The sequence below is a fragment of the Acinetobacter sp. MD2 genome (assembly GCF_035615575.1).
Classification (GTDB): Bacteria; Pseudomonadota; Gammaproteobacteria; order Pseudomonadales; family Moraxellaceae; genus Acinetobacter.
In genome coordinates this window covers 115,344-173,014 of sequence record NZ_VTDK01000004.1, presented here as the reverse complement: position 1 = coordinate 173,014, position 57,671 = coordinate 115,344, and the positions used below count along the sequence as shown (strand labels likewise).

Annotated in this window: 52 protein-coding genes (1 of these 52 only partly in view); 19 read left to right on the top strand and 33 right to left on the bottom strand. The window is 38.7% G+C overall.

The window, feature by feature from the left end; translation table 11 throughout:
• The first annotated feature begins 117 nt into the window (after positions 1-117).
• Positions 118-1,485 (top strand): wax ester/triacylglycerol synthase family O-acyltransferase, encoded by a 1,368-nt coding sequence (locus FXN70_RS07415; RefSeq protein WP_324646825.1) that lies wholly within the window; start codon positions 118-120, stop codon positions 1,483-1,485.
• A 52-nt stretch (positions 1,486-1,537) separates the two neighbouring features.
• Here the strand turns inward: FXN70_RS07415 and FXN70_RS07410 are convergent, their stop codons facing one another.
• The 6 genes from FXN70_RS07410 to FXN70_RS07385 all read right to left on the bottom strand — a co-directional run bounded on the left by FXN70_RS07410 (position 1,538) and on the right by FXN70_RS07385 (position 6,281).
• Complete coding sequence (locus FXN70_RS07410) at positions 1,538-1,717, bottom strand: PA1571 family protein (protein ID WP_324646824.1); 180 nt, start codon at positions 1,715-1,717, stop codon at positions 1,538-1,540.
• Between the two features lie 125 nt (positions 1,718-1,842).
• A complete protein-coding gene (gene rng, locus FXN70_RS07405) occupies positions 1,843-3,297 on the bottom strand; it encodes a ribonuclease G (RefSeq protein WP_324646823.1) in 1,455 nt (484 codons plus the stop codon).
• Positions 3,298-3,336: 39 nt separating this feature from the next.
• Positions 3,337-3,903: a Maf family nucleotide pyrophosphatase gene (locus FXN70_RS07400; RefSeq protein ID WP_324646822.1), complete on the bottom strand. Its 567-nt coding sequence runs from the start codon at positions 3,901-3,903 to the stop codon at positions 3,337-3,339.
• The gene (gene mreD, locus FXN70_RS07395; protein ID WP_324646821.1) at positions 3,891-4,382 is read right to left on the bottom strand and encodes a rod shape-determining protein MreD; all 492 of its coding nucleotides are present in this window, start codon (positions 4,380-4,382) and stop codon (positions 3,891-3,893) included. Before mreD ends, FXN70_RS07400 begins: the two co-directional genes overlap by 13 nt.
• A complete protein-coding gene (gene mreC, locus FXN70_RS07390) occupies positions 4,369-5,226 on the bottom strand; it encodes a rod shape-determining protein MreC (protein ID WP_324646820.1) in 858 nt (285 codons plus the stop codon). Before mreC ends, mreD begins: the two co-directional genes overlap by 14 nt.
• A gap of 14 nt (positions 5,227-5,240) precedes the next feature.
• Positions 5,241-6,281: a rod shape-determining protein gene (locus FXN70_RS07385; protein ID WP_324646819.1), complete on the bottom strand. Its 1,041-nt coding sequence runs from the start codon at positions 6,279-6,281 to the stop codon at positions 5,241-5,243.
• A 131-nt stretch (positions 6,282-6,412) separates the two neighbouring features.
• On the opposite strand from FXN70_RS07385, the gene gatC reads away from it, so the two are divergent.
• From gatC to gatB, 3 genes are read left to right on the top strand one after another with little or no spacing between them, the layout of a single operon-like run.
• On the top strand, positions 6,413-6,724 hold the full coding sequence (gene gatC / locus FXN70_RS07380) for an Asp-tRNA(Asn)/Glu-tRNA(Gln) amidotransferase subunit GatC (protein ID WP_324646818.1): 312 nt from the start codon (positions 6,413-6,415) through the stop codon (positions 6,722-6,724).
• 49 nt (positions 6,725-6,773) lie between these two features.
• The gene (gene gatA, locus FXN70_RS07375; protein ID WP_324646817.1) at positions 6,774-8,252 is read left to right on the top strand and encodes an Asp-tRNA(Asn)/Glu-tRNA(Gln) amidotransferase subunit GatA; all 1,479 of its coding nucleotides are present in this window, start codon (positions 6,774-6,776) and stop codon (positions 8,250-8,252) included.
• Complete coding sequence (gene gatB, locus FXN70_RS07370) at positions 8,253-9,728, top strand: Asp-tRNA(Asn)/Glu-tRNA(Gln) amidotransferase subunit GatB (RefSeq protein WP_324646816.1); 1,476 nt, start codon at positions 8,253-8,255, stop codon at positions 9,726-9,728.
• A gap of 43 nt (positions 9,729-9,771) precedes the next feature.
• Here the strand turns inward: gatB and FXN70_RS07365 are convergent, their stop codons facing one another.
• The 4 genes from FXN70_RS07365 to FXN70_RS07350 form a co-directional block, all read right to left on the bottom strand.
• Positions 9,772-10,557, bottom strand: coding sequence for a DUF3825 domain-containing protein (locus FXN70_RS07365; RefSeq protein ID WP_324646815.1), 786 nt, complete (start codon positions 10,555-10,557; stop codon positions 9,772-9,774).
• Between the two features lie 324 nt (positions 10,558-10,881).
• Positions 10,882-11,391: a hypothetical protein gene (locus tag FXN70_RS07360; RefSeq protein WP_324646814.1), complete on the bottom strand. Its 510-nt coding sequence runs from the start codon at positions 11,389-11,391 to the stop codon at positions 10,882-10,884.
• Between the two features lie 81 nt (positions 11,392-11,472).
• On the bottom strand, positions 11,473-12,243 hold the full coding sequence (locus FXN70_RS07355; protein WP_324646813.1) for a hypothetical protein: 771 nt from the start codon (positions 12,241-12,243) through the stop codon (positions 11,473-11,475).
• A gap of 38 nt (positions 12,244-12,281) precedes the next feature.
• Positions 12,282-13,346, bottom strand: a complete 1,065-nt coding sequence (locus tag FXN70_RS07350) for a DUF1176 domain-containing protein (protein WP_324646973.1) — start codon at positions 13,344-13,346, stop codon at positions 12,282-12,284.
• Between the two features lie 139 nt (positions 13,347-13,485).
• On the opposite strand from FXN70_RS07350, the gene FXN70_RS07345 reads away from it, so the two are divergent.
• From FXN70_RS07345 to FXN70_RS07335, 3 genes are all read left to right on the top strand, one after another.
• Positions 13,486-14,241 carry a DUF4850 domain-containing protein gene (locus tag FXN70_RS07345; protein ID WP_324646812.1) on the top strand — a complete coding sequence of 252 codons (756 nt, stop codon included), beginning with the start codon at positions 13,486-13,488 and terminating at the stop codon, positions 14,239-14,241.
• Positions 14,242-14,345: 104 nt separating this feature from the next.
• Positions 14,346-14,897: a chromate transporter gene (locus FXN70_RS07340; protein WP_420714384.1), complete on the top strand. Its 552-nt coding sequence runs from the start codon at positions 14,346-14,348 to the stop codon at positions 14,895-14,897.
• Positions 14,894-15,418: a chromate transporter gene (locus FXN70_RS07335; protein ID WP_324646972.1), complete on the top strand. Its 525-nt coding sequence runs from the start codon at positions 14,894-14,896 to the stop codon at positions 15,416-15,418. Before FXN70_RS07340 ends, FXN70_RS07335 begins: the two co-directional genes overlap by 4 nt.
• A gap of 82 nt (positions 15,419-15,500) precedes the next feature.
• Here FXN70_RS07335 and sbmA read toward each other — a convergent pair whose 3' ends face one another.
• Positions 15,501-16,691 carry a peptide antibiotic transporter SbmA gene (gene sbmA, locus FXN70_RS07330; RefSeq protein WP_324646810.1) on the bottom strand — a complete coding sequence of 397 codons (1,191 nt, stop codon included), beginning with the start codon at positions 16,689-16,691 and terminating at the stop codon, positions 15,501-15,503.
• 440 nt (positions 16,692-17,131) lie between these two features.
• Between sbmA and lpxO the strand changes: the two genes are divergently transcribed.
• Positions 17,132-18,037 (top strand): lipid A hydroxylase LpxO, encoded by a 906-nt coding sequence (lpxO, locus tag FXN70_RS07325; RefSeq protein WP_324646809.1) that lies wholly within the window; start codon positions 17,132-17,134, stop codon positions 18,035-18,037.
• 185 nt (positions 18,038-18,222) lie between these two features.
• On the opposite strand, the gene FXN70_RS07320 is transcribed toward lpxO, so the two are convergent.
• Positions 18,223-18,840 (bottom strand): MarC family protein, encoded by a 618-nt coding sequence (locus FXN70_RS07320; protein WP_324646808.1) that lies wholly within the window; start codon positions 18,838-18,840, stop codon positions 18,223-18,225.
• A 20-nt stretch (positions 18,841-18,860) separates the two neighbouring features.
• Complete coding sequence (locus FXN70_RS07315; RefSeq protein WP_324646807.1) at positions 18,861-20,933, bottom strand: choline transporter; 2,073 nt, start codon at positions 20,931-20,933, stop codon at positions 18,861-18,863.
• 365 nt (positions 20,934-21,298) lie between these two features.
• Between FXN70_RS07315 and betI the strand changes: the two genes are divergently transcribed.
• From betI to betA, 3 genes are all read left to right on the top strand, one after another.
• Positions 21,299-21,913: a transcriptional regulator BetI gene (gene betI / locus FXN70_RS07310; RefSeq protein ID WP_324646806.1), complete on the top strand. Its 615-nt coding sequence runs from the start codon at positions 21,299-21,301 to the stop codon at positions 21,911-21,913.
• Positions 21,914-21,916: 3 nt separating this feature from the next.
• Positions 21,917-23,389 carry a betaine-aldehyde dehydrogenase gene (gene betB / locus FXN70_RS07305; RefSeq protein ID WP_324646805.1) on the top strand — a complete coding sequence of 491 codons (1,473 nt, stop codon included), beginning with the start codon at positions 21,917-21,919 and terminating at the stop codon, positions 23,387-23,389.
• 74 nt (positions 23,390-23,463) lie between these two features.
• A complete protein-coding gene (gene betA, locus FXN70_RS07300) occupies positions 23,464-25,167 on the top strand; it encodes a choline dehydrogenase (RefSeq protein WP_324646804.1) in 1,704 nt (567 codons plus the stop codon).
• A gap of 66 nt (positions 25,168-25,233) precedes the next feature.
• Here the strand turns inward: betA and FXN70_RS07295 are convergent, their stop codons facing one another.
• On the bottom strand, positions 25,234-25,812 hold the full coding sequence (locus tag FXN70_RS07295) for a DJ-1/PfpI family protein (RefSeq protein ID WP_324646803.1): 579 nt from the start codon (positions 25,810-25,812) through the stop codon (positions 25,234-25,236).
• A 254-nt stretch (positions 25,813-26,066) separates the two neighbouring features.
• Between FXN70_RS07295 and FXN70_RS07290 the strand changes: the two genes are divergently transcribed.
• Complete coding sequence (locus FXN70_RS07290; RefSeq protein WP_324646802.1) at positions 26,067-26,192, top strand: hypothetical protein; 126 nt, start codon at positions 26,067-26,069, stop codon at positions 26,190-26,192.
• Between the two features lie 237 nt (positions 26,193-26,429).
• On the opposite strand, the gene FXN70_RS07285 is transcribed toward FXN70_RS07290, so the two are convergent.
• The 3 genes from FXN70_RS07285 to FXN70_RS07275 form a co-directional block, all read right to left on the bottom strand.
• Positions 26,430-27,629, bottom strand: coding sequence for an amino acid aminotransferase (locus tag FXN70_RS07285; protein ID WP_324646801.1), 1,200 nt, complete (start codon positions 27,627-27,629; stop codon positions 26,430-26,432).
• Positions 27,630-27,696: 67 nt separating this feature from the next.
• Entirely contained in the window at positions 27,697-28,107 is a 411-nt protein-coding gene (gene cueR / locus FXN70_RS07280; RefSeq protein WP_324646800.1) for a Cu(I)-responsive transcriptional regulator, read from the bottom strand.
• A 5-nt stretch (positions 28,108-28,112) separates the two neighbouring features.
• The gene (locus FXN70_RS07275) at positions 28,113-30,596 is read right to left on the bottom strand and encodes a heavy metal translocating P-type ATPase (RefSeq protein ID WP_324646799.1); all 2,484 of its coding nucleotides are present in this window, start codon (positions 30,594-30,596) and stop codon (positions 28,113-28,115) included.
• Positions 30,597-30,764: 168 nt separating this feature from the next.
• Here FXN70_RS07275 and FXN70_RS07270 point away from each other — a divergent pair, with 168 nt between their 5' ends.
• Positions 30,765-30,962: a heavy-metal-associated domain-containing protein gene (locus FXN70_RS07270; RefSeq protein WP_324646798.1), complete on the top strand. Its 198-nt coding sequence runs from the start codon at positions 30,765-30,767 to the stop codon at positions 30,960-30,962.
• A 165-nt stretch (positions 30,963-31,127) separates the two neighbouring features.
• Positions 31,128-33,533 (top strand): membrane-bound PQQ-dependent dehydrogenase, glucose/quinate/shikimate family, encoded by a 2,406-nt coding sequence (locus FXN70_RS07265; RefSeq protein WP_324646797.1) that lies wholly within the window; start codon positions 31,128-31,130, stop codon positions 33,531-33,533.
• A gap of 61 nt (positions 33,534-33,594) precedes the next feature.
• On the opposite strand, the gene FXN70_RS07260 is transcribed toward FXN70_RS07265, so the two are convergent.
• The 15 genes from FXN70_RS07260 to FXN70_RS07190 form a co-directional block, all read right to left on the bottom strand.
• Complete coding sequence (locus tag FXN70_RS07260) at positions 33,595-34,845, bottom strand: capsular biosynthesis protein (protein WP_324646796.1); 1,251 nt, start codon at positions 34,843-34,845, stop codon at positions 33,595-33,597.
• An 8-nt stretch (positions 34,846-34,853) separates the two neighbouring features.
• Entirely contained in the window at positions 34,854-36,779 is a 1,926-nt protein-coding gene (locus FXN70_RS07255) for a capsular polysaccharide biosynthesis protein (RefSeq protein ID WP_324646795.1), read from the bottom strand.
• Positions 36,780-37,434: 655 nt separating this feature from the next.
• Positions 37,435-38,529: a glycosyltransferase family 61 protein gene (locus tag FXN70_RS07250; protein WP_324646794.1), complete on the bottom strand. Its 1,095-nt coding sequence runs from the start codon at positions 38,527-38,529 to the stop codon at positions 37,435-37,437.
• A gap of 271 nt (positions 38,530-38,800) precedes the next feature.
• Positions 38,801-42,583 carry a CDP-glycerol glycerophosphotransferase family protein gene (locus FXN70_RS07245; protein ID WP_324646793.1) on the bottom strand — a complete coding sequence of 1,261 codons (3,783 nt, stop codon included), beginning with the start codon at positions 42,581-42,583 and terminating at the stop codon, positions 38,801-38,803.
• Positions 42,584-42,585: 2 nt separating this feature from the next.
• The gene (locus FXN70_RS07240; protein ID WP_324646792.1) at positions 42,586-43,695 is read right to left on the bottom strand and encodes a stealth family protein; all 1,110 of its coding nucleotides are present in this window, start codon (positions 43,693-43,695) and stop codon (positions 42,586-42,588) included.
• Between the two features lie 2 nt (positions 43,696-43,697).
• The gene (locus tag FXN70_RS07235) at positions 43,698-45,395 is read right to left on the bottom strand and encodes a polysaccharide biosynthesis/export family protein (RefSeq protein ID WP_324646971.1); all 1,698 of its coding nucleotides are present in this window, start codon (positions 45,393-45,395) and stop codon (positions 43,698-43,700) included.
• Positions 45,396-45,399: 4 nt separating this feature from the next.
• The gene (locus FXN70_RS07230) at positions 45,400-46,497 is read right to left on the bottom strand and encodes a capsule biosynthesis protein (protein WP_324646791.1); all 1,098 of its coding nucleotides are present in this window, start codon (positions 46,495-46,497) and stop codon (positions 45,400-45,402) included.
• Positions 46,478-47,149: an ABC transporter ATP-binding protein gene (locus FXN70_RS07225; protein ID WP_324646790.1), complete on the bottom strand. Its 672-nt coding sequence runs from the start codon at positions 47,147-47,149 to the stop codon at positions 46,478-46,480. Before FXN70_RS07225 ends, FXN70_RS07230 begins: the two co-directional genes overlap by 20 nt.
• The gene (locus tag FXN70_RS07220; RefSeq protein WP_324646789.1) at positions 47,146-47,976 is read right to left on the bottom strand and encodes an ABC transporter permease; all 831 of its coding nucleotides are present in this window, start codon (positions 47,974-47,976) and stop codon (positions 47,146-47,148) included. The genes FXN70_RS07225 and FXN70_RS07220 overlap by 4 nt, the downstream gene beginning before the upstream one ends.
• 282 nt (positions 47,977-48,258) lie before the next feature.
• On the bottom strand, positions 48,259-49,806 hold the full coding sequence (locus FXN70_RS07215) for an EAL domain-containing protein (protein WP_324646788.1): 1,548 nt from the start codon (positions 49,804-49,806) through the stop codon (positions 48,259-48,261).
• A 253-nt stretch (positions 49,807-50,059) separates the two neighbouring features.
• Entirely contained in the window at positions 50,060-50,296 is a 237-nt protein-coding gene (gene acpP, locus FXN70_RS07210) for an acyl carrier protein (protein WP_324626152.1), read from the bottom strand.
• 85 nt (positions 50,297-50,381) lie between these two features.
• Positions 50,382-51,116 (bottom strand): 3-oxoacyl-ACP reductase FabG, encoded by a 735-nt coding sequence (fabG, locus tag FXN70_RS07205; protein ID WP_324646787.1) that lies wholly within the window; start codon positions 51,114-51,116, stop codon positions 50,382-50,384.
• On the bottom strand, positions 51,113-52,102 hold the full coding sequence (gene fabD / locus FXN70_RS07200; RefSeq protein ID WP_324646786.1) for an ACP S-malonyltransferase: 990 nt from the start codon (positions 52,100-52,102) through the stop codon (positions 51,113-51,115). The genes fabG and fabD overlap by 4 nt, the downstream gene beginning before the upstream one ends.
• Positions 52,103-52,288: 186 nt before the next feature.
• Positions 52,289-52,471, bottom strand: a complete 183-nt coding sequence (gene rpmF / locus FXN70_RS07195) for a 50S ribosomal protein L32 (RefSeq protein ID WP_086213569.1) — start codon at positions 52,469-52,471, stop codon at positions 52,289-52,291.
• Between the two features lie 74 nt (positions 52,472-52,545).
• Positions 52,546-53,106 (bottom strand): YceD family protein, encoded by a 561-nt coding sequence (locus FXN70_RS07190; protein ID WP_324646785.1) that lies wholly within the window; start codon positions 53,104-53,106, stop codon positions 52,546-52,548.
• 94 nt (positions 53,107-53,200) lie between these two features.
• On the opposite strand from FXN70_RS07190, the gene FXN70_RS07185 reads away from it, so the two are divergent.
• The 5 genes from FXN70_RS07185 (at position 53,201) to rluB (ending at position 57,117) form a co-directional block, all read left to right on the top strand.
• Positions 53,201-53,863, top strand: coding sequence for an elongation factor P hydroxylase (locus tag FXN70_RS07185; RefSeq protein WP_324646784.1), 663 nt, complete (start codon positions 53,201-53,203; stop codon positions 53,861-53,863).
• Positions 53,864-53,952: 89 nt separating this feature from the next.
• Positions 53,953-54,570, top strand: coding sequence for an L-threonylcarbamoyladenylate synthase (locus FXN70_RS07180; protein WP_324646783.1), 618 nt, complete (start codon positions 53,953-53,955; stop codon positions 54,568-54,570).
• Positions 54,571-54,768: 198 nt separating this feature from the next.
• Positions 54,769-55,563, top strand: coding sequence for a ScpA family protein (locus FXN70_RS07175; RefSeq protein ID WP_324646782.1), 795 nt, complete (start codon positions 54,769-54,771; stop codon positions 55,561-55,563).
• A complete protein-coding gene (gene scpB / locus FXN70_RS07170) occupies positions 55,556-56,140 on the top strand; it encodes an SMC-Scp complex subunit ScpB (protein ID WP_324646781.1) in 585 nt (194 codons plus the stop codon). Before FXN70_RS07175 ends, scpB begins: the two co-directional genes overlap by 8 nt.
• A 41-nt stretch (positions 56,141-56,181) precedes the next feature.
• Positions 56,182-57,117, top strand: coding sequence for a 23S rRNA pseudouridine(2605) synthase RluB (rluB, locus tag FXN70_RS07165; protein ID WP_324646780.1), 936 nt, complete (start codon positions 56,182-56,184; stop codon positions 57,115-57,117).
• Positions 57,118-57,178: 61 nt separating this feature from the next.
• On the opposite strand, the gene bioD is transcribed toward rluB, so the two are convergent.
• Positions 57,179-57,671, bottom strand: the 3' portion of a protein-coding gene (bioD, locus tag FXN70_RS07160) for a dethiobiotin synthase (protein WP_324646779.1). 149 nt of this gene lie beyond the right edge of the window; 493 of the gene's 642 nt are visible here — the last part of the coding sequence; its start codon lies off the right edge, out of view — the gene reads right to left on this strand; it ends in the stop codon at positions 57,179-57,181.

The window sequence follows — 57,671 nt, the reverse complement described above, 5'->3', positions numbered from 1 at the left end:
GACTGGCACAGCCTGCATTTAATGCCATTCTATCCTTCTATTTTTTATATCACCGTTTATACTTAGCTTAATCTTCATAATTAAAATGCTTACAGCATAGGCAAGAAGGCAAATCCCATGCGACCATTACACCCAATCGATCTTATTTTTCTCTCTTTAGAAAAAAGACAACAGCCAATGCATGTGGGTGGGCTGTTTTTGTTTAAAATTCCCGATAACGCACCTTCGACCTATATTCAAGATCTTGTTCAAGATATTCGAAATTCAAAAAGTATTCCCTTGCCGCCTTTTAACAACAAATTGAATGGCTTATTTTGGGATGAAGATCAAGAGTTCGATTTAGATCATCATTTTCGTCATATTGCCTTGCCGCATCCGGGGCGGATTCGTGAATTATTGGTCTATATCTCACAAGAACACGCTACTTTGCTCGATCGTGCTAAACCCCTTTGGACCTGTAGCATTATTGAAGGTATTGAAGATAATCGTTTTGCGATGTATTTCAAAATACATCATGCCATGGTCGATGGCGTAGCAAGTATGCGTTTAATGGAAAAATCTTTTTCCAAAGACCCAGCTACTTTAACCATCGTACCACCTTGGTGCATTGACAGCCGTAAACAAAAAACCAAAAAGCCAAATCTTGTTCGTCGTTTAGGGCATACAGCACTGAATCTCAAACAGCAAGTAACAGCCACACCTGCGGTCTTTAATGAATTATTCCAAGCGGTACAAGAACGTCGTTATAACCCCGACTATGTTTCAAGTTTTCAAGCACCTGCAAGCATTTTGAATCAACGCATCACCGCTTCACGGCGCTTTGCAGCACAGTCTTTTGCCTTTGAGCGCTTTCGACGTATTGCAAAAGCCTTAGACATGACCTTAAATGATATTGTACTTGCCGTATGTTCAAGCGCATTACGTGCCTATTTAATTGGCCTCAATAGCCTGCCAAGTAAGCCACTAATTGCGATGGTACCAACTTCTATTCGTAGCGATGATTCGGATGTCAGCAATCGGATTACCATGATTTTAGCCAATTTAGCCACACATGTAGCAGACCCAATTGAACGGGCTAAAATTATTTCTCGTAGCGTCAAAAACTCAAAAATGCGGTTTAGTCGAATGACATCAAGCCAAATTTTAAGCTATAGCGCCTTTGTATATGCCCCTGCGGGTTTAAATATTTTATCGGGAATGCTACCCAAACATCAGGCATTCAATCTTGTAATTTCCAATGTTGCAGGCCCACGCGACCCCCTATATTGGAATGGCTCAAAGCTTGAAGCACTTTACCCTGCTTCAGTGGTTTTCGATGGCCAAGCCCTGAACATTACCCTCACAAGCTATTTAGATAAACTTGAAGTTGGAATTGTGGCTTGCCGTAAAGCATTGCCAAAAGTGCAAAATTTATTGGTTTTATTAGAACAAGCCATTCAAAGCTACGAGAATATTTTAAATTTAGATGTGATTGACGTTGAATAGATCAAACTCATGTTCTGACACAAAACAAAGGGCGTCTCTTTCGCCCTTTGTTTTAATTTTTGACTGTACGACACAATTTTAACAGTTCAATACAAACATCTTGCACCATCGTGGTGGTAATTGGCACTTCCTTGCCATGCTCATCCAACATATAACAATCATTCTGTGCTACATGCTGCTCAGCAGTTTGTTGAACTTTACGATTAATACTGTTTTCTTCACAAATTTGCATAATGCGCTCCCCAATGGCTAAGACCGTATGTCTTTGGCTAGAACCTAGAGCTATAGTATTGAAAAATGTGAATCAAAAGTAAAATCCTAGTTGTAACAAGGCTTAAGCGATATCTTGTTACAACTTTAACTTAAAATGATATCATATTGCTCTTGCGTATATAGACTTTCCACCTGAAATTTAATAATTCGGTGGATAAAGTGCTCTAAATCGGCCACCGCAGGTGCTTCGGCTGTTAACAATCGGTCAATCACCATTGGGTTCGCAACAACAGTAAATCCAGCTTGAGACTGATATGCACGCGCATAACGCATAATTTCACGAAATATTTCATAACAAATTGTTTCAGCAGTCTTCACAAAACCTCTTCCCTGACAGGTTGGACAAGACTCACACAGCAAATGTTCTAACGATTCACGGGTGCGCTTACGAGTCATTTCCACCAAACCCAGTTCAGATACTTGGGTAATTTTGGTTTTAGCATGATCACGCTCAAGCATGCGTTCAAACTGTTTTAACACTTCTTCACGATGTGCAGCTTCTTGCATGTCAATAAAGTCGATAATTAAAATACCGCCTAAATTACGCAAACGTAACTGACGAGCAATGACCTCGGTGGCTTCCATATTGGTTTTAAAGACAGTGTCTTCTAAACTGCGACCGCCCACGTATGAACCTGTATTCACATCAATAGTTGCCATTGCTTCAGTTTGATCAATCATCAAATAACCGCCCGACTTAAGTGCAACACGGGTTTGTAAGGCTTTTTGAATGTCTTCTTCCACATTGTATAAGTCAAACAGTGGACGTTCACCTGGGTAATGAATTAATCGATTCAACATTTCAGGCATGAACTCACCAATGAAGTCTTTGAGCTTAGTATAGACTTCACGTGAATCGATATAGATTTTCTGGGTTGTTTCTGATGCTAAATCACGCACAATCCGTTGTGGTAATGGCAGCTCTTCAAAAATTAATGATGGCACAACAATACTACGTTGTTTACGTTGAATATACTCCCAAAGTTTAGCTAAATAAGCCATGTCTTGAGTAATCGATGCTTCATCCACACCATCGGCAGCAGTACGGACAATCACACTGCCTGGTAATTTAAACTGGCTTTGAATTTTTTCAATAATGGCTTTTAAGCGCTCACGCTCTTGCTCAGATTCAATGCGCTGAGACACCCCGATGTGATTACCAAAAGGCATTAAAACCAAATAACGCGAAGGAATAGAAAGGTCGGTGCTGAGACGTGCACCTTTTGTGCCGAGCATGTCTTTCATGACTTGTACAGTCAGGGTTTGCCCAGGTTGTAACAGCTCAAAGACATTTGGCGTGGTTTGCGAACGTGGCCACACCATATCATTAATATGTAAGAAAGCCGTGCGAGACAAACCAATATCGACAAAAGCCGCCTGCATGCCCGGTAAAACACGCACAACTTTGCCTTTATAAATATTCCCCACTAAACCACGTTTTACGCTACGTTCAACAAATAATTCATTGGCCGTACCATTTTCAATTAATGCAACGCGGCATTCCATCGGCGTGACATTGATCAGCAATTCATCTGACATAACGAACTCAAAACATTATAAGAATTTTTGTTAAAACAATTAATTTAGAACCTTAATTGCTTTTAGTAATGCTGCGGTTTGCTGTAGCGGCAAACCCACTACATTGCTGTAACTGCCCATAATTTGAGGAATAAACTGTGCGGCAATTCCTTGAATTGCATAGCCACCTGCTTTGCCAAGCGGCTCGCCTGTCGCCCAATAATCTTCCATATCTTTTGGGCTTAATACTTGAAATTCGACTTTGGTTTGTACCACATCCACATATTGTGTCACAGCATTCATTACACAAATGCCAGTTAACACCTCATGGCAACGCCCTGATATTTTTGCCCAAATTGCAAAAGCATCGCTTTTACTCTCTGGCTTTCCAATAATTTCGGAATCTACAGCAAGCGTGGTATCGGCAGCAATAATGGTTGCTTCAGGAAATTTCTGCCACACTGCTTGCGCTTTTTGTTGTGCTAAACGTGCAACATAGGCCATGGCCGTTTCATTATCTAAAACACGTTCATCAATGTCTGGACTAAAAATATCGAAATTCAGCCCAAGCTGTTGCAATAGCGCTTTACGGCGTGGCGAACTTGAGGCTAAGATTAAATGCGCCATTTTCTCAAACAATAATATAGCACAGGCCAAAACAAAGCACTGCTCATTAACGGTGGCCAACGTCGCATGACAGGATAATTAATTCCGGCCATGACTTGCATTGCCCAAAGAAACAATACATAAGCAACGGTAGCTAAAAATGCAATGCCCCATAAATTTAAGAAGGTTAAAACACGACGTTCACGCACAAAATAACGCGAAACAAAGGTCAACACCACAAAAATTAATGCATTTTGCCCTAAAGGTGCATCAATGAGTAAATCGGTAAAAATCCCCATCCCAAAAGCAAACCACACACCGCACCATGTTGGTTGACACAATACCCAATACAGCATCACCAATAACATAATGGCAGGTCGCCATGCAGAAGCATCATAAGATAAAGGATAGATCATTAAAAATGAGGCCAATACAATTGAAATTGCAATGGCAATGAGCGGATCTTTCTTCTTTTCAGGACGATAATTAGTGCTTAGCATAAGGCTGCTCCTTGGCTAAAGCATCTGAAAACAACACCACCACGTAATGTCCACCTGATAATTGTGCCGCAGGTTTTACATCAATTTGGGCAAATTCACCCGAGTTGTGCCGTTGAATATTCGATACGATACCAATTAAATAGCCCGCAGGGAAATGCTCGCCTAAGCCTGAACTATAAACGCGATCGCCTACGACAATATCTGCACTGGTTGGCACATATTGCATTTGTAACTTACCCGAATCGCCCATACCAGAAACAATCGCACGCATGCCTGTACGTTCAATTCGCACCGATAATGAATTTTCTTTATCTGACAATAAGAGTACCCGTGCACTATGTGAATAGACATTAATGATCTGCCCCATAATGCCTTTATCATCTAATACTACTTGCCCTTCATGCAAATGGTCTGCTGTGCCACGGTTAATCACAATTATATGCCGTAACGGATCTGCATCAGTACCAATGACTTCGGCAATTTCCATACGACCATCAATAATCAGTGGTGTATCGAGTAAACCACGCAAGCGCGTATTTTCTGCAGACAGTTCAGATAATTTTTGCAGGCGCACTTGCCCCTGTAATAACTCTGCACGTAATGCAGTGTTCTCACGGCGTAATTGCTCTTCAGATTTGCTTTGTTGGGTAAGCCACTCTCGCGACATGACAGGATAACTTGCAACGGCATAAATTGGATTATATGCCGCATTCAAGACATCCCTTGCAGGTTGGATCAGATGTGGCATGCGCCAGTCAAAAAATGACACGACCAAACATGTAATCACTGCAATAATAAATGAGCGAAAAGATGGCGGTTGTCTTGAAAAAATATTCGGTTGCACCACCCTATCCTTTTTTATCCTACAAACAGCATGTCATGGTTTGGATTGTCAAAGAATTCTAAGACTTTACCACCACCACGGGTCACACATGTTAAAGGATCTTCCGCCACAACAACAGGTAGCCCAGTTTCTTTTGCCAATAATTGGTCTAAATGACGTAACAATGCACCACCACCCGTTAAGACAATACCACGCTCTGCAATATCAGATGACAACTCTGGTGGTGTTTGCTCAAGTGCTGATTTTACTGCACTCACGATGCTTTGTAATGGATCAGTAATCGCTTGCATCACTTCTTCAGAAGTCACGGTAATTGAACGTGGAACACCTTCAGCAAGGTTACGACCACGAACTTCAATTTCAAGTTTTTCACTGCCTGAAACTGCCATACCCACTTCTTTTTTAATCAACTCTGCAGTGGTTTCACCAATCACACAGCCATGTGCTTTACGTACATAGTTAATGATTTGTTCATCAAATACATCACCACCAATACGTAGCGAGTCTGAATAAACACAGCCTTGCAGCGAAATAATTGCAATTTCAGTGGTACCACCACCAACATCCACAACCATCGAACCACATGCTTGCTCTACAGGTAAACCTGCACCAATTGCAGCAGCCATTGGCTCTTCAATTAAACGAACATCACGTGCGCCTGCATTAAATACCGCTTCACGAATCGCACGGCGCTCTACAAGCGTTGATTTACATGGTACACACACCACAACACGCGGTGCAGGCGGGAATAAGCGTTTTTCATGCACTTTACCAATAAATTGGTTTAACATGGTTTCAGTTACTTCGAAATCGGCAATCACGCCATCTTTCATTGGACGAATCGCAGAAATATTGGCAGGTGTACGACCAAGCATTTGCTTTGCGTCAAGACCTACGGCAGCAACAATTTTTTGTGAACCGCTGTGACGAATCGCCACTACTGTCGGTTCATTTAAAATAATGCCTCGTCCAGGCGCATAAATTAGTGTATTAGCAGTACCTAAATCAATGGCAAGATCTGGCGAAAACAAGCCAATTAGTCGTTTTAGAATCACGGGTCGTTCTCAGTTTTTACAAATATGGACGCAAGGCCGCAACTTTAACTAAATGTGATGCTTTGAACAAGTCAATCGCTTATCATATAGCACGATATTTTAATTTTTTTTGATCCTGACGAGGTGATGTTATGTCTACATCAGATACGAAGCACCCAGATTTGGATGCTCAAACAGTTTCACAGATTGCACATCTTGCTCGTTTATCGCTCAATCAGACGCAATCGGATGAGTATGCACAAAGTCTAAATAAAATTTTAGACATGATGGAAAGCTTGAAAGCCATTGATACCACTGGTATTGAGCCTTTAAAAAGCCCATTCGACACAGCTCAACCGCTACGTGCCGATGTTGTAACTGAACGTAACCATCGTGAAGCTTATCAAGCTGTCGCACCTGCAACCCAAGATGGCTTATATCTTGTGCCACGTGTAATCGAATAATTTCCTTTATTGTTACTTTTTGTAAAAATTATCTAATCAGATTTCTATTATGACTGACTTACATCGCTTATCAATCCGAGAAATGTCTGAAGGATTAACCTCAGCAAAATTTTCTTCTCGTGAATTGACTCAACATTATTTAAACCGAATTGACAAAATTGACAGCCAAATCAAAAGTTATGTCACGGTTAGCCCTGAACAAGCTTTGGCAGAAGCTGACGCTGCCGATGCTGCAATTAAAGCAGGTACTACCACTGCTTTAACAGGTATTCCATTGGCACATAAAGATATTTTTTGTACCCAAGGAATTAAAACCACCGCGGGTTCTAAGATTTTAGATAACTTTATTTCGCCTTATGATGCAACTGTAGTTACCCAAGCCAAAGTAGCGGGTCTTGTAACATTAGGTAAAGTCAACATGGACGAATTTGCCATGGGCTCTACCTCTGAAAGTTCATATTTTGGAGCAACCGCAAACCCTTGGGCACTTGACCGTGTTCCTGGAGGTTCATCAGGTGGTTCTGCTGCTGCTGTTGCTGCTGACCTTGCCCCTTTTGCCACAGGTACAGATACAGGTGGTTCAATTCGTCAACCTGCTTCGTTTTGTGGTTTAACCGGTTTAAAACCGACTTATGGCCGTGTATCTCGTTTCGGCATTATCGCGTATGCATCGTCACTTGACCAAGCGGGTCCAATGGCACGTTCAGCAGAAGATTGTGCTTATTTAATGAATGTGATGGCAGGTCACGATACTAAAGACTCAACTTCTGTAAACAAAGAAGTGGATAATTATGTTGCCAACTTAAATGCAACAGCGTTAAAAGGCTTACGCATTGGTATTCCAAAGCAATATTTTAATGTTGCAGGCTTAGATGCTGAAGTAAAAGCGCGTGTTGAAGAAGCGCTAAATAAACTTGCAGATATGGGTGCAATTTTAGTTGAAATTGACCTCAATATGGTAGAAAGCTATGTACCAACCTATTACCTGATTGCCCCTGCTGAAGCATCGTCTAACCTTTCACGTTATGACGGCGTGCGTTATGGCTATCGCTGTGAAAACCCTGTCGATTTGATGGACTTATATAAGCGTTCACGCTCTGAAGGTTTTGGTGCAGAAGTTCAGCGCCGTATCTTAATTGGTACCTATGCACTTTCAGCAGGTTATTACGATGCGTACTACGTCAAAGCACAAAAAGTTCGCCGTTTAATTCAGCAAGATTTCTTAAAAGCCTTTGAAAATGTGGATGTGATTGCAGCACCATCTGCGCCAACCACAGCGTATAAAATTGGTGCAGACTTAACTCCTGTTGAAATGTACTTGGGTGATATTTATACCTTGGCGGTAAACCTTGCGGGCTTACCTGCAATTAACGCACCTGTTGGTTTAGACAGCAACAATTTACCTGTGGGATTACAACTGATTGGTAATTATTGGTCTGAATCTCAACTGTTATCTGTGGTACATCAATATCAACAAGACACCCACTTCCATACTCAACGTGCGGCAATTGCTGAGGAGACTGCATAAATGGCACAAGCTCAAAAAAAGCCAAAATCAAACTTAATTGATGGTTGGGAAGTGGTGATCGGGATTGAAATCCACACCCAATTGGCAACGCAATCTAAAATTTTCTCAGGTTCATCAACTGAATTTGGTAATGATCCAAATACTCAGGCTAGCCTTGTCGATTTAGCCATGCCGGGTGTTTTACCTGTGCTAAATAAAGAAGTGGTGGATTTAGCCATTCGTTTTGGTTTGGGTGTGGATGCCTATATCGACCAAGCCTCTGTTTTTGCACGTAAAAACTATTTTTACCCTGATTCACCAAAAGGTTATCAAATCAGTCAAATGGACAATCCCATTGTCGGTTTAGGTCATATTGATATTCAACTTGAAGATGGTACGGTTAAACGCATTGGTATCACCCGTGCGCATTTAGAAGAAGATGCAGGTAAATCGATTCACGACCAATTTGAAGGAATGTCGGGCATTGACTTAAACCGTGCAGGTACGCCTTTACTTGAAATCGTGTCTGAACCTGACATGCGTTCGGTTGAAGAAGCGGTGGCGTACATTAAAGCCATTCATACCTTGGTGCGTTGGTTAGGTATTTCTGACGGTAACATGGCAGAAGGCTCATTCCGTGCCGACTGTAATGTGTCATTGCGTCGTCCGGGTCAACCGTTTGGTACACGTTGCGAGCTGAAAAACCTTAACTCATTCCGTTTTATTGAGCAAGCGATTAATGTTGAAATTGAACGCCAAATGGAAATTTTAGAGTGGGACGGCACGATTGATCAAGAAACGCGTTTGTTCGATCCTGTGAAGATGGAAACGCGTTCGATGCGCTCGAAAGAAGAAGCGAACGACTACCGTTATTTCCCAGACCCTGACCTTTTGCCTGTGATTATTGCCGATGCGCAAATTGAGCAAGCTCGTGCAGCATTACCTGAATTGCCTGCAGCACGTCGTGAACGCTTTATTGCGGACTTTGGCGTGACTGAATACGATGCGCATGTACTCACCTTAACTCGTGAAATGTCTGAATTTTACGAAGCTGTGGTGAAAGCCTCTGGCGGTGCAGCACAAGGTAAAGTGGCTGCCAACTGGGTGATGGGTGAATTCTCAGGTGCTTTAAACAAAGCTGGCTTAGAATTGGCTGACTCCCCTGTTTCTGCTGAGCAATTGGGCGGAATGATTGCCCGTATTGTCGATAACACCATTAACGGTAAAATCGCCAAGCAAGTGTTCGGTTTTATGTGGGAAGAAGGCAAATCTGCGGATGAGATCATTGCAGAAAAAGGCTTAAAGCAAGAAACCGATACAGGTGCAATTGAGGCGATTATCAAAGATGTATTGGCAGCCAATGAAAAAATGGTTGAAGAATACAAATCTGGTAAGGAAAAAGCCTTTAATGGTCTTGTCGGTCAAGTGATGAAAGCAGCCAAAGGCAAAGCCAACCCTGCGCAAGTGAATGAATTGATGAAGAAGTTGATTGGTTAAGGCTGATTAGTTTTGGAAGAAACCCGCTTTAGAGCGGGTTTTTTTAAGGTTGAAGCCAATCTTTATCAGGGCGTGCTAGTTGCCTAGCATTATTATAAGCCATATCTAAAGTCAAACATGTAGATGCTCGATAAAAGTCACCATGGTTTTCAACAACAAGTGCTAAATCAGCTATTTTAGGATCAGTTAAACTCAATGGGAGTAATAACTGAATTGCACCTTGATAGTATTGAGGGATAGCAGTTTTATAATTTCTTTTGGCTCTTTCTTTAGCACTATCAATTGCTCCTTTCAACAAATTTTGCAGAGCAAACTCTGGAAATGATTTAACATTATCAGGAAATCTTTCTTTATTATCCGCAACTATATGTTCGACATTAACACGCATTTCTTTTCTACAATCAAACACCAACACAGAAGGATCTTCAAAATAATGAGCCATATCTGGAACTTTTTCAAAACTAGTAAGATCAATAGCTCCCAATTTACAAAATTTTTGGAAATGCCATGGGGATTTTGCATCATCAAATTTATTTTTAGTAAAAACAATAAATATGGGTTCTTGATTAGTAGTAACTAGCCCTGTATTCCAACAAGCTAATTGTTCATCTGTTGTGTATGAAATTTTTCCTTCGTCCTGTATCCTTAAAAAAGTATATTTTAAATAATTTGATAATATCGGCAATTTAGTAGTTGGATTATTTTTATAATCCCAATCTTCAGAATCAGCTATTTCTGAAAGATTCTTAATCACATCATCGAATTTTGGTATCAATGCAAAATCATACAGATCATTAACCTTTGACTGAGTACGTTTCTTTGTAGCCACTTTATTTATCCTTTTATTTAAATCCCATGTATATTAGATCTCTTGCATAAATCAAAAAATGATCAAACCCATGTTTGGTAAATAAAGAACTAAACCAGTACATTGATTTTATTTTATACAACAATGCAAGAAATCTATTATACAAAATATTCCAAACTAGAACTAATTTCAAAAACTTATACGCTTAAATATGTACTAACATATAAATATAATCCGCCGCTTAGGCTCCACCTCATGAATAAAAATCTTATGGAAATTTAGTTGAGTAAATTTGTGCTATTGCATTCAAACTATATTATTTTTAATTAATGCTTGTGTATGCACTTACAACCCAATCTTACCCAATACACCCGGCGTTAAAAACGTCATCGCCACTTTATTTAAATCAATATAACGCAATGTCCCTTGTAACTGCTGTTTTACCGCAGGGTCTTTAACGATATCTTCACCAGCACTCTGCCCTAACTGCTGAAAACTCTGCCCCACTGCCTGCAAACCCTCAGATTGAATCACATTTTTAGTTTGCGCTGAACATTGATCAATGATAATACGCTGTAATACTTGCGCAAGTTTTTGATCCAACTGATCTTTTTGTTCAGCGCTCACATTACTAAATACTTTTAAATCAGGATGTACCGACAAAGCAGCATAGGTCCATTGCAACACCGTGGTTTTATCGGCTGCCGTGGTGGATTTCACCAAACAATCACTGAGTTGATCCACCGCAGCACCCGCACTGGTCATTTGCGACGTCCCCAACAGCGCACTCGCTAAAACAAGCGAATATCCCAAACATGAAAATTTACGGCGAATTAAAGGATAAAGGTGCGACATAGCTTTAGTTCCAATCAATAATATTCTATTTCTAACACATTCAGATGCGCGGTATCTATGACTCGGCTGTAAATCGCCCAATTAATTCATTCCTTCATAATCCCATTGTTCTGGAATATTGGGACGTTTAGGCACATGATTTAAGTCAATTTTTAAAATCTTACTGCCTTTAATTGATTTCTGCCCTGAATCCGACACAGGTGACACTTGTAAATGATAGCGATACTTAAATTGCCATACCATCGGCTTAATCGGGCGTATATCTACATTTAACCAATCTTCATCATGGCATTGTCCTTTAGAAGAATTGTAGTCCTCTTCTGAAAAACAGGCACGAATCATACGGTAAAAGTTAAATGGATAATCCTGTATAAACTGACGTGTATGACCATCTGCCTCTAGTTCGTAAAAACTCGCACGCTCAATATTTGCCCCACCACCCGAATACATTTCTGTCGTCGTATCGATCATTGCAACCGCATATCGGTTGGCTTGCATTGGAAAAAGCCGAGGAAAAATATAAGGTTTCGATGCCATCGTTTCCTCAGTGGGACTCAGCTTTATCTGCCAATATTTGAGTAATTTCAACTCTTTTGCAACAACGTCAAACTCAGCAATCGTTTTATCTGCTAGCACCCACACATGTTGGTCAGGTGTTTTTAGGCTTTGCAATTGCCCTTGTTGGTCACACAACGTTTTGACTTGCGTGCATAACGTATTTTTCTGTGTTTGACTAAATTGTGTTTTTTTAAAATCTAAAATGTGTAGTGGCGCAGCATAACTCGATACGCTCAAGCCAGCGCATGCAACTGCAAACATTGCTTTTTTAAATGTAACTTTATGATTTAACATAACAACTCCTTAAAATCATTCATTTAAGATTCACCGCATTATTTTACAACTGCTTCAATTTGATTCAGTTCCCATACACCACCCGCAGCCAAGCCTCTACACATGCCTGTCCACATCTCTTGAGTATGCACAAACTTCTGTCCATCCCATACCCATTCATCACTCGACCAACAGTCACCAATCCCGCGCCCTTTTTGTGCACTACTGATCATGCCTGAATCGATATCAGAAGCAGACTGTGTCACATAGGTCACTGGGCCTTTCAGCGATTGATCCAGCACCCAAGCCCCATAACCTTCATTATAGGCACCACGCCAGCATAAGCTGGTCGCCAACACTTTGTTATTGCTGAGTTTATATAGTTCAATCGGTTGCGCTTCTACACCATCCCCATTGTAAATACCTTCACAAAAGTCCTCATCTTTTGAATCTGGATTGGTCGCCATCAAAAGCGTATGTAACGCTGCATATTGTTTAGTTTTCGGTTGCAGTGTTAAATAAGGCTTGTTGGCTGTTTTGACTTGTTTAATCACCAATTTTGGCTGTGGTATCAATACTTTAGATTCATCTAGTTTTCCTTTTTTCACCAATGCACCGACTGTGCCAATGCGTTTTTGAAAATCATCCATTTTGATCAAATTGGCGGTCATGCCTGCATCGGAAATTTGCCATGTGTAATGGGCATTTTTAAACATGATCTCTACGTTTTGAGCAGATTGTTGCAGTAACGCATTGACTTGAATGGCAGAAAGTTTTCCCATTAACGGTGCATCAGCACCATCAACAGCAATAACTCCCCAATCTTGACCATTGATGTAAAAATGAATATTTTTAATTTTTTGTTTAGGAAATATTTCTTGTTCACCACCCGCCAAAGCAAATTCGGCATGTACCGGCTGTTTAGCGCCAGCTTTTCGGGTCAATAAAATAGATGCAGGCAAGCCAGTCGATTCATCTTGTTGATACCCCGCTGCGCGACATGTACCGGTATTCGAACAGTACACCTCCCAATCTTGATGAGAAAATCTAATCCCTTGAACGTCTTGAGCCAAGCTCCATGAACTGACCGCCAAAAGGCTACAAGCACTCAAAATTGTTTTTATATGATTCATTGTTCATGCAATCCTTATATTTTTAATGCAAGCACCATGTTAAATCTTTGAGGAAAAATACAATAATGCACTATTGTATTCAAAATACGCACGTTTAAAACCCGCATACTTTTGAAGGATGATTTTATTCATGAACAGACACATCATAAAATATCTGCTCACACTCGGATGCGTCTTCGCGATTGCACCGACTTATGCAGAAGTTTCCAGCTTCAACCCCACTTTCCCACATTTTTCCAGTAGCCTAAAACAGCGTAAGCAAGAGAACCAAACTGATGCACTGGGCGAAGTCGCATTTAAAAACAAGGTCACCGTACCATTTTATGGCATCACTGCAAGTAACCCAATTGGAGATGGATTAGTGAGAGAGTTTAAACAGTGCACAGCCAAAACTTGCCAATTTGATTTTAAACTCTCTGCCGAGCAAGCCAGTCAATTAAAACTGCTGGGTATCCCAGAAATTGGTGTGGTTTTGGTGCCTCGCACATGGCAAGACATACAGGTAGATGTGGGTGCAAATGGAACGGGCTATGCGTTGATCATGAGTCCAGATCAAAAACAGGCGATTGAACTTTATGATTCTTCGTTATGTGCAGGGTGTGGTCTGCCTTATGCCACGCTTTATTTTCCGCATTCGCTCAAACAAAGTGTTGAATATGAATATGGTGGCTTTCAAGACCGAAAAAAATTAATCAATATCGTACATCCATCAAAACAAGTCGCCTTCTTTAGTTATCAAATTCCGAACTTGAGCTATAAAACGCATGGTGTAGCCAAATATATTGATGATGGCGATTTTAATTTTAGAGAAATCAAAGTGACTTTGGATCAATCACAACAGCATTTAGTCGGAACGATTCTAAATTTTTATCATTTTACACATTAAAATACGGCGTTTATTGTTATGATTCAATGACAAATGATCATCAAATCAAACATCAATCCAACACAGTATGTTCACAAGGATTATTTGAGTCACCTATAAAGACAATGAATATTATGAAAAATCAAACGTCTACGCCAACAAATCCCGAGCTTTTTTTCGGCTTTTTAAAACTTGGCATGATCGGTTTCGGTGGTGTACTTCCTTTAACACATCGCCTTGTCGTGGAAGAAAAACATTGGCTGAATCAGGCAGAGTTCACCAACTTATTGGGCGTGTGCCAAATTTTACCCGGTGGCAATGCGGTCAATATGTCCGTGGCGATTGGCATGCACTTTCAAGGCATTAAAGGCGCATTTTCTGCAATTTCAGGGCTAATTTGTGTACCAACCTTATGCGTAATTTTACTCTATTCATTTTATGAAAAGTTCCAAGCAATTGCATGGGTACAACATCTCATTTTAGGACTGGCCGCCACCGCAGCAGGACTGCTACTGGCCACAGGCATTAAACTCTTTAAACCCCTGATTAAAAGTAAACTCAGTTATTTAACTGTGGCGTTAATTTTTATTTTAATGGTTGGCTTTAAACTATCACTACTACTCACTTTAATCATTTTATTGAGCCTCAATATGCTGATTTTGAAGGTGAAGACATAAATCCGATCTTACTCGCATTATTCTGCATTTTTACCAAACTGTCGCTATTAGCTTTTGGCGGTGGAGTAACTGTATTGCCTGAAATGCGACATCAAGTGGTAGATGTTCACCATTGGCTCAGTAATGCAGAATTTAGTGCAATGTTTGCGTTATCTCAGGCAGCACCAGGGCCAAACATGATGATTTCACCTTTAATTGGTTGGCATGTCGCGGGGCTTGCAGGCTTAGTGGTCACAAGCATTGCCAAATTTGCACCATCCTCTATTGTGACCTTATGTGTTTTACAATATTGGAATCGTTTTCAAGCACATCCGCTACGGATGCTTTTTGAACGTGCCTTAAAACCGATTACTGTGGGTATGATTTTAGTTAGCGCATATTTTATTGCACAGCCTTCTTTAAGCCATACAAGCCTGATTGGCATTATAGTATTCACCACACTATTGGGCATTTTTAGCAAATTACACCCAATGTGGCTCATGCTGATTGGCGCTGTTTGCGGTGTCGTTTTTCTGGCTTAACTCACCTGTACTGTTCAATGCACAGGGTAAAATCGCAGATTTGAAACTGTGAATTTGACAATTTCAAATCTGCAAAATTTGGTTATTTTAAAATCGACTCAAAGGCTTTTAAACGCTTATAAATTGACAGTAATTCAATAATCGTTGGCCAAGAGCTAATTAAGTATTGAAACGAACTGCGTACTTGGTCAAATACGTTATTAATTTGCGACATCAATCCAAGGGTCATTTTTCCTGCGGCAATACTTGGAAAAAGTACAAACAGGCTATAAATATTATCAAGCTGTAAATACCAAATTCGAGCCAAGTTAAAATAAACATAATGAAAATATAAGCGGAAATAATTGGTGCGAACATTAAAGAAAAGTTCTTTTAAGGTTGCAGGTTGAGCACGTTCGGCATGATCTTCACCATAAACCAATTCCTTGCGATATGCGGCCTCAACTTTTTGATTATTAAATTCTAAGCCCGGTAGTTTAATGCCAATGGCTGCCAAAACTACGGTTCCAAATAACGCCCAAACAATAGCTGCCCAAACCAACGAATGAGGAATTGCCCCAACAAACGGTAATTCGGTGACATGTTCAGAGAGTTTAAAAAGGATTGGAAGAAAGGCAATCAGCGTCATGAGCGCTTTAACAAAATTGACGCCTAAATTTTCGGTGGTGGTTGCAAAACGCATGGTATCTTCTTGAATACGTTGCGAAGCGCCTTCAATATGTCTAAGTTGTTCCCAATGGGCGGCGTAATAGTCATTCATTGCGGTGCGCCAGCGAAATACATAATGACTGACAAAAAATGAATTCAGCACAGAAATGGTCACGGCCACCATGGCAATGTTTAAGAAGGTCATTGATCCAAGATAAAGATCTTTAACATCCCCACCACTGGCCAACATTTTTTGAATTAAATCATAAAACGGGTTATACCAAGCGTTGACCAATACCCCCACTTCAACGCTAAACCAAATATTAAATAAAATAAATGCGCTACCCCATATCGCCCAGCGCTGCCATGGATTTTTAGAAAAGACTTTCCAAAAGGCGGCAAACACAACCGTTGCGACAAAAAACCATAAATAGAACCATAAAAAGGCAGGCGACCAAAATCTGCTTACACCAATCGGCAATTCAGCATTGGCGTAATTGGCAGGAAAGCCTAAAACTGTTCCCCAAGAATTTCCTCCCGAATACCACAGTGCTAAATTAATAAAAAACCACAGCACAAAAGAGAAAAAGAAAGCTTTAGGTGAAGGAAAAAAAGATTTAAACATATTGGGCAGTTATCCTCAGGCGATTCATCATACAAACATTTGCATGACACGGTTGGGCTAAATTTTGGCAAACCGTGAATAAATATCTTGCATCATGATCTACACTGGCTTTCTTTTTGCTAAGCAAAATTGAATGGTATATCAATGCCTCACAACAAGAATGAAGTGGATTTATGCAAGAATTCTATTATCGTATTTCTCAGAATGTCTTATAACGTGATGCACTATAATCTGTAAATATAAGGCATCATAATTTAAACAAAGTAAAACCAGTACCATATCATTTCACTTATAGGTGACTTATCTATTTACAAATTATTTTGATATTCTGCCGCATTCAGTTCTACAATAGTCACCATCTTTAATATTTTCATCATTCGATATTCAGGCACGAAATTAAGCGTTGTTCCTGCATCGTTTTATCGTGATCGTGGTCTTTTATGTATGCCATTATTCTTATCAGTATTTTTCTGATTAGCCTTGCTTATACTTATTTTCGTGGTAAAGAACGACTTAAATTTTCACGTCAACTCTTTGACCATTCTACTTTTTTAGGTCCAGTCAATATGTTTATGACTGGATTTTCTAAACTGCCTAATCAACCATTTTTTCATCCCGATCAATTTCCAGAACTAAAATCCTTGCAAGACAATTGGCAAGTGATTCGAGATGAAGCATTACAATTACAAGGCAAAATTAAGGCTGCCGAAAGTAACAATGATGCAGGCTTTAATACCTTTTTTAAGCGTGGTTGGAAGCGTTTTTATTTGAAATGGTATGGTGATAGTCACCCTTCTGCCCAGCAACTTTGCCCACAAACTGTTGCATTACTTGAAAAAATTCCTTCAGTAAAAGCCGCCATGTTTGCAGAATTACCTTCGGGTAGTTACTTGGGCAAACACCGTGACCCTTATGCGGGTTCTATCCGTTATCATTTAGGGTTAAGCACGCCAAATGATGATGCTTGCTTTATTGAAGTTGACCAAGAGCGTCATAGTTGGCGAGATGGTGAAGCGACATTATTTGATGAAACCTATGTCCATTGGGCTGAAAATAAAAGTGCACAGACCCGCATTATTTTATTTTGCGACATTGAACGTCCAATGAAATGGCGCTGGGCGCAAGCATTTAATCGATGGTTTGCTAAAAATGTCATGTCTGCTTCAGCCTCTCCAAATGATGATCAAGATCAGACGGGTGGTATTAACCGTGTATTTAAATATTTTTATGCAATTCATGCCAAAGGCCGTGAATTAAAAGCGAAAAACCGTAAGCTCTATTATTTAAGCAAATGGGCTATGTTTTTAGTGCTCATTGCCGTTATTTTATTGCCAAGTTTTATTTAAACGAACTGAATTTGATAGAACAAATTTGATTTAAATCAACGTGTCATTTGTGCCTTAAACTGATTTTTTTGCAAATATATGCTTCAAACCCATCAGTTTCCAAATGCCATTCATATTCCGTTTTAACTATTCAAATAAAATAAAAAAAGGAATAAAGCTTAGCTTTATTCCTTTTTTTAAGTGTATTAAACACTGGGATGAATTAAATGGCTCATGCCTGTCACAATCATGTCAACCGCAATTGACCCGATCAGCAACGCCGATAATCGCCCAACAATATCAAAATAATAGTCGACATATTTAGCATGTTTATAACGTAAGTTATCGTGCATAAATTTCATTAAAATTAAAATAATACACGTTAAACCAAGCGTCATAGCCATCACAATTGCAGTTTTAGCCATACCAATTTCCATGCCTGTCACCACCGCAGCACTAATCGTGCCAGGCCCAATCATAAATGGCATGGCAACCGTTCCTGCCAAATGCTCAGGCGCACCACGGATTGCACCAATAGTATCTGCACCTTGAAACACATAGCGATAACCTATCACCAAAAAGATAATCCCACCAAAAATTTGGAAAGATTCAAAGCGCACATTCAAATAGCGTGTAAAAATCGCCTCACCACCCCATGCAAAAAACAAGAACACAAAATATGCAATTAAGCTGCCTTGAATTAATGCTTTATTGAAAATTTTGGCATCGGTATTACGAATCATGCCAATCATGTAAATGCTCATTAAAAAAGGGTTGAGCAAAGTGAAAAATAAAACGAATGAATGAATATACGGTGATAACATACAACAAACTCAAGTTAAATTTAAGACGAAGGATCTGGGAAATTGAGCGTTTTACCCGGTGTTTCACGGTTTAAATGCAGAAACATTAAGTGACGTTCATATTTATCCAAAACATCATTAATCACCTGCTCTTTACTATAACCGACCAAATCGTTACCTTGGCTACCTTCAAACAAAAAGGTCTCTAAACGATAATAAAACACCTTGCCGAATTTACTGCGTTTACTAAATTCAGGTGCTTGATAACGCTGTGGCCAAATTTGGTAAATAAAGTTTTGTTCGTTCTCTAGGTTAATCGTTAAATCTAGATGATATAACTCTTTTTCATCATCTTCGATCCCTACTTTCATTAATTGAGCCTGCACCCCTTTTGCTTGCAACTCACTCACAACTTCCTGCAATGCAGGCAAACAAATTTGCTCTAACATGCGTAAGGTCGATTTACTTCCCGGATGATGCATTACGCGAGTTAAGCGTTGTTTCCAATTTAAAATATCAACATTGCCGACCACAGGCGCGGCATTCAAATGGCGGCTTTGATCACGATAATCTTCTAACCGTAGCGATTTAAATAAACCTGCGACCACAAACATCATCACAAAACTAAAAGGCAAACCCATAATCACGGTCGCTTTTTGTAATGAGCTGACACCATCAGTCATGAGCATAGCAAGGGTCAATAAGGCAATAGCCACTGCCCAAAACACTCGAATCCAATTTGGTGCATCGCTATTTACGTCGTTCAAACGATAGGTAAAATTACCAAGTACAATTGCTCCAGAATCTGCCGAAGTCACGTAAAAAAGTAAGCCTGTAATAAAAGCAACCACAGCTGTCACGGAAAACCACGGATACATTGAGAGCAATTTATAAAAGCCCAATTCAGGTTTTGCCATAATTTCTTGAGCAAAAGCTAAATTGCCATGAATCACTTGCGACAAAGCACTATTGCCCATGACCGAAAGCCACACCAAGGTAAAAATAAATGGAATAATGAGCGTGCCTGTAACGAACTGACGGATGGTACGCCCTTTTGAAATTCGAGCCAAAAATAGCCCAACAAAAGGTGACCATGCCACCCACCATGCCCAAAAGAATAACGTCCAATCTTTTATCCATTGGCTGCTTTGGGGCGATTGATCTTGGTTATAGGCAAAGGTGTCTAAGGTCATGGCTGGGAAACGACTAATATAATCGCCAACATTGAGAACCAAGGCATTGAGTAAAAAATGGGTATCGCCCATAAACAATAGGAATAGCACCAAACCTAAGGCAAAATAGACATTAAGTTCAGACAAAAACTTGACGCCTTTATCCACCCCTGTCGTTGCAGAAATAATGGTAATAATAACCGCTAAAATCACCAATGCAGCTTGTACACTTAAGCCTTCAGAAACACCAAATAAAGTACTTAAGCCATAATTTAATTGCACAACACCAATACCACAGGTGGTAGCTATCCCAAAAATCGTGCCTAAAACCGCAGCAATATCAACCAAATGCCCAATCATTCCATTGACCTTATCGCCAAAAATTGGATATAGGGCAGAACGAATTGTTAAGGGTAAGTTATAACGATACGCAAAGTAGCCCAATGAAATTCCGATGAGCGCATACATGCACCAACCGGTTAGGCCATAGTGAAAAACCGTCCAAGTAATGGCCTGACGAGCAGCTTCAATGGTTTGTCCTTCACCCACTGGCGGTTGCATATATTGCATGATCGGTTCTGCAACAGAGAAGAACATCAGGTCAATGCCAATGCCTGCGGCAAATAACATGGCAGACCAACTCATTAAGCTAAATTCAGGCTTAGAATGCTTCGGCCCGAGTTTGACATCGCCATAACGCGAACAGGCTAAAAATAAAACAAAAACAATATAAACTGAGGCGGCGGCAAAATAGTACCAACCAAAGGTTGCACTCACCCAATCTAGCACCACATTTAAGGTATGTGCAGCAAGCTGATTAAATGCAATTGTAAAAAATGAAAATGCCAAAACCAAACTGGCAGAGGTATAAAAAACCGTTTTGTTTAAACGATCTTTAGGTGCAGCTGAACTCGCTGTACTGGAAGAATTTAATGATTCCATCTCTTCCTCTTCTATTCATGATTAAAGTTAAACCTACATCTAAAATGCGGTTTGTATAAAAGAATATGATTGATATTTTTTTGATAATGATGGTTTAAACCATAACATCGCTATCAAAAAACATCATTTAATTTCAATTAGCACTGCATAAACACCCCTTTAAAATGATTAAATTACAATCAAACCCATAAAACTTAAACATGCTATTGCATCAACAACAAGTATTCATAATTAGGATTAACATAGACTATACGTTCAATTGATTGATTGTTCAATCAATTGAACGTATCATGTTGTAAACACAAACCGAGATGATGTGTGTTAATTACTTCGTTCATTTACTTTTATTCAAAGACCTTTTTGCTATGAATCGTCCTCGCGTTCAACCTGAATATATTCGCCGCCAACAAATTATGGATGCTGCCTTTGTCGTTGCAACCGAAGAAGGGTTGATTAATACCACCATTGCCAAAATTGCCAAACAAGCGCAACTTTCTACAGGTATCGTGAGTCATCATTTTGGTGACAAACAAGGGCTGATTAAAGCCTGTATGCGTGAAATGTTACGGATATTACATATAAAAGTAGATGCTTATCGAAGTAAAGCGAGCGCATCTCCACAAGCACAAATTAAAGCAATTATTGATGCCAATTTTGATGACAGTCAAACCACGCCTCAAGCCATGCGTCTGTGGCTTGAGTTTTGGTCTGCAAGCTTACACACACCAGAATTGCAACGCTTACAGCAGATTAACGACCGCCGCCTTTATTCAAATTTATATTTTTATTTTTTACAACTTCTACCGCAAACACAAAGTCAAATTGCAGCCACAGCCTTAGCTGCATTAATTGATGGATTATGGTTACGCGGTAGTTTAGGCGGTTCAAAACAATCCTTCGATGCTGAACAAGCACGTCATATTGCCTATAGCTATTTAGAGATGCAACTTCATCTTTATAGCGCAGTTCAAGGAGATTAAAACATGCAAGACACCTCTGTTTACCCACTCTATATTCATGGCAAATACGTCCAAGCCACAAGTGGTCAAAGCTTTGACAGCATTAACCCTGCAACTGGCGAAGTCATTGCAACGGTTCAACAAGCCTCTAAAGCCGATATTGAAGCAGCAGTTGCAAGCGCGGTAGCGGGTCAAAAAGTTTGGGCTGCCAAAACGGCGATGGAACGCTCACGTATTTTACGCCGTGCAGTGGATATTTTACGTGAACGTAACGATGAACTTGCCCACTTAGAAACCTTAGACACGGGTAAAGCCTATAGCGAAACCTCAAGTGTTGATATTGTAACTGGTGCAGATGTTTTAGAATATTACGCCGGTCTTGCAACAGCCATTCAAGGCGAGCAAGTGCCTTTGCGCGACAGTAGCTTTTTCTATACCCGCCGTGAACCTTTGGGCGTGGTTGCAGGCATTGGTGCATGGAATTACCCTATTCAAATTGCACTATGGAAATCTGCCCCTGCTTTAGCCGCAGGCAATGCGATGATTTTTAAACCCAGTGAAGTTACGCCTTTAAGCGTATTTAAACTGGCAGAAATTTATACCGAAGCGGGCGTGCCTGCTGGTGTATTTAACGTGGTACAAGGTGCAGGTCGTGAAATTGGTCAATACCTTACCGAACACCCTGCCATTGAAAAAATTTCTTTTACTGGTGGAGTCGAAACCGGCAAAAAAGTTATGGCCAGTGCCGCAGGTTCAACCTTAAAAGATGTGACCATGGAGCTTGGTGGCAAATCACCACTGATTATTTGTGCCGATGCCAACCTTGACCGCGCTGCCGACATTGCCGTTATGGCAAACTTCTTTAGTTCAGGACAAGTGTGTACCAATGGTACCCGTGTTTTTGTTCCTGAATCGATGAAAGCTGATTTTGAACACGCTGTGGTTGAACGTGTCAAACGCATTCGCATGGGTGATCCACTCGATGCCAATACGAACTTCGGCCCGCTGACCAGTTTTGCCCACATGGAAAAAGTGTTGGGATATATTGAATCTGGTAAACAGCAAGGTGCGAAACTCTTAATTGGTGGTGAACGTGCAAAAGAAGGCAATTTAGCCCAAGGCGCGTATGTGCAAGCCACCGTATTTACCGACTGCACCGATGACATGAAAATTGTCCAAGAAGAAATTTTTGGCCCTGTAATGAGCATCTTAAGCTATTCAAACATAGATGAAGCAATTAGCCGTGCCAACAACAGCATTTTTGGTTTGGCTGCGGGCGTGGTGACACAAGATATTTCACAAGCGCATCACATTATTCACCAACTTGAAGCTGGTATTTGCTGGATTAACACATGGGGCGAATCGCCTGCCGAAATGCCCGTAGGTGGTTATAAAGAATCTGGCGTTGGCCGTGAAAATGGCATTTCAACCCTCAACCACTACACGCGCACCAAATCCATTCAAGTTGAATTGGGCGAATACAGCTCAATTTTCTAATTTCCTTCGCCATGCACGCGATGTGCGTGGCACTTTCACCCTCTATTTCCACCTCAATATTTAGGATAGAAACGATGGCGAATCAAGAATACGATTATATTATTATTGGCGCAGGCTCGGCAGGAAATGTCCTTGCAGCTCGCTTAACTGAAGACGCAGATGTTTCAGTTTTATTATTAGAAGCCGGTGGCCCTGACCACCGCCTCGATTTTCGCACCCAAATGCCGGCAGCACTCGCCTTTCCTTTACAAGGCAGACGCTATAACTGGGCCTATGAAACTGATCCTGAACCACACATGAACAACCGCCGCATGGAATGTGGTCGTGGTAAAGGTTTAGGCGGATCATCGCTCATTAACGGTATGTGTTATATCCGTGGTAATGCCATGGACTTAGACAACTGGGCCACCTTTAAAGGTTTAGAAGAGTGGAGTTATGCTGACTGCTTACCATATTACCGTAAAGCAGAAACCCGAGATATTGGCGCCAACGATTACCATGGCAGTCAAGGCCCTGTTAGCGTGACCACTCCAAAATCGGGCAATAACGTATTGTTCCACGCTATGGTTGAAGCGGGTGTACAAGCCGGTTATCCACGTACTGACGATTTAAATGGCTATCAACAAGAAGGCTTCGGCCCGATGGATCGTACCGTGACCCCACAAGGTCGTCGTTCAAGTACGGCGCGTGGTTATTTAGATATGGCCAAAGGTCGCCCCAATTTAACCATTAAAACCCATGCCGTAACCGATAAAATTTTATTTTCCGGTAAACGTGCCATTGGTGTGCAATATTTACAAGGCAGCGATACCACACCAACAGTGGTCAATGCCCGCCGTGAAGTATTGCTGTGTGCAGGCACCATTGCATCGCCACAAATTTTACAGCGCTCAGGTGTTGCCGCAAAAGCTTTGCTTGATGAATTTGGTATTCCTGTGGTGCATGACTTACCCGGCGTGGGTGAAAACTTACAAGACCATTTAGAAATGTACTTGCAATATGAGTGTAAACAACCCGTTTCACTCTACCCTGCATTGCAGTGGTATAACCAACCGGCCATTGGTGCGGAATGGTTATTTTTAGGTAAAGGAACTGGTGCAAGTAACCAATTTGAAGCAGGCGGTTTTATTCGTAGCCGTGAAGAATTTGAATGGCCGAATATTCAATATCACTTCTTGCCTGTTGCCATTAACTATAATGGTTCGAATGCGGTAAAAGAGCATGGTTTCCAAGCCCATGTTGGTTCAATGCGCTCGCCTTCACGTGGACGTATTCGCATTAAAAGTTTAAATCCGCACGATCACCCAAGTATCTTGTTTAACTACATGTCGACCGAACAAGATTGGCAAGAATTCCGAGATGGTATTCGTATCACCCGTGAAATCATGCAGCAACCTGCGTTAGACCCATATCGTGGCCGAGAAATCAGCCCAAGTCGTAGCGCAAAAACCGATGCCGAATTAGATGCTTTTGTGCGTGAACATGCAGAAACTGCCTTTCATCCATCGTGTAGTTGTAAGATGGGTGAAGATGAGATGGCGGTAGTAGATGGACAGGCACGTGTTCACGGCGTTGAAGGTTTACGTGTGGTCGATGCCTCCATTATGCCGCTAATTATTACAGGTAACTTAAACGCTACCACCATTATGATTGGCGAAAAAATTGCCGATATCATCCGTGGTCAAAAATTACCACGTTCGGAAGCACCTTACTTTAAAGCCAACCCGAAACATTTACGCAATGCACCATTGCGTGAGTTTGATGAAAACTTATTGTAATTTTAATGCATTAAAACACTAAAAAATCCCGATTGCTGTTCGCAGCTATCGGGATTTTTTACAGACTTAAATTTCAATCCGCGCGCCCAATACTTTTACAAACTGGGCAAGCCACGCAGGATGTGCAGGCCATGCCGGTGCTGTCACCAAATGTCCATCGGTTACCGCTTCGGTGACTTCAATGTCGGCATAATGCCCACCTGCCAATTTCACTTCTGCCGCACAAGCAGGATATGCCGAGCACGTTTTACCTGTAATAACCCCTGCTGCAGCCAAAAGTTGTGGCCCATGACACACCGCAGCAATTGGTTTTTTCAGCGCATCAAACTGCTGCACAATTTCAATCACCCGCGGATACATGCGTAAATATTCAGGCGCACGACCACCCGGAATTAACAAGCCTACATAATTCTCAATATTCACCGCATCAAAGTCATAATTAATAGCAAAGTTATGCCCACGTTTTTCACTATAGGTTTGCTGACCTTCAAAGTCGTGAATGGCAGTGGCAATGCTATCCCCCGCTTTTTTTTCGGGACAAACGGCATGTACCACATAACCAAGGCCAAGTAAAAATTGAAATGGCACCATGGTTTCATAATCTTCGGCGTAATCACCAACCAGCATTAATATTTGTTTTGTCATTGTTTCGTCCTCGTGTGTTGTTCTATACATCATCAATCAAGATGTTTTATTCACGTTGTTACTGTCATTTATACTAGGCAAGCATCGATTAAAAATCAATCTAACCTATACATTAAACTTAACTAAAAACTGTGTATTCAAATTAGCAATAATCAAGAAAAAACCATGATGTTTCACTACAAAAAAAATAGCTGATTCAACAAAACGCTGCGCTAAAATATGATCAAATTCAATTCACTTGATAGTAAGAAAACATGTCGCCCCCCTTTCAACAACATTTGCAAGGCATAGAACAGTGGCTGTGTATTCATGCACCTAAAATTGCGCATGAATCGTTTAACTTGCCTGCAACGACAGATCAGGTAAATCAAGTAGAATAAAACTATTCAAAAGCCAATTCCAAAAGCATTTAAAGAACTCTATGCGTGGCATAATGGTTTCAATGCCCAATCTACCAATGTGGGCAGTTTATTTTATGGCTTAGACTTTTTTGATATCGATTTTGTTCAAAAAAATTATTTGGAAGTAAAAAACTCACAAGAAGACAGTTTCTTCAAATATGCCCCCATAACTGAAATTTCACTTATAGGGGCATGTATGCTGTTTAGTACAAACAGTTAAACCGCAAGTACTTTGGCAATCGACTCCGCCACATAGTACACATTGTTTTTATTTAAGCCCGCAACGCACATGCGTCCGCTACGTAATAAATAAATTGCGAATTCTTCACGTAAACGATCGGCCTGTTCTGCGGTTAGACCCGTATAACTGAACATCCCACGTTGATTCACCAAATAACTAAAGTCGCGGTTTGGTACACGTTGGGTGAGTTCATCACGCAAAATCGTACGCATTTGTGCAATACGGCTACACATGTTTTGCAATTCTTCTTGCCAATCCAATTTTAAGGCTTCATCACTTAAAACAGTATCGACCAGTACCGCACCTGTAGTCGGTGGGCTTGAGTAAATTTTACGCACGGTGGCTTTGAATTGACCTAACACATGCTCAGCATCGTCCGCAGAGTCGCAAACGGCAGTTAAGCCACCAACACGCTCGCCATATAAAGAGAAAATTTTAGAGAATGAATTGCTCAGTAAGAATTTCGCCCCTGCTTGATCGAGAGCACGAATTGCGTAAGCATCTTTTTCTAAATCTTCAGCAAAACCTTGATAAGCAATATCCAAAAATGGAATAAGATTGCGCTCGATCAGCACAGCAATGACTTCATCCCACTGTGCAGGAGTTAAATCTGCACCGGTTGGGTTATGGCAACATGGATGCAATAGTACAATTTCTTGCTCAGGAAGTTGCTTTAAGCACGCCAACATATCATCGAATGCCACGCCATTGGTGTTAGCATCGAAATATGGATATTCGGCCACTTCAAAACCTGCGCCTTGAAAAATCGCAATATGGTTTTCCCACGTTGGACGACTGACCCACACTTTAGATTGTGGGAAATATTTTTTAAGGAAGTCAGCACCCACTTTAAGTGCGCCTGAACCGCCTAAAGTTTGAATGGTCACCGCACGGTTTTCTGCTTTTGCCTTGCTATTTTGACCCAGTAGTAATGCTTGTGTCGCATCGCAATAGCCTTTTAAACCAGACATCGGCAAATATAGCTTGGCTTTATCTACAACTTGATTGGTGCGTAGCGCAGCTTGCTTCACTGCATTTAACTGCGGCACAATTCCTTCTTCTGTGTAATACAACCCAATGCTTAAATTGACTTTATTTGAGCGTTGGTCTTTTTGGAATTTTTCCATTAACGTTAAAATTGGGTCGCCCGCATACGGCTCTACATGCTGAAACATAACTGATCCATCTTGATGATTTCCTCTGCATTATAACCACAGATTTAACCAAGCGTTGACTCAAATTTTAATCAGTTAAACTGTCATATTGACCTTGCTCAATTTGTTCTAAAATTGGACAATCTGCAACTTCACTTCCCTGACAACACGCGGCTGTTTCTTTTAAAAGATCGACCATTGCTTGTAATTCAGCAATTCTTTTTTCTAGCTGATAAATATGTTGTAATGCCAATTGTTTCACTTCAGCACTTTGCCGGCTTTGGTTGCGCCACAATGCCAGTAATTCTTTAATTTGCGCCACCGAAAAATCGAGTTCGCGCGCGTGGGCAATAAACTGCAAACTTTTAATGTCTTGTGCCGAATAAATACGGTAGCCCGCAGCGCTGCGTTCAATATTGGGAAGTAGCCCCATCGTTTCATAATAACGAATCATTTTACTTGAAAGCCCAGTGAGTTGAGCCACTTCACCAATATTCATCACAATCATCCTTGAGAGAACACCGCGTTAAAACGCTTTAAACGCAAAGCATTCCCTAATACAAATACCGAAGACATCGCCATGGCAAATGCTGCAAACATGGGCGATAACAAAATACCATAAGCAGGATACAACGCGCCTGCTGCTACGGGAATTAAGGCTGCATTATATACAAATGCCCAAAATAAATTCTGCTTAATATTCAAAATTGTCGCTTTACTCAGTGCAATTGCATGCCCAACACCTTGTAAATTACCTGACATCAACACTACATCCGCCGACTCAATGGCAATATCAGTTCCTGTTCCAACAGCAATGCCAATATCTGCTGCGGCTAATGCAGGCGCATCGTTAATCCCATCGCCTACAAAAGCCAATGTGCCATAATGTTGCTGTAATTTTTGAATGGTTTTGGCTTTTTGTGCAGGTAAAACTTCTGCAACAACCTCATCAATATCTAACTGTTTGGCAATCGCTTGTGCGGTTAAGTGATGATCGCCCGTAATCATCACGATTTTTAAGCCCAATTGATGTAAATATTGAATTGCACTTGCCGTGGTCGTTTTAATGGCATCTGCCACGATCAACATTGCTGCGAGTTGTCCATCAACAGCCATATAAATTGGCGTTTGACCTGCATTTGCCGCTTGCTGCATTTTTTCATCAAATACACTCAAAGACAGTCCGAGTTGCTGCATTAATCGTGCTGCACCCAAGTGAATTTGATGACCATCAACCACTGCCTGCACGCCATACCCTGTTAAGGCATGAAACTGTTCAACTTCAAGCAATGCAATCTGCTGAACTTGAGCATATTCAACAACAGCCGTGCCAATAGGATGTTCCGATTTCTGTTCGATCGATGCCGCCCATATCAAAATTTGCGTTTGATCAAATGGCGCTAACACATCCAATTCCGTCAAACTGGGCTTACCTTCGGTGAGTGTGCCTGTTTTATCAAATGCCACAACTTTGGCTTGTTGTAAGTGCTGTAGTGCATCACCCTGTTTAAATAAAATGCCAAGCTCTGCGCCACGCCCTGTACCGACCATAATTGAAGTCGGTGTTGCTAACCCCATTGCACATGGGCAAGCAATAATAAGTACGGCAACCGCATTCACTAAAGCCAAACTTAAAGCAGGCTGTGGCCCATACAACCACCAAACTATAAAGGTCAACAATGCCAATGCCATTACCACAGGTACAAACCACATGGTGACTTTATCAACCAAACTTTGAATAGGAAGTTTACTGGTCTGTGCTTGCTCGACTAAGCGAACAATTTGCGCAAGTACAGTATCAGTACCCACTGCTGTAGTTTGGACTGTGAGCGTTCCTTGCTGATTGATCGTCCCTGCAATCGCAATATCACCCGTTTTTTTAGCAACAGCTAAAGGTTCACCACTCATCATCGACTCATCAACGAAGCTATTGCCATCAATGACTTGACCATCGACTGGAATTTTCTCACCCGGTTGAATCAGCACTCGCATACCGACTTTAACCTGTGAAATATCCACCGTTAGCACCTCTGCATTTTGAATAATTTTAGCTGTTTTGGGCTGTAACCCTAATAAATGCTGAATTGCCGCTGATGTGCGTCCTTTTGCTTTGGCTTCAAAATATCGTCCCAATAAAATTAAGGTGACAATCATCGCCGCAGATTCAAAATAGACATGCTGATTGTTGAGTGGCAATAAATTCGGTAAAAACATTGCCACACAAGAAAAACTATAAGCGGCCAAAGTTCCAAGTGTCACTAAAGAATTCATGTCGGGGGCAAACCGTAGTAAGGCAGGCACACCCTTTTGATAAAATCGCCGTGCAGGAAACAACAACACCAACGTGGTACAAATGAATTGAATCCATTGGCTTGTGCTTGTACCAAGTGTGTGGGCAATCCAATGGTGCCACGTTGGAATTAAATGCCCACCCATTTCTAAAATAAAAACAGGTAAGGTCAATACCAAAGCAATATAAAAATCGCGCTGTAGGCTTTGAGCATCTTGCTCTCTACGCTGGGTAAGCTCATCCACCGCATTGAGTTGTTGTGCTTGAACCACATTTGCAGCAAAACCTGCTTTTTGGACAGCTTGAATAAGCTGACCATCAATCACATCATCAGTTAAGCGAAGCTGTGCTTTTTCTGTGGCTAAGTTGATGCTTACCGCCAAAACCCCATTCACTTGAGTTAAGGCTTTTTCAACACGTCCCACACAAGAAGCGCAGCTCATACCTTGAATATCTAATTCCACACTATGTTCGGGTACATGTGCATCAAAACCAGCTTTCGTTACAGCATCAATCAATTGCTGAGCTTGAATAGTAATTTCACTTTTAATCTGAGCTTGTTCAGTGGCTAAATTCACACTGACATCTATTACACCTTGCACTTTTTTTAAAGCGCGTTCTACCCGCCCCACGCAAGAGGCACAGGTCATTCCTGTGATATTTAAATTTTGTGTATGGTCTTGCGCTGATGGATACATGATTCGTCCTCAAACAACAAAATAAACGCTATTTTTTAAGTTTAAACCTTTCCACGTGGTGAAGGTCAATCCTCTAAATGAAACTCATTATAATCTATTAATATTCACTTGACCTTAACCTTATGGTAAGCTTTACCATAAGGAAAAATAATCGTCAGGTAGACACAGATGAAATTTGAAATTCAAAACATGACCTGTGGTGGATGTGCGCGTAGCGTCACTGCAACCATTACAACACTCGACTCAAATGCAGAAATTCATATTGATGTAGAAAAAAGACTGGTGGATGTTTCTAGCCAGCTCAGTGCTGATCAAATTATCACTGCGTTAACTGAAGATGGTTTTCCTGCTGTACTCAAAGCCTAAATTTTAAAAGCTAAGATAAAAAGAGGAATCTTAGCTTTTATCTTTTAGATAAAGCCCTTATACATTTCCTGCAATTTCTATCATCGATTCTTCAAGTTCTTCATCACGCTTAAAGGCGCTGATATTCTATTTGCAGTGAAATAGCCATCTATTTAGGATAAATATATGGAAGTTCCTCAAACAACACGTGCAATGATTCCTATTCGAATTTTTGCCGTTTTGCTCTTGCTCTTAGCATTACCTATGCTATTAGGCGGTGGTTATCTTGCAGTTTTAGGTGGATCTTGGTACTACCTACTTTCAGGCTTAATCTTAACCGTATCATCTCTCTTTTTATTTAAAAACAAACTCATTGGTGCCAAATTATTTGGGGTATTCTTTGTGATTACCCTCATTTGGACGATTTATGAAACAGGCAGCCGTTTTTGGGGCTGGGTACCACGTTTAGCACTAGTTGCTGTATTTGCATTTTTCTTGACTTTGCTTTTACCGTACATTGAACGTGGTGTGAGCCGTAAGTTTTCGTACAGTTTAACCACAATTATTGCATTGGCTTTTATTGTGACCGGCGTGTGTGCATTTTTACCACACAACAGTTATGAGTCAGGCCAAGCATTATCTGACAAGCCATTAACTGCTGCTGTTTCAGACCCAACCCAAGCCGACTCTGATTGGACGCATTATGGGCGTGACAGCAATGCAACGCGTTACTCGCCATTACAGTTAATTAACGCAGACAACGTTAAAGAGCTTAAACAAGCATGGGTTTATCGTACAGGCGATTTACCACCTGCGGGCAAAGACAACAAATGGGCGGCAGAACACACCCCAATTAAAGTCGGCAATGGCTTATACGTCTGTAGTGCCACTAACAATATCAGCCGTATTGACCCTGCTACAGGTAAGGAAGTTTGGAAGTTTAAGTCGGGCGTACAATATAAAAGCGTTCCTTATACTGCTGCATGCCGCGGCTTAACCTATTATGAATCTAAAGTCATTCCACGTGATCAAGCTTGCCATAGCCGTATTTTGGTTGCGACTTTAGACATGCGCTTAATTGCGGTCGACACTGAAACAGGTAAAAGCTGTGAAGGTTTTGGTACACATGGTCAGACCGACTTAAATACCGGCATGGGTTCAGTAACACCGGGCTTTACTGCCGTGACTGCCCCTGTTGTAGTAGTCAATGACACCGTTATTACCAACCAAGAAGTCCGTGATAACCAACGCCGCTGGGCACCATCAGGTGTAATTCGTGGTTATGATGCAGAAACAGGTAAGTTTAAATGGGCCTGGGATGTTAAACGTCCAAATGATCATACCGAACCAAAAGCAGGCCAAGAATATAGCCGTGGTACACCAAACTCATGGACTGCCATGGTGGGTGATGACAAACTTGGCTTAATTTACGTTCCAATGGGTAATGCAGCAGGCGACCATTACAGTGCAATGCGTAGCCCAGAAGAAGAAAAAGTCAATGCAGCTGTAGTTGCACTCGATGCAAAAACAGGTGATTTACGTTGGGCTTTCCAAACGGTACATAAAGACGTTTGGGATCAAGACTTAGGTTCACAGCCAACATTAATGGACTACCCTGACAACACAGGTAAAGCTGTTCCTGCGATGTTAGTTCCAACCAAATTAGGTCAAACTTTTATCTTAAACCGTGTTACAGGTAAGCCTCTAACTCGCGTAGAAGAGAAAGCAGTTCCAACTACTGGCGGTGTTAAAGACGATCCACGTTCTCCAACGCAGCCGTTCTCGGTTGAAATTCCACGTTTAGGTGCAATGTTTGGTGACTTAAACGAAACTAAAATGTGGGGCATCTCACCAATCGACCAAATGATGTGTCGTATTAAATATCGTCAAGCCAACTACCAAGGCATTGATACTCCACCAAGCTTAGACAAGCCATGGATTATGTATCCAGGTAACAATGGTGGTAGTGACTGGGGTAGCTATGCTTATGATGGTAACCGTGGTCTGATGATTGCCAACTGGAACAACACACCAATGTATGCTCAATTATTGTCTCGTAAAGAGGCCAATAAAGAGGGCTTAAAGTCGATGGATGATCCAAACTATAAACCTGTAGGTGGTGCTGGTCGACCAATGGCAGATACACCGTATGGCGTTAAAATCACCGCATTCTTTAGCCCGACAGGTATGTTATGTAGCGAACCACCGTATGGCATGATCACTGCTATTGATTTACACACTAAATCAATCTTGTGGCAGCATCCATTAGGTAGTGCAGAACGCAATGGGCCATTTAATATGGCAACGCATATGCCAATTAACATTGGTACGCCAAACAATGGTGGCCCTATTGTTACGGCGGGTGGCTTAACCTTTGTTGCAGCAACCACTGATGATAAAATCCGTGCTTTTGATAATCGCACAGGTAAAGAGTTATGGAGTGCTGTATTGCCAGCTGGTGGTCAAGCTACACCAATGACTTACTCAATTAATGGCGAACAATATCTTGTCATTATGGCAGGCGGTCATCACTTTATGAAAACCCCTGTAGGTGATTATTTAGTGGCATTTAAATTGCCATCCAAGAAATAATTTTCGCTTACCAATAAAAAACAGCGACTTTAGTCGCTGTTTTTTTTATTACAGATCAAAACTAAACTTTCATTGACTCTTTTGTAGTGATTCCAATATCTGATACTGGTGACTGATAATAAGTCATCCATGGTGAGAGCCCATAATAAGAGCCATTCAATTGCGAAAATTCAATCAGTTCATGACGAAAATGATTGAAATACGTTTTATCTACCGTTCCTTGTGCAGACCAAAATTGCGATAGCGGATATTGATTGGTTAATCGAGGTAAGTCATACAAGGCTCGCCCTAATACTTTTACCGGAATGCCATGAAATAAGGCCTGTATTCCTGTTGTACTATTTACAGTCACCATACCCAAACTTTCTTTGAGTAATGAAGGTAAATGAATATCACAAAAATAATGTACTCGCCCTACAACACCATGTTGTTCAGCACACTGCTGAATTAAGCGTTGATAATTTCGATAGCCCCGATCCATAGGATGATGCTTTAGCACCAAATGCCGATTTTTTTCAGCATTTAAACTAAAAGATTGAATGACCTGTTCAATATAACTTTCCATCCGCTTTAAATCGCTATGAACGCGGATTTGAAAGTCATTATGTACCTGTAAGGCAAATACAAAATAGTTTTTTTTCTGCTGCGTCAAAAAATATGAGAATCTCTTTTCTTCACTAAATGCATTTTTTAAACGTCGCCAAGCCGAAAGAAGCCAACAATATAATTCAATTAAAGGCGACATACAGCGGTGATGATAATAATACGGATAAAGAATAAGCGCACAGCTCCACATCAAATAATATAAAAATGCACTACGTAACATTTTAGGGTAATTATTATCGACTTCCCTAAATGTATCTAGATCATTTATAGTGTTTGAAACATGTGTTTGCTTTAAATGCTCGGCAAAATTTGAGAAAAAATTCACCCCATCTTGCTCAAAAGTAATGTAATTAGGGCGGATGTAACCTTCCTCAAAGGCAAAGAATTTAATGTTATGTTTAATTGCAACCCGATTTGCAATTCGATGATATTTTCGACAGTCGCCAAAACATACCATGCTATCAATTTGGTGCTGCTCTACAAATTGCTGAATCCAACCTGAAAAATCACTCGCTCTCTGCCTAAAATGAAAAATATTTTTTCTAGCATGATAATAAAACCAATCACCACCATTAAAATTTATTTTATAAACCTCTACGCCTTGCAACATGAGCCAATCTGCTAGTTGTGCAAAAAAATCTCCCATTGGCCCTTGTAGGAGCAGGACTTTTTTCGATGAAACTAATTCATCTAAATGAACTGACATTTTACAATTTATTTCCTAATTTTTAGACGTCTAAAACTCGCAAAAACTTTTTTAAACAAAGCTGTATTCGCTACTTTTGGCTGCCGAATCGATTGCTGTAAGTAGTCAATCACATGCTCTGGCGTTACAACGGGAACGCCCATTTTTATGGTGAACTGAATATTATAGACAGGATATTCAATCAAGGTACTATATACCAATTGTTCTAAACTAAGTTGCTTATTTCGTCTAGCACAAACATGTAAATCTTGGGTTAATCCCCAGCCAGCATAAAAAGGTAAGCCGTAGCAATAGACTTTTAATCCACGTAAAAGTGCTTCAAAACCACTCAATGACGTAATTGTATGCACTTCATCACAAATTTTAAAACACTCAAGAATTGAACTTTCAAGTTCTATTCTATTGGCGTACTTTAATATATCTACTTCTGCAATATGCCCCACTCTAAGTCCAGCATGTACATCAGGATGAGGCTTATAAATAATAAAACTATCAGGATGATTTTCCCTTACTTTTTTTAATAAACCCAAATTTTCTTTTATATCTACACCACCGAGTTGAATGGATAAGTCATCTTCAACTTGACCCACAACCAAAAGCACACGTTTTTGATGTGGTGGGCGATCTAAACTTTGCTTCGTGCCTACATTATATTTAGAAATTTGTAAATCGATTAATTTTCGGATTAAATTTTGGCTACGTAAAGTCTGCTCAGCTGTTAAACAACTCCGATTTAACAAGTTTTCTAGTCGTGATGGCCCTGTAGCATCATAATAAATGCCAACATTATCAAAAACTAAAGAATGTGGGCGAATCAATGCTGCACCCAACCCAAACGAACGGATAAATCCATCTTCAACCGTAATCACTTTGTGGAAATTTTGTTGCTTAAGTCGTTTGGCTTTTTTCCCCCATGCCACAATTGCTTCGCTGTGTTTAGGCAAAAACCAATGCTGAAATTTCAAAGTCACTTTTGGGAAGTTCAAAAAACTCGCCATAAACTTTTGCTTCCAACGGCTAAATCCCCAAACGACTAAATGTGCAGACAATTGTTGTTGAAACTGAATATTGGTAATCAATACGTCAATCACCTCTTCTAACTCACAACGCTGATGCGAAACAGGCGAAATATACCGTGCATAATTGAAATATGCCGCAGCAAAAAGCTGCTCTACACTGCGTTTTACGATGCGACGATTTGTAACCAAGTGAGTAGGTGCATGCTCATCACAGGTTACGCCCCATCCTGCATACCACGGCATACCAAAACAGTGAACTTTTTTCCCACAAAGTAAGGCCTCAAACCCAAGTTGTGAGCTGACAACATAAACCTCATTCATACATTTTAACAATTGAATTGGATTATAATTTTCGCTACATATTTTAATGTTTGGATGCTGTAACGCTGTTAAATCAAAATGCCCTTTAGCCTTTTTTGCAACGACATCAGGATGTACTTTCATCCAAATAGTTGCTTTAGGATGATTTCTAATTGCCTGATTAAGCATAACTTTAAAAGAATCAGGAGTGGCCCCAGCATACTGAATGGATTGATCACCAAGAGTTTGATCAACCACTAAAATATGCTCTCCCTGACAAAAATCATTTGAATTTATTTGAATAAATTTTTGATTATATTTAGTAATACCATAAGTCACAATTTTTTCAATTGCCGCTTTAGCTCTCACCAAATCATCATCATTATAGTTTTTTAGAATGATCTTTTCTAAGTCTGAACTCTTTGTGGCATCAAAATAAATTCCTTGCTCATCCACAACAAGCGATAAAGGTGGGTAGCCCTCTTTCCCTAGCCCAAGTGAACGAATGAAGCCATCTTCTAAACAAATACAAGGAATACCATGTTGCTGTGCATATTTTTCTGCACGAAAAAAACTAGGTTTACGACCCCAACCAATGATAGCGGATTGTTTCACATCAGAAAGAAATGCAGAAATATGTGGAATTTTTGAGATTTTTTTGTTTGAGAAGTAAATCATTTATACAACAAGAAAACTATTATCATCAATAAAAGGAATTATACTCATAAGAGTTAGTCAATACATCTCTAACCACTATTTTTATTTAGACTTTTAGTAATCGTCAGCATCTTTAAGTGTATCAATCCACAATTTATATATTACACAAAAAACAATTGCTACAACTGAGATGCATATCAACATAGAGACCTCAAATTAGCCTTGGTGATAGCATTAGCATTACATAGCTTTTTTACAGATTCGTTAAAATTCAGATTGGTTTAATTAAAACTTTATTGATTTGTTTAAATCATTAGATCTCTTGCATAAATCAAAAAAACAGCCATAATTAAACAAATTCTGTAAAAGAGGCAAAGGAATTATATGGCTCACCTACTTAGAGAATACCCGAAGTAAAACCATCTTGTATATTAAGCATACATCAATGTCATGAATAGCTGATATTAGATTTTAAATTTAGATATACATACTAGATCATGTTGAATTCGATTAGCCTCAAACATTTTTGAAGATGCAAAATATGACATAGCTATGAAATTAAAACGATCAATAAAATGATCGTTTTAATTTATACAAGAAATATATCAATCTATCAATAACCAAAATGTTTTTCTAAACCTAGTTTTACATCCTCCTTGTTAATTGTCCAAGGCGATTGGTTTCTGTAAGTAAAGTCCGGTTGATATCCGACAACATGACATAATCTCGAAGGAAAGCCTTGTGAAAGTATAGTATCCGCATTATAAAACCAGTTCGGAGACGACATAATTAATACTTTTAAATTAGGTTTACCAAATAAAGCCATATGCATAGCTGTACCTCCAGTTCCAGCCATTTCATCAACTTGACTATAAAGTGCTATTTGGTCCCAAATAGGCAGTTTTTCCGGGGCAATTGAGACAAATCCCTTATCTATAAATATTTTTTCTATTTCATCCTCATTACTTAGCGTATGAGTATCTAAGTTCTTACGAGAAACATACAACTTCTTGGGGAAATTTTTAGGCTCAATAGATGAAATTCTTAAAGAAAAGCTTTTTATTTTATTAATAATTTCCCAAAACTGAGGGTGAAGCCATTCTTTCCTATTAAAAGATGCATCTGCACTATAAAAGTCCCTTGTCAAAACAGGTCTCTTTAAAAAATGTAATCTATTAGGATCGATATCCAATGCAGCAAGAAAAAACCGAAGTATTTCTTGATGTGCCAGCGTATTAACTAAAATTGCATCTTTAGGGGCGGAATGTAATGCCCAAAGACGAGGTAAACTATCTAAAAGAATATGACCAAATCCATTCGGCCAATCTGTGTCAATTGAATAAATTGGTTTATCTGTCACATCATATTGACCATTAAAAGGAACTTTAGTCTTAAATTGATTATTGCCTAATCGATGAAGAGCTCCATGGAATCCTTTCATATTTTCACGAAAATAACTTCCTTCTGATATTTGAAAGGATTCACAATCTAGAACAACGCTTCGCTGTAAAACAAGTGAATCTGTATATCGCAATAATTTAAGTGCTGCTGGTGAGTGCTTTAAAGCTAACTCTGCATCACGCTTAAATACATGATTGCCATACATCTCTGGAAAAGACCAAGTAAACGATTGTGGAGCTTCTAGCAAGTCCACCAGTTGACCACTTTTTGGAGTCGACAACCAGGGTTGCTCTAAAATATTTAACATAAGGCTCAACCACTAATTAACAAATAAAAATTTAAAAAAAAAATGGAGTTAAGACTCACCCTTGCCATCATACAATTAATTAAAAGTTATTTTATAATTCATCTATATATTTTCTAAATTAGTCAAAATTTTGACTAAAATGCATTAGAACTTATATAAATTAGATCTACACATAGATTATGAAAAATATTAATAGTTCTTCTAAATATTTGTAAGAACTCAAGAGCTAACTAATTAACACAGCTAACTCTGTTGTAAAATAATCACCTAATTAAATTTCCAAAATTTGACTCGAAAATAAATTAAAAAATTGGATAGTATTGTTCAAATTTTCAGGAAAAATGCTTAACATACCTTTATGACATTCACGAACAAGTATGGTATCTCCTTCTAATATAGCAATTTCTGCAACTAATTTCCAATAGTCATAACTACTTTCATATGTTGGTTTTTCAATCAAATCATATGCTTGCGAAACTAGACCTAAACGATAAGTAGCTAATATTTTTGTATAATCATCAACAATTAGATCATATTCCAAATAAAAATCTCTAATCATTTTCCAACATTTTAAATAAATTAATGCATTTAAATAATTTTTTTTGATTAAATCATTAGAAGGATACTTCTCAATCCAAAGCATTGAATTGTTCTTCAGAACATCCCAATCCTTCAGATAAATTAATGAGTTAGAATATTCAATAACTGAAACCTCATCGAAATAAGAAAAACCATATTCAGAATATAATTTATTATACCAATAACGACTTAGATTATATTGTTCATCAGCATATTGAATATGTGCTTTTTCCAAAATGAACATATACTCATTTTCATAGAGATTTTTATCTAGTCCATGAGTAATATTACTCGCTTCCTTAATATAACCTAAAGAACGATAAGCATAAGCTAAATGAACTTTAAGCTTGAATGCAAAAATCAATTGAGATAGCTCTATGTTTTCATTTTCAAAAATAAGAATTTCATTCACTAGAAAAATTACATTATCCCATTTTTCCAAAATGATACTTTCGAAGATTGTTGAAATTTTTTTAAAATCCCCATCAAGATTAAAAAATTGTTTTTTAAGTAAATCATTAAAATCTAAAACATTTTTTAAAGACATATGTGAATATAGTACATATAAAATTTCTTTTTGATTTAGGATAACTTTTGGTTCTAATAAAGCTATTAGTCTAGTCCAGTCTCTTTCAGCAAAAGCTAGCTCAACATCCAAACCAATATTATATTTAAAATTTAAAAACTCTTTTAATTCAGCCCATTTTTTCTGTAAAATCAAAGAAGAACCATATAAGTCAACTATATGTTCATTTATAACTTCAGGATATTCATTTACTAATTTAGAACACCTACATTCAACTAAAGAATAATCTAGATCTAAAGCAGCAGTATTAATTGATTTCAACAAACGTTCTAGAGAAATGGTTTCTTGTTCCATACTATCGAGATTTAGAATAGCATTATATACTCTTTCACAACACCTTCCATCTCTGAATGGAAATGTTTCCGACATACGATTGCTATATACAGTTAATGGGCGACCATCATTCATCAAGATAGTATCTAGGCTATCTAAAGTTTCATCTACTGTTTCAATAACAGGTCCAAATCCATCTTCTTCGTAATCAAAATAGCCTTTTTGATATATATGGTTTCCTGCAAAAATATTATCTCTATCAAACTGAAAATATATAACTGCCTTCTGTAGATAAGCCATCTCAAATGCCACTGATGAATAATCGGTGATCATAATTTTTGCATCTTGAAATAGTTTTTGCATACTAGTTTGACTATCACTAGCACTCCAAATACTTATAAAATTTGGAACATTAAATTGATCAAGATAAGGAGTAATATTCGCATGAGGTGCAAAAATTGCTGTATAACCATAGTGGTCTACTAGATTCTTAAGTTTCGGACTATGCAAAAATTCATACCATGCTTGAGCATAAAAAGTTTGCATAAATTCATCATTAAGCTCACGAGTATTACCCTGCCCCACAGTTTTACCCACAATTGAGTTTCTCCATGTAGGCATAATTAAAATTATTTTTTTATCAACATCTTTTTTCAACAAGCTATCATGTCTAGGAAATCCAGTTAATACAACTTCTTTTTCAGTAAGCTTATAATGATTATTATCACCTACAATTGATTCATATTCAAACGGACTTGCAGTGATTAAACATTGTAAATTTTTCTTCGAATTAAACCAATTTGACATATCATCTTTAGTTAGTCCATGCTGTAAAAAAATAAACTTCTTGCTATACTCATATTCATCACCAAAATAATTATTAACATAACGATCTAGATGACTACTTATAATTTTTGAACAACTCCTTAATTTGATTTCAAAATAGCTTGAACCATATTCAACTAAATTAAAACCATCAAGCTTTAACCTATCCCAGTCATGTGAATCACGACGCAAAGCAAAATAAATTTTCTGATCAGAGTGATTTTCTTTAATATATCTATACAAGTGCTCTGCATTATCATCAGCCTGTACATCTCTATCCATCAGCATGAATGATCCATCAGTAACATATTTAACAGAAGGTTTATAAGCTTCTAAAATATCTTTTACTTTAACTCCTGCTTTATGTTGCTTTTTATTTAATGATATCTTCGCATTCACCCTATTTAATATGACTTCAAATTGTGTATTCTCATCTGTATAAGGCACCCATATGCGGCGTTCTATAACAAATTTTTCATCAATAAAATCATAAACTGTATTCTTTTCATAGACCGGCAAGATATCTATACCGTTAAATTGAAAACTTTCTGACATGTCGAAATATGTAAAATAGCTCAATAGAATCTGTTTTTTTTCACGATCTATATTCTCTATATATACAATTAAATTGTCAGGCTGTGTTTTTTTAAACATACCTAACATGCCAACTTTTTGAAAAAACCAAATTCCAGCCAAATCGAATTCTAGAATTGTTTTTACATCGATATAAGTAAAAATTTCGTAAATCAATTCAAGAAAAGTATGCTTCTGCACATCAGTAAGAAAAGAAACTTTATTACTATTATTTAAGAGATGTTTAACATACCATGAAATATCATAAAGTGTTGTACGTTGAATATGAATTGGAACATAGCCTAATTTTGCCTTATATGCTTCTAGCATATTTAAATGCCCATATTTAATTACATTATAATATTTTTCTGGCTTACCCCATGCTGTATCTAAAGTTGAACTTCCATCCTCTCGCTTACGATAGTAATATACAGCATTTTTTAAAAAGTTTACTTCGCCATTATTACAATACAACATATAATCACTAATAAATTTCCCATCTTCAAATACGGGCTTTACATTATCATCAAAATTGATTTCGAATCTTTTAACTAAGTCACTTTTGAATAAAGTAGTTGATGCAGATAAATTTATATTTTTCTGCAAATCTCTCATTTTCATAATATTTTGATTTTCTTTGAATCTAAAATTCAATGAATGTCCATCTTTAACTAAATCTTCTTTCTCTATATAAAAAAGTATATTTGTCACAAGCATATTAATATTTTTATTTAAAACAAGACTTTCATCAATATTTTTAAAATAATCAACATGCAAATAATCATCAGGATCGGTAAACGTTACCCACTCTGTTTTTACATGCTCCATACCTAAGTTTCGTGCAGAAGCTTGCCCACCATTTTCTTTATAAATATAATGTATATTTTTAGGGTATTTCTTTTGCCATATTTTAATAATTTCTGCCGAATGGTCTGTAGATCCATCATCCACACAAATAATCTGAATATGCTTTTTAAAATTTAAGCTTTGTTTTACAATACTCTCAAAGTATTCATCTAAATATTTTGAAACATTATATACAGCAGAAACAATAGTAAAATTATTTTGCCCCTCATATTTAATTGGGATATATTTTTTTAATTGCGCTGTTCGTTTAAAAACCATATCTTTCACAAAAAGTTCAGGATTTTTTTTTAATTTATTATACTTTTTATCTAAACCTAGGCCTTTAGCAATTACATCTAAATCTATACTCATTATTACTGTTCCTCAAAAAAATATTGTTCAAGCATTTGGTTTAACCGGCTTTGGTAATCGTTTAAATCTTGTTTCTCACTATAAAAATCGTTTGCGCAAAAAGAATGAGGATGTAACCCATCATTTTTTGCATTAATCAATTTTTCATACTGTGAAATAGCATGATTTGATCTAATGTTAAAATAATAACAAATTTCAGGTGTTGCTACAGATAGTCCTTTTAAATACATAACCCATGGAACTAAATATGTTGCCATATTGATATCATTTTTAGATCTAAACTTATTACTTAAAAATGATTCAATTTCAACTATATTTTCATTAAATACTTCTTTAAAAGTAGACTTTTTTAATGACATATAAGTGTGAACTAGAGGAGTATTAACTTCTACATCAAAAGTTTTTTTTATAATTTCTTTTGAATTTAAAGATGCATATAGTGTGGGTGTGATAAATCCACCATTAATCATTACTTCTATATTTTTTTTAGATGGAAAAATAGATGCAACTCCATTTTTTCTAAAAAAATGTGTTTTAGATAACTCTTTAGCAACAAAAACATCATCATTAAAATAAATAAAATCTTCACTTAACCCATTAATTTTATGTAAATGAGCTTCAATTACATGAGAATTAAATGTAGGTAAATATTTTTGATCAATAATCTCTTTATGATCAATAATAATGACGTTATCACAAATTTTATGTAACTTTGGAACTTGACTATCGGTAATAATGTAAATGTTTCTGACCCATGGTAAATATTTTCGAACACTATAGGTCGAATAATAAATTTCATCGTGATTTTCAAATCTTGCCGTATCATTTGCAGAAATAACTGAGTTTTCTAGGCAAGCATTACTGTATTGGCTATATTTTTTTATCCATTCAGGATCTTTGTTATCAACCCATGTAAATACGACGTCTACAATATCCTCCGATGCCCTGACGATGTTGTCCTCTAAGCCCCAAGACAACTTCTCAAACTGAGCAATGTAAACCTCATCTTGCTCAGAATATTTCTGTTCACAATTGACTATCGGATATTTCTTAGTCAAAAAATCCCGAAAGAACACACCAGGATTTTTTATTAATTTTTTGATTTTACGCACGCTTATAAATCCAACGCCACTTTCGTTGCAACCGCGATACGATATAGAATTTCTGTAATACCACGCGCAATCTCAACAGACTTCGACGTGACCTTTGGTAAAACCATAATTTCATCACCTTGACGAATTTTATGCCCTTTACCGACTAATTCAGACTCACCATTTTGATGAATAATAATAACTTTAGACTTATTGGACTTCTGACTAAACCCACCCACCTGCTTAATATAATCCATTGCATCCATATTAGGTTGCCATTCAACACCGTTTGGAAAAGCAACTTCACCATGTACCATAATTACAGAGGTTTTTTCAGGAATCTGTAAAACATCGCCTTGTTCTAAAATGACATCTTGGAATGTCTTCGGATTTAAAATGACCTGCCCTTTGGGCTGTACTTGTCGCGCTTTTGCAATAAATTGCTTCACTAATTCGGCATCTTTAGAACGCAGGTTTGCTTCTTCTTGTGTACTTGAGCGAGCATTAAAAGTTGCATCTTCAAGTTTATCTAATGCAACATTCAGCATTTCTTTTTGGCGTTCAGCAACTGATGGTCTAAACAATTGTAATGCATCAACCTCAGCCAACTTATTCGGTTGTAACTGCTTCAATACCTCAGAAAGTTTTGCACCATACGGCAAGACTACAGCATGTGGCCCATTATGCGCGCCCTCAATTCGAACCTGAATAGTTCCTGCATAACGATCTGCAGTAACGCTCAGTAAATCCCCATCTTGCAACATGACATTCTGTGCCGCAGCGAGTGAATAATATTCGCTTCTAAACTCATTGCCTTGACGACGCATGATACTCACATTTGTTGCGCCTGGTTTTACTTTTGCAACACTCAATGCTTGAGCCACAGTCAACTCAGGTACATTAAACTCAAAATCATAGGCATTATAAACTTCACCAGTCACACTAAAAGTATGATTTCGTGGTGAAACAACGATTACATCACCATCTTTAAAACTAAAAGGTAAAATTTTACCTGCAACTAAAAAGTCATATAAGTTGACATATTGCATTAGTTTTCCGTTACGCATAACCCGAATATCTACATAACTACCACGCTCAGGATCAACCCCACCCGCTCGATCTAAATATGCCAATACCGTATCATTTGCAACGCCACCATAATTACCTGGCTGATTTACAAAACCGGTTACAAGCACTTTTACTGGCTGTGCTTGCTCAAGTGCGGCGTATACACCGACATTTGCAACATATACACGGCGAATGTTTGATTCTATTAATTTTTGCAAATTACCATTGGTCGTACCTGCTACCTTAACAGGTCCAACATTCGGCACAAAAATATTCCCTTGTGGATCAACTGTTAAAGTACCTGAGAATTGATAGGCACCCCATAACCGAAGATTAATATTATCCCCAGGATTTAATACATAGCTGCTATTAAATGTTGAACCTGCAGTACTTGCAAACGCGCCTTTAAACAATTGCGAGCCAAACATATTTTTAGTATTACTATAGTTCATTGACGAACTTGGAGAAGTCTGAGCAATCGATTGACTTGGTAAAATTGTTTTATCTGCAATTTTTTGACCATTTACATCTGCAGCAGCTGCTTCACTTCCAATACGGTCTGAGAGTTCTTGTGGCAATAAGTCACGCACATGGGCTGCAAAAACAGAGCTTACACTTACAGATAAAATAGAAAGCAGGAATATTTTCTTCATCATATTATTCTCTATGTTCACGTACAATCGAATAAATTAAGGTACCAATACCAAATAAGATATTGAGTAAAATAAATGCCGTTACAGAGATATAAACTTTACGTGGATATAACGCATCTTCTGCCAATCTCGGCGTTGAAATAACAACCAGTTTCTTCAACTTACGTGATGCTTCTAAACGTGCTTTTTCTAAAGACGCTAGCGAGATTTTATATAAATCCGTTGCGAACACAACCTGTGCTTTAAGCTCTTCAAAGTCGGCAACCTTACTATTCAACTTTTGTGTATTTGGTGATGTTAATTTAGCATTCTCATCATCAATTTGTTTTTGAACTGCTGCAATTTGACTACGAATTGCAACAACTTGTGGTGCATCTGGATTTAAATAACTTAAGAGTGTCCGCTCTTCTGTGGTTAGTTGAGCCAAATTCGCCTGTAAACTCGCAACAATCGTTGAAACGGCTTTGGCCTGAGTTTCGGGGTCAAACATTTGATTTTTGTTCTGATAGGCCAACAGTGCATCACGTGCTTGATTTAACTTTTGTGTTGACTCAACCACTTGTTTTTCTGCAAACTTCAACTGTTCCGTTGCGATGCTTTGAGAAATATGGTTAATAAAAGCATCACTTTGGTTCAAAATTTCTTGATTGAGTTTAAGTGAAAATTGCGGTGTAAAACCTTGAGAAGCAACCTGCAACATCATCGTTTTTTCATCTAGTTCAACATGAACTCGACTTTGAAAATATTCAACTAAATCTTCAATGGGTGCATCTGATGTAAGTGAAAAAAACGGATCACTTTTCTCTACAAAGGCTTTGCGTAAATTTAAGCTTTTATCTAATTTTTCCACCATATCACGTGAAGTAATATACTCTTTCAAAATATTAGTATCTTCACCACTGGTATTGGCAACCCCTAAAAGTGCACTCAAACCACTAGCATCAAATGATGCTGTAGCCCCGACTTGCTTTACCAATAATACAGATGCAGACTCATAACGATCTTTAGCAAAAAAACATAAATATAAAATAATGATCATGAGTGGTAAAACCACTAAGCCACCATATGCGATAATTAGCTGCTTATTTATTTTGGATTGCATATGCTTTATACACCTCTACCGCATCCTGAACATTATCAAAGTATTCCGCTTTTCCATCTCTAACAAAAAAAGCAACATCACAATTTCGGGTCAAATCATTTAAATCATGTGAAACCATAATGATATTAGACTTCTCTTTTAAATTATCCAATAACTGCTGACTTTTCTTACGAAAAGAAGCATCCCCCACTGCACCGGCTTCATCTAACAAATAATAGTCAAAATTAAAGGCCATACTTAAACCAAAACCAATGCGTGAGCGCATACCCGAAGAATAACTTTTAATGGGCATATCAAAGTATTTACCGATTTCAGCAAAATCTTCTACAAAATCGACCACTTGCTGCACTTCATCTTCGTTTGAAACATAAAGACGTGCAACAAAGCGTACATTTTGTCGCGCGGTCAAACTTCCTTGAAAACCACCAGATAGTGCAACGGGCCAAGAAATTGATTTTTTACTAATCACCTGCCCAGAGTCAGCATAATCAATCCCACCAATAATTCGCAGTAATGTACTTTTACCTGCGCCATTTTTCCCTAATAAAGCAACACTTTTATTTTCTGGCAGAACTGCATTTAAATCTTTAAATACAAAATGTCGCCCTTTTGGTGTAACGTAAGATTTGGTTAATTGTCGTAATTCAATCATTTAGATTTCACCATGCGACGCTCAAAACGCTTATATAACAATAACCCAATAAACAAAACCATGATGCTCCAAACCCAAAAGTAGGCTAAGCTAATACCCGTAACCAGTGGATAACTTGGTGAAACTGCATTTCGCATGAGTTCAATAATATGTATAAGAGGATTCCAAAGCAAATACTGCTGATACTGCACAGGAATAATATGCAGCGAATATAAAACACCTGAAAGAAAATACAGTACGGTAAAAAATACAGATAAAAACTTGCTAATTTCTTTTGAAAAATCGCCTACAACCATAAAAACAAGGCTACAACCTATCATAAATATAAATAATGATACCCAATAAAGAAGCAATTCAGGAATCGCATGAAAGCTCATGTGATAGCCAAACCATAAGATAACAGCACTAAAAAAAACATACGTCACAAAACTTAATAATAATTCTAGGATACTACGGGCCAATAATGCATCAATTGGGCGAACAGGGCGATAGCTAAACAAGCCTTGGTTGGATTGTGCGGCACTTAACGCTTGAGAAATGCCAGTTCTAAACATAAAAAATGGGATAATGCCATTGATTAAAAAAATTTCATAATCAATGCCTGGTAATGTTCTTTTCATTACAGTACCAAATAATAAAACCATAATCCCAATATTAAATAAGGGTTCCAAAAACACCCATAAATAACCAAGTCGATACTGACCAAATCGCGTTTGTAATTCTCTTAAAAATAACGCACGAATTGCGGCCGACATTACTTTTAATCCACCACGTGGTTTAAGACGAGGTAATTTTTTTTCTGTCAAAACTGTTGTAGGTTCTACCATAGTAAAACTGTATCGTGATACTCAAGCGCCCATCATACCGATATACGATTAGAGAAAAAAGTTAGATACTATTAAAAAAAGAATAAGTATTCTACAAATAACAATAGAGCACCCCAATACATTGTTTTTTAAAAACTTTCAAAATAAGTGGAAATCATTTTTTTGCAAAAAATTACAAAAAAACAAGACAAACTAAATACCTATATCTAATTAAAATGAACAACTTACACAAACCTTAGCTATTCCCAACAACCAAAACACCTTTAAAGCTAAAATACATCACTAAGTATTTATCTGCTTTTGTAGCAATTCATAAATATCACTTGCAGACATCGATTTATAAAACAACCAACCTTGAGCAAATGCACCATCGATCTGTTCTTTTAAAAACTCCCATTGAGCTTGAGTTTCAACACCTTCAAAAACAATTTTATACTTTTGCTCTTGCGTTAACGCAATAATTGCAATAACTAAATCTTTCCAGAACTGATTTTGAGTGACATGTTTGAGTAAAATTTTATCAATTTTAATGGTATCAAATGCTAAACCTGAAAGTGATGAAAGATTCGATGTTCCCGTACCAAAATCATCAAGACTTACTCGACAACCAAGCGCTTTAATTTGATTAATTTTCTCTGACAAATCTTCTAAATTCAAATCAACACGCTCCGTAACTTCACACACAATTTGCTTTGGCTCTACATCAAATTTCTTTAATTGTTTTACTAATAAGGTATAAAATGATGTTGTGATTAAATCAGACTTATTTAAATTAATTGAAACAGTAAAATCAGCATTTTGCTTAAATACATTCTTAAAATCACTTAAGGCTTGATTCAACACAAATTGAGTAATTTCACGATCTAGCTTTAGTTTTTCAGCAAGATTAATAAAAAGTAGTGGCGAAATTTGCCCGTATTTAGGATCATTCCAGCGAACCAATGCTTCAACGCCTACAATCTTTTGATCCATTAATCGAACAATAGGCTGATACTCGACATACAAATCTCTTTTCTTAATCGCACGTTTCAATCGATTAGACAAAGAATCGCTCGAGCGTAAAAAATGAAGACCAAATACAGTGACTACAATCCCAAAAACTGAACCAATCATGATCACTAGCCACCACTCTTGATTCGACAATCGAGCAACGCCTGCCTGATAATCTCGTATTTCAATACAAACATCTCGTACTGGATGACAGCGCCTTATATCTTGGGTTTGAAACGGAAACTCATCAGACATTTGGGTAGCATCATGATGCCTTAAGAAAAAATAGGTATAATTGGCACGTTTTGCAGTAATTTTAAGATCGAATCGATTCGATAATCTTTTTAAAGTATCAAAGGCTTTAGGCTGAACAACCACTAAAATATTATTTTTTAGCGTCATATTCCCATTTAAGTGATAGGGAAAAATAGCACCATTATTCTTAATTTTTGAGAATCCTGTCGCATTTGTATACCCTATAGGAGGTAATATAATTTCAGGCTGGAAACGACCCCACATTGCGCTACATAATAAAAGATGATGCTTAACTATCCCAATATCATTAATAAATTGATGGTTCCAAATAATTTTTTTTAATTGATTAAAATTTTCAGTTGAACAATCTTGAATATTTAAAGATGCTGCCGCTTGTAAAGAGTCGATAATTTCAGAATTCACTTGCAGCGTAAAATCCATCGCTTCTTGTGCATAAGCTTCGATCGCATGCTTTGAATCTTGATAATAAATTAACTGCATAGCGCTAATAAGCACACCTAAGCCAAGCAATCCACCTACAAGTGCAAGCAAAAAGGGATAATAATCTTGTTTTTTTTGGGACATCTTGCTTCGCCCTCATCCCCGATCAATTCCATATAGAGAAAGAAATCTAAGTTTCTTTATCACATCTCCAAAATACTACACTTCAAAGCTTGAATGCGTAAAAATTACTATAGATAATCATGTTTTTCAATCTATTGTTAATTTATATATCATCTTACTTTATCTACAAATTAAAACCTATTTTAAATAAATACAAGAATTTAAAATAAAAAACCACTTCAAAAGAAGTGGCTTTTTTAATCAGAACTGACAATTAACCAAGTTTCTTAGCTACATAATCAATTGCAGATTGAACAGTTGTTAATTCGTTAGAATCTTCATCTGGAATAGTAATGTCGAAATCATTTTCGAAAGACATTACAAGTTCAACTAAGTCTAAAGAATCAGCACCTAAGTCATCTGTAAAAGACGCTTCGTTTTTGATTTCTTCAGCACGTAGACCCAATTGTTCTGCAACTGCTGCTTTAACACGTTGTTCGATATCGCTCACAGGAAATCTCCTCACTGCTTATGGCGTTTTTTAATGCCGTTAGTTTAATTGAATATTCAAAAATTTAAAAGGTTCATGGCTTAGATTAAGCCATATATAAACCACCATTTACATGTAAGACATTACCTGTAATGTAACTGGATTTATCGCTAGCAAGGAAACTTACAGCATTTGCGATGTCTTGAGGATCTCCTAGACGCCCTAATGCTACTTGTTCACTCATTTTTTTGCGAATTTCTTCACTGAGCTGCTCTGTCATTTCGGTTGCAATAAAGCCCGGCGCAACAGAGTTTACTGTAATTTGACGACTACCCATTTCTTTGGCAAGGCTACGGCCAAATGCTTCAATACCCGCTTTCGCCGCAGAATAGTTGGCTTGACCAGGGTTTGCAAAATGTGCAACCACAGAACTAATATTAATAATGCGTCCAAAACGTGCGCGGGTCATACCTTTTAATACACGTTTAGACAAGCGATACACTGCCTTTAAATGAATATTTAAAATATCATCCCAATCATCTTCAGACATACGCAACAACAAATTGTCACGGGTAATTCCAGCATTATTGACTAAAACCAATACTGAACCATATTTTTGTTCGATGCCTGTCACCAATGCATCAATGGCTTGACCGTCACGTACGTCTAACACAGCGCCTACGCCTTGCTCAGCAAAAGCATGGGTTAATTTTTCTGCGCCAGCTTCAGATGTTGCAGTACCTACAACAAAAAAACCATCTTGTAGCAGTTGTTGGGCAATCGCTGCGCCAATGCCACGGCTTGCACCCGTAACAAGTGCAACTTTACGTTCTTGTGTCATGCTATTGTTCCTTCTGCAGCTAAAATCATGTTTAGCGCATCTTCCATGCGACTTGGTGTATCCAGCGCAAATGTTTTTTCAATATTTGGGAGGCGTTTTGCCATATTACTTAAAACTGCACCTGGACCACACTCTGCAATCAAGCTTATGCCATTGTCTTGCAAAGCTTGTACCGTATTGGTCCACTGTACAGATTTATACAATTGTTCAGTCAATGCTAAACGCAATGCGGCTACATCGGGGGCAACACTTGCATTGACATTTTGTATTACAGGAATACGCGGTAGCTCAATGGCAGTTTGTTCCAAAGCCTGTGCAAATTGCTCGGCAGCAGGTTTCATGAGCATACAATGTGATGGCACAGAAACAGGTAGTGCAATTGCTTTTGCACCTTGTTCTTTGGCTTGAACCATAACTGCTTCAACCAATGCCGTTGTTCCTGCAACCACAACTTGCCCTTTGGTATTGTAGTTTGCAGCATCCACCGAACCTTGATCTGCCGCTTCAGTTACTGACTTACACAGCTCAAGCACTTGTTCGTCTGCTAAGCCCAAAATAGCAGCCATGGCACCTTCACCTTGTGGCACAGCACTTTGCATGAGTTTGCCACGCAAATGTACCAATTTTACCGCATCTGCCAAGCTCATTGCTTCGCCTGCAACCAAGGCACTGTATTCACCCAAAGAATGCCCTGCTAGAAACTTTGGTGCTAAACCACCTTGCTCTAACCAAACACGCCATAAGGCAATACTTGCCGTTAAAAGCACGGGTTGAGTGTTGGCTGTTTCATTTAAGCCTTCACCACTTTGTGCAATGTGCCATAAATCAAAACCCACAGCAGCAGAAGCTTCCGCAAAAGTTTCTTGCACGCTGCTAAACTGTTCTGCAATTTCAGCGAGCATGCCGATTTTTTGTGAACCTTGCCCCGGAAACACAAAGGCAGTTTTTGAGGCTTGAGCAAATTGCTCGAGTCGTTTAGCAGACATATAAAGAATCCTTTTAGTCTTCCATTGAAGTTTGGAGCAGCAATTTAACATTAATTTTTTTACTTTTTAATTGCCAAATACAACATTTATTTTTGCTTTTCATCTTTTTTATTTTTATTTAGCCATAAAAAAAGGAGCTTTCGCTCCCTTTTTTGACATTAAAGAAAAAACTTTAATGCTGTCCAATTATTCAGCAGATGCTTTAGCGAATAATTGACGACCACGGTAGATACCGTCTTTAGTTACATGGTGACGACGATGAGTTTCACCAGTAGCTTGGTCTACAGTTAATGCATTCTCGGTTAAAGCGTCATGTGAACGGCGCATGTCACGGCGAGAGCGACTTTTACGGTTTTGCTGAACGGCCATGATGGCTCCTTACAAAAATCGAAAAAATGGATCAGAACAATTTCAGTTACCCTAACTTAAAAGTATAACATACTTTATGAGTTTAGTTTACCTTTTAAGCTTGTCAAAATATCAAACGGATTATCCCGTTTTTCTTCAACAATGTCCTGTTCGGTCGGTTGATGCTTATGCTCACAAACTTGATGTTTAGGAGATAATGGCACCAACAATAATAACTCATCTTCAAGTAAAGTGAGTAAATCAACAGTAGCAGCTTGTTCATACGAGCCTTTTGTTGATGTCTCATTTTCACCCAATACGATGAAATCAGCATCCTCATCCAAGCGCTCTATCAGTGATTCATCATCGACGAGGGCCAAATGAACGTCTGAAACCAGTTCTATCTCGACAGTATCCAAACAACGTTGGCATTCCATCGGAAGTTGTGTTTCTACGTGTGCATCTAACCATACGACACGATAATACGCGTCCATTGATAGTTTACAATTTACCTGAACCGATTGATTATCAATCGATCCAACTGCTTCACGAGCAATTCGAGCAAAGCGTGACAGGGGCAGTGTTCCTGACCATGTATAGCCTTGTTCAGCCCATTTAAACGGCTCAATTTGTGCCGGAAAGGTATTAGCTGACATAATTAAGGCGGCAATTCTACAAATTCATCTGAACTCTGTCAAAGTTTAAGATACAATTTTGCACTTTAAGACAGAACCATTGGGTAACACAGTCATGCAATTGTTGCAGCCGCAACCAAAAGTTAACACGTCATCACTTGTTCCTACCCTACCTATTTGGGATTCAAATTTGACCTTAAACCACGTGCAACAAGCGCTGTGGCCAAAAGATGCTTTGGAAAAAACCCAAGTAGATTGGCTTATCTTACACTTTAATGCGTGGTTTTCCCACCATAATGTGATTTTGTTCAAAGGTGAGCACGAACCTGAATATTTTCCTGCTATTTTAGATCAATCTGCAAAAATTCAGTTTGCACATGGTTTTTTCAATAGTGCACTGCATGAAATTAGCCATTGGACCATTGCAGGTGCAAAACGCCGCCTACAACCTGACTTAGGTTATTGGTATGCACCCGATGGCCGTACTCAAGAACAACAACAATTATTTGAACAAGTTGAAATCAAACCGCAAGCGATTGAATGGTTATTTGCGACCGCATTTGGACGTAAATTTCGGGTATCACTCGACAATTTAACAGGTGATGGTGGTGATGGCAGTCAATTTAAAGATGCAGTCTTTACACAAGTCCAAGCGTATTTTTCAGGTCAAGTGCAACTACCACGCGATGCTAGCCACTTTTTGCAATGTATTTGCCTCTGCATTCGCAATGGCAAAAGTTTACAGGCAACAGAATTTACGCGAGAAATATTAGACTAACTTCTGTCATTTAACTGCTCAAAAAATTTGTACAATCCAATCGACACGCTCATAATATGTATAAATCTCAGGCAGCTATGGAAACAGTTATGCTTCACTTAAGAATTCATCCTGATAATCCGCAACCGAGACTCATTCAACAAGCTGTAGAGCGCATTCGTGCAGGTGATGTGGTAGTTTACCCAACCGATGCCGCCTATGCCATTGGTTGTCAAATTGGAAACAAAGCTGCAATGGAACGAATAGCCCAAATTCGTAACTTAGGCTCTAAACATCAATATGCCATTTTATGTAGCGATTTATCCGACATTGCCACCTTTGCCAAAGTAGACAATGCAACGTATCGTTTGCTGAAAAATAACACCCCAGCGGTGACCACCTTTATTTTAGCAGCCACCAGTGAAGTGCCCAAACGCCTGATGCACCCAAAAAAGAAAACCATTGGCTTACGCATTCCAACCAATCCAATTTGTCAAATGCTGCTTAAAGAGTTAGGCGAGCCATTGTTGACAAGCACGTTAATTTTGCCTGAGCAGAACGACCCTTTAGATGACCCTTATGAAATTGAAATGCAGCTCGGAAAACGCATCGATGTTTTTATTGATGGTGGTTTTGGCACACTGAGCACCACCAGCATTATCGATTTATCGGGCGATCAGCCAAGCGTGATACGACATGGCGTTGGCGATGTGAGTGCATTTGAATAAAAAATGAAACCTACAGTTTGGTTTTAGCACAATTTTGACGCTTTTATTACAAATACGGGTCGTGGTTTATTTCCTTCTGGCATAAAATCGCTTAAACTACGCCACTTAATTTTTTATCTCCTCAACTTCAACAGTTTTAATAAAATTGTTCAGTTGGTTTTTCATGCTTTTGAAAATTCGCGTGGCATAAATAGTGTAATGAATCAAACTGTCGATTCTGAAGTAGTCGCTTTTTCCAATATTCGTATTTTAGATGATTGGCAAACCGATGTACCCGAAGATTTATATATCCCCCCTGCTGCTTTTCAAATTTTACTGACACAATTTGAAGGGCCTTTGGACTTTTTAATCTATTTGATTCAAAAAAATGGATTCGACTTATTACAACTCGATATTGCTCCAATTGCGAGCCAATATTTAACTTACATGAATGCCATGAAATCGTTAAATATTGAATTGACTGCTGATTATATGGTGATGGCAGCCTTACTTGCCGATTTAAAATCGCGACTTTTATTGCCAAAACCACCGAGCATTCAACTTGAAAAAGACCCGAAACAGGAACTTATTGATCGCCTTGAAAGCTATTTACGCATAAAACAAGCAGCAGAGCGTTTAGGTCAACTGCCTATTTTAGAACGAGATACGTTCAACACACAGGTACATTTAGGCGAAAGTCAGCATTTATATGAAGGCTATGATGCCAAGAGTTTACGTGATGCTTTATTTTGTATTTTTAATCGCCCAGAACCTATTATTCACCAAGTCCAACAAGAACCCGTTTTACTTGAAGAGCGTATTGCACATATTGAAGCAATGACAGCAAGTGGAAAAATTTTAGATTTTCAAGCTTTGCTCACCCCAACACAAGGTAAAATGGGCATGGTGGTGACTTTTATGGCAGTTTTAGAGCTAACACGGCAACAAAAACTTCACATTGTCAGCACAGGTTTGGATGCACCGCTGTCTATTCAAGGAATACATCATGGATAATACCAGTGCAATCAATGTCGATGACCTGCATCATGAAGTATTGATGCAACTTGAAGCAATTATTTTTGCAAGCGATGCACCCGTTTCATTGGCTCGGTTGAAAGAAGCATTTCAAAACCAATATAATAAACAACAGTTACGCTTGTACTTGCAACAATTGGCTGTATTGCAACATGGTCGTGCGATTGAACTGATCGAAACCGCCCAAGGGTTTCGTTTTCAAGTACGCGCCAAATATCGTGATATGATTCGTCAAACTTGGCCCGAACGCCCAACCAAGCTTTCGCCATCGCTGCTCGAAACTGTTGCTGTGATTGCTTACCACCAACCCGTAACCCGTGCCGATATCGAGCATGTACGAGGGGTAAGCAACAATAGTCAAATTTTACGCACCCTATTCGACTGGAACTGGATTAAAGAATCTGGTTTCCGTGAACTCCCGGGCAGACCCGCTTTATTGGTGACTACGCCCCAATTTTTAAATGCTTTTGGCTTAGCATCTTTAAGCCAATTGCCTCCCCTACAGGATGCCAAGGAAGCTTTCATGACACTTGATGCCCATGCAGCAAAGTCGTGAATAGGTGGACTGTTGATTGATTAATTCTAAGGTTTACTGTTATGAGTGAAAAATTACAAAAGGTACTTGCCCGTATCGGACTAGGTTCTCGTCGTTATATGGAAGAAGTCATTGCCGCAGGTCGCGTGAGCGTTAACGGTAAAATTGCCCAAGTGGGTGAGCGTATCGAGCCAACTGACGAACTGCGTATCGATGGTCGTAAAGTACAATTTCAAATTGAAGATGAAATTCGTCGCCGCGTTTTAGTATATTACAAGCCTGAAGGCGAAATTTGTTCACGTAACGACCCAGAACAGCGCCCAACTGTATTCGACAACTTACCACAAATTGCCAACGACCGTTGGGTGATGGTAGGTCGTTTAGACATTAACAGTACTGGTTTGTTGTTATTTACGAACGATGGTGAACTTGCCAACCGCTTAATGCACCCATCGAATGAAGTTGAACGTGAATATGCAGTCCGTGTGATGGGTGAACTTAGCCCACAAATGCGCAGAACTCTACTCAACGGCGTCACTTTAGATGATGGCCCTGCTAAATTTGAGTCTTTGTCGGACTTAGGTGGTGAAGGAATTAACCGTTGGTATCAAGTGGTGGTAAAAGAAGGACGTAACCGTGAAGTACGTCGTTTATTTGAATCGCAAGGTTTAAAAGTCAGTCGCTTACTTCGTACCCGTTATGGTTCAGTTATTTTACCACGTGAACTTCGTACAGGTCGTTGGACTGAGCTAGACAAGCAAGAAATTGATAATTTAACCAAATTGGTTGAGTTAAAACCACGCCAAGGCACAGGCTTGTTTGGTATGGCAAAACGTCGTGCAGACAAAATGACTGAAAAGCCAATGGCAGCACGTCGTGGTGGTTATTTACGCCAACAACGCCGTGACGAAAGTGGTGAAACTGAACAACGTGCACCACAGCAACGTCAAGGTACACCGCGCAGTCCTTTTGGGATCAAGCGTGATTTTAATCGCTAAGTCATACATGTAATCTCATAAAAAATGCCTCAAAATTGAGGCATTTTTTATAGGTATTCAATTAAAGTGCAGGAATTTCAATCCAAGCGGCTTTCGGAAAATTTTGGGCTAAATAATTTTGCAAATAATGTTGTGTGTCTTTAGAAATCAGTGGATCTTTCGATTCATCATTTAAATTATAAGCCAGCGAATGCAAGTGCAAACCACGAGTTTTTATTGCTTCTAAACTCAGTAATGTATGGTTAATACTACCTAACCGCCCAGATGCGACTAAAATAATCGGAAAATTCTGCTGTTGAAGATAATCAATAATCAGAACATCTTCGGTTAATGGCACCATTAAACCACCCGCACCTTCTAACAGCACCATATCAAACGTCGCGCTTAATTGTGCAGTGGCTTGCTCAATTTTGGCAAAATCAATATCACGACCATCTAATTTGGCAGCTAAATGTGGCGAAGCAGGATAACTAAAAATTTCAGGCATGGTCAGTTTGGCATGATCTTCAGCAAGAAGCCCTGTACCCATCATCTCTCGGTGCTGTTCGATATCT

Coding starts and splice junctions, on each gene's coding strand:
- FXN70_RS07175 (WP_324646782.1), top strand. CDS start 54,769: ATGAATCAAACTGTCGATTCTGAAGTAGTCGCTTTTTCCAATATTCGT.
- gatC (WP_324646818.1), top strand. CDS start 6,413: ATGTCTACATCAGATACGAAGCACCCAGATTTGGATGCTCAAACAGTT.
- FXN70_RS07260 (WP_324646796.1), bottom strand. CDS start 34,845: ATGTCAGTTCATTTAGATGAATTAGTTTCATCGAAAAAAGTCCTGCTC.
- FXN70_RS07235 (WP_324646971.1), bottom strand. CDS start 45,395: ATGAAGAAAATATTCCTGCTTTCTATTTTATCTGTAAGTGTAAGCTCT.
- FXN70_RS07345 (WP_324646812.1), top strand. CDS start 13,486: ATGAACAGACACATCATAAAATATCTGCTCACACTCGGATGCGTCTTC.
- rng (WP_324646823.1), bottom strand. CDS start 3,297: ATGTCAGATGAATTGCTGATCAATGTCACGCCGATGGAATGCCGCGTT.
- fabD (WP_324646786.1), bottom strand. CDS start 52,102: ATGTCTGCTAAACGACTCGAGCAATTTGCTCAAGCCTCAAAAACTGCC.
- FXN70_RS07290 (WP_324646802.1), top strand. CDS start 26,067: ATGTCGCCCCCCTTTCAACAACATTTGCAAGGCATAGAACAGTGGCTG.
- FXN70_RS07225 (WP_324646790.1), bottom strand. CDS start 47,149: ATGATTGAATTACGACAATTAACCAAATCTTACGTTACACCAAAAGGG.
- mreD (WP_324646821.1), bottom strand. CDS start 4,382: ATGCTAAGCACTAATTATCGTCCTGAAAAGAAGAAAGATCCGCTCATT.
- FXN70_RS07185 (WP_324646784.1), top strand. CDS start 53,201: ATGCAATTGTTGCAGCCGCAACCAAAAGTTAACACGTCATCACTTGTT.
- FXN70_RS07355 (WP_324646813.1), bottom strand. CDS start 12,243: ATGTTAAATCATAAAGTTACATTTAAAAAAGCAATGTTTGCAGTTGCA.
- fabG (WP_324646787.1), bottom strand. CDS start 51,116: ATGACACAAGAACGTAAAGTTGCACTTGTTACGGGTGCAAGCCGTGGC.
- FXN70_RS07190 (WP_324646785.1), bottom strand. CDS start 53,106: ATGTCAGCTAATACCTTTCCGGCACAAATTGAGCCGTTTAAATGGGCT.
- FXN70_RS07250 (WP_324646794.1), bottom strand. CDS start 38,529: ATGTTAAATATTTTAGAGCAACCCTGGTTGTCGACTCCAAAAAGTGGT.
- FXN70_RS07230 (WP_324646791.1), bottom strand. CDS start 46,497: ATGCAATCCAAAATAAATAAGCAGCTAATTATCGCATATGGTGGCTTA.
- FXN70_RS07415 (WP_324646825.1), top strand. CDS start 118: ATGCGACCATTACACCCAATCGATCTTATTTTTCTCTCTTTAGAAAAA.
- FXN70_RS07270 (WP_324646798.1), top strand. CDS start 30,765: ATGAAATTTGAAATTCAAAACATGACCTGTGGTGGATGTGCGCGTAGC.
- gatB (WP_324646816.1), top strand. CDS start 8,253: ATGGCACAAGCTCAAAAAAAGCCAAAATCAAACTTAATTGATGGTTGG.
- FXN70_RS07295 (WP_324646803.1), bottom strand. CDS start 25,812: ATGACAAAACAAATATTAATGCTGGTTGGTGATTACGCCGAAGATTAT.
- FXN70_RS07285 (WP_324646801.1), bottom strand. CDS start 27,629: ATGTTTCAGCATGTAGAGCCGTATGCGGGCGACCCAATTTTAACGTTA.
- FXN70_RS07245 (WP_324646793.1), bottom strand. CDS start 42,583: ATGAGTATAGATTTAGATGTAATTGCTAAAGGCCTAGGTTTAGATAAA.
- FXN70_RS07400 (WP_324646822.1), bottom strand. CDS start 3,903: ATGGCGCATTTAATCTTAGCCTCAAGTTCGCCACGCCGTAAAGCGCTA.
- lpxO (WP_324646809.1), top strand. CDS start 17,132: ATGTATGCCATTATTCTTATCAGTATTTTTCTGATTAGCCTTGCTTAT.
- scpB (WP_324646781.1), top strand. CDS start 55,556: ATGGATAATACCAGTGCAATCAATGTCGATGACCTGCATCATGAAGTA.
- betA (WP_324646804.1), top strand. CDS start 23,464: ATGGCGAATCAAGAATACGATTATATTATTATTGGCGCAGGCTCGGCA.
- FXN70_RS07265 (WP_324646797.1), top strand. CDS start 31,128: ATGGAAGTTCCTCAAACAACACGTGCAATGATTCCTATTCGAATTTTT.
- FXN70_RS07410 (WP_324646824.1), bottom strand. CDS start 1,717: ATGCAAATTTGTGAAGAAAACAGTATTAATCGTAAAGTTCAACAAACT.
- rluB (WP_324646780.1), top strand. CDS start 56,182: ATGAGTGAAAAATTACAAAAGGTACTTGCCCGTATCGGACTAGGTTCT.
- betI (WP_324646806.1), top strand. CDS start 21,299: ATGAATCGTCCTCGCGTTCAACCTGAATATATTCGCCGCCAACAAATT.
- FXN70_RS07220 (WP_324646789.1), bottom strand. CDS start 47,976: ATGGTAGAACCTACAACAGTTTTGACAGAAAAAAAATTACCTCGTCTT.
- FXN70_RS07320 (WP_324646808.1), bottom strand. CDS start 18,840: ATGTTATCACCGTATATTCATTCATTCGTTTTATTTTTCACTTTGCTC.
- FXN70_RS07360 (WP_324646814.1), bottom strand. CDS start 11,391: ATGTCGCACCTTTATCCTTTAATTCGCCGTAAATTTTCATGTTTGGGA.
- rpmF (WP_086213569.1), bottom strand. CDS start 52,471: ATGGCCGTTCAGCAAAACCGTAAAAGTCGCTCTCGCCGTGACATGCGC.
- FXN70_RS07180 (WP_324646783.1), top strand. CDS start 53,953: ATGCTTCACTTAAGAATTCATCCTGATAATCCGCAACCGAGACTCATT.
- FXN70_RS07215 (WP_324646788.1), bottom strand. CDS start 49,806: ATGTCCCAAAAAAAACAAGATTATTATCCCTTTTTGCTTGCACTTGTA.
- gatA (WP_324646817.1), top strand. CDS start 6,774: ATGACTGACTTACATCGCTTATCAATCCGAGAAATGTCTGAAGGATTA.
- sbmA (WP_324646810.1), bottom strand. CDS start 16,691: ATGTTTAAATCTTTTTTTCCTTCACCTAAAGCTTTCTTTTTCTCTTTT.
- FXN70_RS07340 (WP_420714384.1), top strand. CDS start 14,346: ATGAATATTATGAAAAATCAAACGTCTACGCCAACAAATCCCGAGCTT.
- cueR (WP_324646800.1), bottom strand. CDS start 28,107: ATGAATATTGGTGAAGTGGCTCAACTCACTGGGCTTTCAAGTAAAATG.
- betB (WP_324646805.1), top strand. CDS start 21,917: ATGCAAGACACCTCTGTTTACCCACTCTATATTCATGGCAAATACGTC.
- FXN70_RS07275 (WP_324646799.1), bottom strand. CDS start 30,596: ATGTATCCATCAGCGCAAGACCATACACAAAATTTAAATATCACAGGA.
- FXN70_RS07315 (WP_324646807.1), bottom strand. CDS start 20,933: ATGGAATCATTAAATTCTTCCAGTACAGCGAGTTCAGCTGCACCTAAA.